Origin of the sequence: Spirosoma sp. 48-14 (assembly GCF_001898575.1) — a bacterium.
GTDB lineage: Bacteria > Bacteroidota > Bacteroidia > Cytophagales > Spirosomataceae > Spirosoma.
This window is the reverse complement of record NZ_MKUD01000023.1, coordinates 57,672-111,915: the sequence shown is the minus strand read 5'-3', so window position 1 is coordinate 111,915 and position 54,244 is coordinate 57,672. Positions and strand designations below refer to the sequence as shown.

General features: G+C 49.5%; 34 protein-coding genes and 1 riboswitch (1 of these 35 running past the window's edge). Of the genes, 14 read left to right on the top strand and 20 right to left on the bottom strand.

Features of this window, described 5'->3' with window-relative positions; translation table 11 throughout:
* Nucleotides 1-760, top strand: a 760-nt coding sequence (locus BGO59_RS14640; protein WP_293684365.1) for an ISAs1 family transposase, incomplete at its 5' end; no start/stop codon positions are given.
* Nucleotides 761-800: 40 nt separating this feature from the next.
* Here BGO59_RS14640 and BGO59_RS14635 read toward each other — a convergent pair.
* Both BGO59_RS14635 and BGO59_RS14630 read right to left on the bottom strand, forming a co-directional pair.
* Nucleotides 801-923, bottom strand: coding sequence for a hypothetical protein (locus BGO59_RS14635; protein WP_293684364.1), 123 nt, complete (start codon nt 921-923; stop codon nt 801-803).
* A gap of 243 nt (nt 924-1,166) precedes the next feature.
* Nucleotides 1,167-1,269, bottom strand: a riboswitch (SAM riboswitch).
* A gap of 370 nt (nt 1,270-1,639) precedes the next feature.
* A complete protein-coding gene (locus BGO59_RS14630) occupies nt 1,640-1,969 on the bottom strand; it encodes a helix-turn-helix transcriptional regulator (RefSeq protein WP_293684363.1) in 330 nt (109 codons plus the stop codon).
* Nucleotides 1,970-2,179: 210 nt separating this feature from the next.
* On the opposite strand from BGO59_RS14630, the gene BGO59_RS14625 reads away from it, so the two are divergent.
* The 3 genes from BGO59_RS14625 to BGO59_RS14615 are packed head-to-tail and all read left to right on the top strand — an operon-like array spanning nt 2,180 to nt 7,756.
* On the top strand, nt 2,180-3,271 hold the full coding sequence (locus BGO59_RS14625) for an efflux RND transporter periplasmic adaptor subunit (protein WP_293684362.1): 1,092 nt from the start codon (nt 2,180-2,182) through the stop codon (nt 3,269-3,271).
* A gap of 49 nt (nt 3,272-3,320) precedes the next feature.
* A complete protein-coding gene (locus BGO59_RS14620) occupies nt 3,321-6,389 on the top strand; it encodes an efflux RND transporter permease subunit (RefSeq protein ID WP_293684361.1) in 3,069 nt (1,022 codons plus the stop codon).
* 23 nt (nt 6,390-6,412) lie between these two features.
* Nucleotides 6,413-7,756, top strand: a complete 1,344-nt coding sequence (locus BGO59_RS14615; protein WP_293684360.1) for a TolC family protein — start codon at nt 6,413-6,415, stop codon at nt 7,754-7,756.
* A 441-nt stretch (nt 7,757-8,197) separates the two neighbouring features.
* Here BGO59_RS14615 and BGO59_RS14610 read toward each other — a convergent pair whose 3' ends face one another.
* Genes BGO59_RS14610 through BGO59_RS14595 form a run of 4 tightly spaced genes read right to left on the bottom strand, consistent with a single transcriptional unit; the run spans nt 8,198 to nt 13,419 of the window.
* Nucleotides 8,198-9,010 carry a sugar phosphate isomerase/epimerase gene (locus BGO59_RS14610; protein WP_293684359.1) on the bottom strand — a complete coding sequence of 271 codons (813 nt, stop codon included), beginning with the start codon at nt 9,008-9,010 and terminating at the stop codon, nt 8,198-8,200.
* 4 nt (nt 9,011-9,014) lie between these two features.
* Entirely contained in the window at nt 9,015-10,406 is a 1,392-nt protein-coding gene (locus tag BGO59_RS14605; protein ID WP_293684358.1) for a sugar porter family MFS transporter, read from the bottom strand.
* 24 nt (nt 10,407-10,430) lie between these two features.
* Entirely contained in the window at nt 10,431-11,261 is an 831-nt protein-coding gene (locus tag BGO59_RS14600; protein ID WP_293684357.1) for a phytanoyl-CoA dioxygenase family protein, read from the bottom strand.
* A 31-nt stretch (nt 11,262-11,292) separates the two neighbouring features.
* Entirely contained in the window at nt 11,293-13,419 is a 2,127-nt protein-coding gene (locus tag BGO59_RS14595; protein WP_293684356.1) for a glycoside hydrolase family 36 protein, read from the bottom strand.
* A gap of 135 nt (nt 13,420-13,554) precedes the next feature.
* On the opposite strand from BGO59_RS14595, the gene BGO59_RS14590 reads away from it, so the two are divergent.
* The 7 genes from BGO59_RS14590 (at nt 13,555) to BGO59_RS14560 (ending at nt 27,119) form a co-directional block, all read left to right on the top strand.
* Nucleotides 13,555-15,168 (top strand): serine hydrolase, encoded by a 1,614-nt coding sequence (locus tag BGO59_RS14590; RefSeq protein ID WP_293684355.1) that lies wholly within the window; start codon nt 13,555-13,557, stop codon nt 15,166-15,168.
* 113 nt (nt 15,169-15,281) lie between these two features.
* The gene (locus tag BGO59_RS14585) at nt 15,282-16,298 is read left to right on the top strand and encodes an AraC family transcriptional regulator (RefSeq protein WP_293684354.1); all 1,017 of its coding nucleotides are present in this window, start codon (nt 15,282-15,284) and stop codon (nt 16,296-16,298) included.
* 339 nt (nt 16,299-16,637) lie between these two features.
* Nucleotides 16,638-19,817: a TonB-dependent receptor gene (locus tag BGO59_RS14580; RefSeq protein ID WP_293684353.1), complete on the top strand. Its 3,180-nt coding sequence runs from the start codon at nt 16,638-16,640 to the stop codon at nt 19,815-19,817.
* Nucleotides 19,818-19,827: 10 nt separating this feature from the next.
* Entirely contained in the window at nt 19,828-21,837 is a 2,010-nt protein-coding gene (locus BGO59_RS14575) for a RagB/SusD family nutrient uptake outer membrane protein (RefSeq protein WP_293684352.1), read from the top strand.
* A 48-nt stretch (nt 21,838-21,885) separates the two neighbouring features.
* Nucleotides 21,886-22,737: a sugar phosphate isomerase/epimerase gene (locus BGO59_RS14570; RefSeq protein WP_293684351.1), complete on the top strand. Its 852-nt coding sequence runs from the start codon at nt 21,886-21,888 to the stop codon at nt 22,735-22,737.
* A 65-nt stretch (nt 22,738-22,802) separates the two neighbouring features.
* A complete protein-coding gene (locus BGO59_RS14565) occupies nt 22,803-23,762 on the top strand; it encodes a sugar phosphate isomerase/epimerase (protein ID WP_293684350.1) in 960 nt (319 codons plus the stop codon).
* A gap of 18 nt (nt 23,763-23,780) precedes the next feature.
* Nucleotides 23,781-27,119, top strand: a complete 3,339-nt coding sequence (locus BGO59_RS14560; RefSeq protein WP_293684349.1) for a ThuA domain-containing protein — start codon at nt 23,781-23,783, stop codon at nt 27,117-27,119.
* A gap of 2 nt (nt 27,120-27,121) precedes the next feature.
* Here BGO59_RS14560 and BGO59_RS14555 read toward each other — a convergent pair whose 3' ends face one another.
* From BGO59_RS14555 to BGO59_RS14540, 4 genes are all read right to left on the bottom strand, one after another.
* The gene (locus BGO59_RS14555; RefSeq protein ID WP_293684348.1) at nt 27,122-30,610 is read right to left on the bottom strand and encodes a VCBS repeat-containing protein; all 3,489 of its coding nucleotides are present in this window, start codon (nt 30,608-30,610) and stop codon (nt 27,122-27,124) included.
* A 20-nt stretch (nt 30,611-30,630) separates the two neighbouring features.
* Entirely contained in the window at nt 30,631-31,665 is a 1,035-nt protein-coding gene (locus BGO59_RS14550; RefSeq protein WP_293684347.1) for a GntR family transcriptional regulator, read from the bottom strand.
* A gap of 361 nt (nt 31,666-32,026) precedes the next feature.
* A complete protein-coding gene (ilvB, locus tag BGO59_RS14545; protein ID WP_293684346.1) occupies nt 32,027-33,760 on the bottom strand; it encodes a biosynthetic-type acetolactate synthase large subunit in 1,734 nt (577 codons plus the stop codon).
* A 57-nt stretch (nt 33,761-33,817) separates the two neighbouring features.
* On the bottom strand, nt 33,818-34,573 hold the full coding sequence (locus tag BGO59_RS14540) for an AraC family transcriptional regulator (protein ID WP_293684345.1): 756 nt from the start codon (nt 34,571-34,573) through the stop codon (nt 33,818-33,820).
* Between the two features lie 429 nt (nt 34,574-35,002).
* On the opposite strand from BGO59_RS14540, the gene BGO59_RS14535 reads away from it, so the two are divergent.
* A complete protein-coding gene (locus BGO59_RS14535; RefSeq protein WP_293684344.1) occupies nt 35,003-35,857 on the top strand; it encodes an AraC family transcriptional regulator in 855 nt (284 codons plus the stop codon).
* Nucleotides 35,858-35,926: 69 nt separating this feature from the next.
* Nucleotides 35,927-37,309: an MFS transporter gene (locus BGO59_RS14530; RefSeq protein WP_293684343.1), complete on the top strand. Its 1,383-nt coding sequence runs from the start codon at nt 35,927-35,929 to the stop codon at nt 37,307-37,309.
* Here the strand turns inward: BGO59_RS14530 and BGO59_RS14525 are convergent.
* The 6 genes from BGO59_RS14525 to BGO59_RS14500 all read right to left on the bottom strand — a co-directional run bounded on the left by BGO59_RS14525 (nt 37,299) and on the right by BGO59_RS14500 (nt 45,000).
* Nucleotides 37,299-38,315 (bottom strand): NAD-dependent epimerase/dehydratase family protein, encoded by a 1,017-nt coding sequence (locus BGO59_RS14525; protein WP_293684342.1) that lies wholly within the window; start codon nt 38,313-38,315, stop codon nt 37,299-37,301. The two genes, BGO59_RS14530 and BGO59_RS14525, sit on opposite strands and share 11 nt — an antisense overlap.
* Nucleotides 38,316-38,379: 64 nt before the next feature.
* Entirely contained in the window at nt 38,380-38,955 is a 576-nt protein-coding gene (locus tag BGO59_RS14520; RefSeq protein WP_293684341.1) for a Crp/Fnr family transcriptional regulator, read from the bottom strand.
* Between the two features lie 33 nt (nt 38,956-38,988).
* Nucleotides 38,989-39,561 carry a Crp/Fnr family transcriptional regulator gene (locus BGO59_RS14515; protein ID WP_293684340.1) on the bottom strand — a complete coding sequence of 191 codons (573 nt, stop codon included), beginning with the start codon at nt 39,559-39,561 and terminating at the stop codon, nt 38,989-38,991.
* Between the two features lie 19 nt (nt 39,562-39,580).
* A complete protein-coding gene (locus BGO59_RS14510; protein ID WP_293684339.1) occupies nt 39,581-39,805 on the bottom strand; it encodes a DUF2798 domain-containing protein in 225 nt (74 codons plus the stop codon).
* Nucleotides 39,806-40,197: 392 nt separating this feature from the next.
* Nucleotides 40,198-41,700, bottom strand: a complete 1,503-nt coding sequence (locus tag BGO59_RS14505; protein WP_293684338.1) for a RagB/SusD family nutrient uptake outer membrane protein — start codon at nt 41,698-41,700, stop codon at nt 40,198-40,200.
* Nucleotides 41,701-41,709: 9 nt separating this feature from the next.
* On the bottom strand, nt 41,710-45,000 hold the full coding sequence (locus tag BGO59_RS14500; protein WP_293684337.1) for a TonB-dependent receptor: 3,291 nt from the start codon (nt 44,998-45,000) through the stop codon (nt 41,710-41,712).
* Between the two features lie 84 nt (nt 45,001-45,084).
* On the opposite strand from BGO59_RS14500, the gene BGO59_RS14495 reads away from it, so the two are divergent.
* The gene (locus BGO59_RS14495; RefSeq protein ID WP_293684336.1) at nt 45,085-49,134 is read left to right on the top strand and encodes a two-component regulator propeller domain-containing protein; all 4,050 of its coding nucleotides are present in this window, start codon (nt 45,085-45,087) and stop codon (nt 49,132-49,134) included.
* Nucleotides 49,135-49,151: 17 nt separating this feature from the next.
* On the opposite strand, the gene BGO59_RS14490 is transcribed toward BGO59_RS14495, so the two are convergent.
* The 4 genes from BGO59_RS14490 to BGO59_RS14475 all read right to left on the bottom strand — a co-directional run.
* Complete coding sequence (locus BGO59_RS14490) at nt 49,152-49,559, bottom strand: putative toxin-antitoxin system toxin component, PIN family (protein WP_293684335.1); 408 nt, start codon at nt 49,557-49,559, stop codon at nt 49,152-49,154.
* A complete protein-coding gene (locus tag BGO59_RS14485; RefSeq protein ID WP_293684334.1) occupies nt 49,549-49,773 on the bottom strand; it encodes a hypothetical protein in 225 nt (74 codons plus the stop codon). The genes BGO59_RS14490 and BGO59_RS14485 overlap by 11 nt, the downstream gene beginning before the upstream one ends.
* Nucleotides 49,774-49,937: 164 nt before the next feature.
* The gene (locus tag BGO59_RS14480) at nt 49,938-52,907 is read right to left on the bottom strand and encodes a PVC-type heme-binding CxxCH protein (RefSeq protein ID WP_293684333.1); all 2,970 of its coding nucleotides are present in this window, start codon (nt 52,905-52,907) and stop codon (nt 49,938-49,940) included.
* A 39-nt stretch (nt 52,908-52,946) separates the two neighbouring features.
* Nucleotides 52,947-54,244: the 3' portion of a hypothetical protein gene (locus tag BGO59_RS14475; protein ID WP_293684332.1), read on the bottom strand. 910 nt of this gene lie beyond the right edge of the window; the window shows 1,298 of its 2,208 coding nt (coding positions 911-2,208); its start codon lies beyond the right edge, outside the window; the stop codon is at nt 52,947-52,949.

Genomic DNA, 54,244 nt, shown 5'->3' with positions numbered 1-54,244 from the left:
ACCCATGATGAGTCAACTCAATGTGGACGGTAAAGTGCTCCGGGCTACCGCTAAAGCGGGGCAGAACAAATCAGGTTTATGCATTGTCAGTGCTTGGGCAGGCGAACACCGACTGGTGTTGGGTCAGGAAAAAGTGGCCTCCAAAAGCAATGAAAAGACCGCTATTCCTGAGTTACTTGCGAGACTGGAGTTGGCCAACACGTTGGTGAGCATTGATGCCATCGCTTGTGAGCAAAGCAACGCTGAGCTGATCGTGGAAAGAAAAGGGCATTACCTGCTAGCGTTGAAGAAAAATCAAGGTTTGCTCTACGAGCAAGTGACCCAGCGGATGCAACAGACTAAGTCCCAACTACCAGTTGATGAGCACATTGATTTTGGTAGTGGGCGCATTGAAACGCGCCGTTGTTATGTTGAAAGCAAGCTGAGCTTGTACGATGATCTGCGGGATTGGCCTGCCTGTCAGCGTGTGATTCTAGTAGAGGCTACCCGCGAGATCAACGGCGTCATCAGCCAACAAAGTCGTTATTATCTGAGTGATTTAGGGCTGTCCCCTGCTGCTTTCAACTCGGCCGTACGCCATCATTGGGGGATCGAGAATCAGTTGCATTGGTACCTGGATATGGTTTTCCATGAAGATCAACAGCGAGTTAGGGTGGGTAATGGAGCGGAGAATTTTGCCACTGTGCGTAAGTTAGCGCTTCAGCTTTTGCATCGAGTCGACGACAAGGAAAGTATGAAGAGTCGGCGCAAGTTGGGATGACCAGTATCTGCTTAAGGTTCTTACCCTGTTTTAAATGCGTTTAACCTGTTTGCTGGGTATCAACTTTGTAAATAAGCTCTTTCCCCTTTTTAGGAGCCGGGCTGGCCCATGATAGAACGGACAGAACGGTTAGACCGAAGAGAAGCGAGTTTGCCTTTTTCATAGCTGGTTGTTTTTTAGTGAAAGAGAAAAATTAAACGGAACAAGTCTGAAATAATGTGTAAATATATTTAGACTATAGATTTAATAGATTAAATGCTACAAAAAATAGCTACTTACACACAGTAGTTAACAAATGGCCGAATTGACACCTACCGAAAGTAGCGTTTGAGTAGCTGGTACAGCAAGGAATGGGATGAGCCTGAAGGCAGGCAATGCGCGTATGCAGGGGGCGTTCATGGTCGTAAATTTATAGTTCCTAACAAATGGATTAGGCAGGTTAGCACTACGCACATCGGCAAGTTGCTAAGGGTTCAATGAGCCTGTCTCTCCCCCTTTCGGTATAAATCCACAACTACTTTGCAGGGAGTAATTGTAAGATGGACCAAAGATATGTGTATTCGATTTAAAAAAGCAAGCTTTGTCTATGGATATTATATATAAATAATTTCCAATACAATTAGCATCTTGGTGAATTGGTTGATTTTTAGTAGGTTATCGAGTATATTAAATTGAGGCAATTAACCTATTGGCTCATTTTAGCCAGCGCGTCATCGGTATGAACAAACTAAGAATGTTCAGAAATGAACTGCCCACCGGTCGGTAGTAGAGCCAACGCCTGTCCAATATCATCGTGTGCTCCTGTTGAACGTGATGAATTACCTGTAATCTCCTTGAACTAGAGTAAATAGCCTTATGTCAGAAATGACCTGATTCACTTTATGGTAGTTCAACAACATCGCTGCTTTTAGCGGCTGTTAGCACGGATGTGAAAACGCCCGGAAATTTTTTCTCCAGTTCATCAGACCGGAGCGAAATCAGGCTTTGCGTGCCATAGGGCCGTATGTGAATAATCCCAGCTTCGCGCAGAACCCGGATATGATGCGACATGGTTGACTTGGCGACCGAAGTTGGAACGGTGCCACAGGCTTGTTCGCCGATAGATTGTGCCAGGCATTGCACGTAATTTAACCGTACAGGATCGCTCAGGGCGTGGAGTACACCCGTCAGCGTAATCTGGTCAGCGGTGGGATGTTGATACTGTTTCATGCGTTAAATCCGGCTAATGGCTACTTCAGAACAGCGGCTTGTTACTGAAGTAGCTACAGTAGTTGCCAACACAACAATCAGGCCGCCAGAAAAAATTCATTGGTTTTTTCAGAATTGAGAAACCATCTGTCAGGGCATCTTGTTCGATAACCATAAAACAATTATAGTTCGATAGTTGTAGAACAATAAAATAAATCAACTTGACATACAATGAAAACGCTCAATTTTCGAACACAGTCCCTGATTGCAGGCCTGATCGTATTAACAATCGCTCTCTTCTTAGTCACGCCAAAATTATTCTCTAACAAACCAACAGCATCTCCCAGCGGTAAACATTCGTCGTTGACACCGCCTGCCGAAAATAAGGTGGCCACCGATGCGTTTGTCATTAAGCGCGAAACCATCACCGACGAACTCCAAACAACGGGCACCATCCAGGCCAATCAAGAAGTCGATCTGGTCAGTGAGGTGGCCCGTAAACTGGTCCGGGTTTATGCGCGGGAGGGTAGTTACGTGAGCCAGGGTACACTGCTCTACAAGCTAGACGACGCCGATCTGCTCGCTAAAAAACACAAACTAGCCCTCCAGGAAAAGCTGGCCAAGCTGGATGAAAAGCGCTTCCGCGAACTATTAGCTACCGAAGCGATCAATCAGCAGGAATACGATAAAGTACTGACCAACCTGAACGTGTTGCAGGCTGAAATGGCCATGATTGATGTGGATCTGGCTAAAACCGAAATCCGGGCGCCGTTTGCGGGTAAACTGGGTCTTAAGCAGGTCGATGTTGGCGCTTACGTAACCCCATCGACGGTGCTCAGCTCGATTGACGACATTAGCCGGGTAGAGGTGGCCTTTACCATTCCCGAAAAATATGCGTCAGACGTTCGTCCGGGTCAAACCATCCAGTTTACGACCGAAACCAGCAGTCGTCCGTTTTTAGGGAAGGTGACGGCTACAGAGCAGAAAATGGAAGCAAACACCCGCAGCTTACTGGTCAAGGCCATTAGCGACAATAAAGGGGGGAAACTAGTGCCTGGATCTTCGGCCAAAATTGCGTTTGCCCTGCACGCGGCTCAGGACGGTATTCTGGTGCCTACGCAGGCTCTGATTCCGAACGCCAAAGGGTATTCGCTATTCCGAATCAACAACGGGAAAGCCGAACGGCGGGATGTAAAAACTGGAAACCGGACTAAAGGAACCGTACAGATTCTGGAGGGCCTATCTATCGGTGATACCGTATTGACAACCAATTTATTGCGTCTGGACACGGGCGTGCCGGTAACAGCCTCCACGATTGAATAACGCTCTAGCCTTGCCGCTCACCTTCTCTTTGATTTAAAAATACCTTACCATGAGTTTATCGGGAATTAGTATTCAGCGGCCAGTGCTGGCCGGGGTACTCTCTGTATTGATTATACTTTTCGGGTTCGTCGGGCTGACCTACCTCGGTATTCGTGAATATCCGGTTACCGATTCGCCCATCGTGACGGTTACCACCACCTATCCGGGTGCCAGCCCCGACGTAATTGCCTATCAGATTACCAAACCATTGGAAGAAGCTATTGGGGAAGCTAATGGCATCCGAACCATCTCGTCAGTATCCAGGGAAGCGGCCAGTGTGATTACGGTTGAATTCAACCTCAATGCCGATCTGGAAGCGGCTGCCAATGATGTCCGGGATAAGGTTACCCAAGCCCGGCGTTTGCTGCCTGGCGACGTTGATCCGCCCATCGTGGAAAAAGCCAACAGTGGCGACATTGTCATTTTTATGGCGGTGGAAAGCAAAACCCGCAGCATTCTCGAAGTAAGCAATATTGCCTCCACCGTCATCAAAGAGCGGATGCAAACCATTCCGGGCGTGAAACGAGTCGGTATTGCGGGCGAGAAGAAATACGCCATGCGCTTACGAATCGATCCGGCCAAACTAGCGGCCTATCAACTGACCCCGTCGGATATTGAGCAGGCACTACGGAACGAAAACGTGGACCTGCCCTCGGGCCGGATTGAAGGTGACCGCAACGAACTGACGGTTCGAACGCTGGGTCGATTGACGAAGGAGGACGATTTTAACAACATGATTGTTAAGCAGGAAGGCAATAGTATCATCCGGTTCCGGGACATTGGCTATGCGGAGTTAGGAGCGGAGAACGAACGAACCGCCATTCTGAATAGCCTGAAGGGAAATTCCCCGGTAATCGGCGTATTCGTTGAGCCCCAGCGCGGAGCCAACGCCGTGGCCATTGCCGATGAGTTCTACAAGCGGCTAAAGGAACTACGTACCGAAATACCGGCCGACTACGAGCTGACCATAGGGAAAGACTTCACTGAGCCGATCCGGGATTCCATTTCGGAAGTAGAAGAAACGCTGTTTGTTGCGTTTGGACTGGTTATTCTGATCCTGTTTCTATTCCTGCGCGACTGGCGGTCAACAATTATCCCGGTGGTAGCTATTCCCGTGTCCATTGTGTCAGCTTTCTTCATCATGTCCATTGCTGGCTACTCGATCAATATTCTGACGCTGCTGGCGCTGGTGCTGGCGATTGGTCTGGTAGTAGACGATGCCATTGTAGTGCTGGAGAATATTTACGCCAAAGTAGAAGAAGGCATGTCGCCCCTCCAGGCTGCGTTCAAGGGTTCTTCGGAAATTTACTTTGCCGTTATCTCGACTACCATTACGTTGGCGGCTGTTTTTCTGCCTATTCTGTTTCTGCCGGGCATTACCGGGAAGCTTTTCCAGGAATTTGCGGTGGTTGTGGCGGGTTCGGTGTTGGTGTCGGCATTTGTGGCCCTGACCTTGTCGCCGATGATGAGCGCGTATCTGCTGAAACGGCATGATAAACCTAACTGGCTATACCGCAAGACGGAGCCGTATTTCCTGGCCTTGAACCGGGGCTACGAACGGTCGCTGGCCTGGTTCATGCACTATCGCTGGGTTGCGTTCCCCACCCTGATCATAACCTTCGGACTCATCTATTTCATTGGCAGGCAGCTCCCTTCAGAGCTGGCCCCGCTGGAAGATCGCTCGCAGATAAGTCTGGCCGTCGTGGCACCAGAAGGGTCTTCGTACGAGTATACGGAGAAGTACCTAGCCGAGATCGCCAAATTCTCGGTCGACTCGACACCCGGCTTGTTTCAGACGTATTCGATCCTGGCCTTAACCTTTGGGCCTCCGGCACCAGTGAATATTGCCATTCAGAATACGTTCCTTAAAAAAGCGGATCAGCGCACCACGACCCAGGCCGATGTCTTCGCGACCTACGCCCGAAACATCCAGAATTTCCGGGGTGTGATGGTCTTCCCGGTCCAGCCGCCGACCATCGGGAGCCGATTCGGACAGGCCCAGCCTGTCCAGTATGTTTTGCAGGGCACCAATCTGGCAGCTATTACGGGAGTATTGCCCAAGTTCATGGACGAAGCGCGCAAAAGCCCCATCCTGCGATTCGCCGATTCGGATTTGAAGGTCAATAAACCGGAACTGGTGCTTCAGATCAACCGCGACAAGGCGGCTGAGTTAGGGATTTCCGTCGCGGAGATTGCCCGGAGCCTGCAACTGGCATTAAGTGGTCAGCGGTACGGATACTTTATCTATAATGACCGTCAATACGAGGTGATTGGTCAGTTGCAAAAGCAGGATCGGGATACACCGTATGATTTGAAAGCGATGTTTGTCAGGACCCGAACCGGTGACGTTGTTTCGCTGGATAATCTGGTTTCGTTCAAGGAAAGTATCAGCCCGGCAGCCATCTATCGCTATGATCAATCTATTTCAGCGACCGTATCGGCGGGATTGGCCCCTGGTTACACCATTGGCGACGGTGTGGCGGAAATGAACCGCATTGCCAAGCTGGTTTTGCCGCCTACCATCAAAACGTCGCTGGCGGGCGAATCGCGGGACTACTCCGAAAGCTCGTCGAGTTTGCTGTTCGCGTTTGTGTTCGCGCTGGTGCTGATCTACCTGGTACTGGCCGCCCAGTTTGAAAGCCTGGTCGATCCGTTTATCATCCTGCTGACCGTTCCAATGGCGATGACCGGTGCGCTACTAAGTCTGTGGCTATTTGGTCAGACCCTGAATATTTTCAGCCAGATTGGGATCATTACCCTCATCGGTCTGATCACCAAAAACGGTATCCTGATTGTTGAGTTTGCCAACCAACAAAAAGAAGAAGGATTGAGTACGCTCGAAGCCGCCAAAGTTGCGGCAGCCTCCCGGTTCCGGCCCATTCTGATGACCAGCCTGGCCATGATCTTCGGTACGATTCCGATTGCACTGACCGTAAACAGCCGAAACTCGCTCGGAACGGTCATTGTGGGTGGCTTATTGTTTGCGGGTCTGCTCACGCTCTATATCATTCCGGCGGTGTATTCCTATTTCTCACGAGTTCCCAGGAAAAAAGCCGAAGAGCTGGAACTGGTTGCCTGATTCTATTTTCTCATCCTACGATTATGAACTACCCAAACTATACCGTCGGCTTATGGCTGACGCTTGGCTCCCTGCTTAGCCCGATGGCGCAGGCACAGGTGCGCCAACTGACGATGGAAAATGCTTTTAAACTGGCCATCGATAAAAACCGCGACGTACAGGTCGCCACGCTCGAAACGGCAAAAGCGGCTCAAAAAGTGCAGGAAGCCAGGGGCTATGGGTTGCCCACCGTAGCGGCTTCGGCCCAATACCTGTATTATGTCAACAAACAGGTTTCGTTCCTGCCCGGCAGTTTTGTTGGGTTAGGCGACGATCAGTTAGCCATGTTTCGGGTTGGTGGGTCGAACGCCTTTCTGGGTGGCTTGGCCATATCCCAACCCCTGTTTCAGGCCAGCGTTCGCTCGGGTATTAAAGCGGCCCAGATCGATGAATTCGCTACGAATCAGGCGCTGGCAGAGGTTCGGGTAACTGTCATTACCGACGTAAAAAAAGCATACCTGGATGTACTGATCACCCAGGAACAACTCCGACTGCATCAGCAGAGTATTGCCCGGAATGAGCAAGCCCTGAAAGATTCCCGTTCGCTGTTGGCGCAGGGACGGGCCTCGCGTGTCGATACCTTACGCGCTTACGTAACGCTCGAAAACCTACGGCCGACGCTCATTCAGTTAACGAACCGGATTGGAATTACGAAAACAGTATTGAAACGAACCATGGGTTTGGACGAGCGGGAAGAGGTTGAACTCCAGGATTCGCTCCGGTACGACGATGCCTTATTCGTTTCGCCGGGCACCGATGCCTTCTTCGATGCCGTGCAGGCTCGACCCGATGTGCGTCGGCTGGCCTTGGTTGAACAACTAAACCGGGAACAAATTGCAGTACAGGCTGCCGAGAAGCAACCGAAGCTAGCTGCCATCGGCCTGGTACAATCCCAGTCGCAGGCTAACAATTTTCGGCTGGGCGATTACCACTGGCCCGTTAGTTCGTACGTAGGCTTGCAACTCAATGTGCCAATTTTCAGCGGGTTTCGAACCAATTCGCGGATTCAACAGGCGCAGCTAACCCGTCAGCAAAGTGAAACGCAATTGGCTAATCTGAAAGAGATCGTGCGGGCGCAGGTGAAAATAAGCCTGGCCAATGTACAGGAAGCCAGACTGCGCATCCAAACCCAGCAACAAACGATTACCGTCGCCGAATTAGGGTACCGGATCACCCGCGATCGTTGGAAACAAGGCATTGCTTCCCGGTTAGAGTTGACGGATGCTGAGCTTTCGCTTACGCAGGCTAAATCAAACTACCTCCAGGCCGTATATGATTATCTTACGGCTACAGTTGAATTAGACAAGGTATTGGGGCGAATAAAGTAAATGTCTTGGCCTGAAAATTTACCGAGGGTTTTGTAGACGATTTTCATCGCTAATCAAATCAATGTAAATTATTCATTTATAGTAAAATAGTGCGTTTATTGAATAGCAAGCGTGGCCTTTTAACGGACGAAAACGTTCATTATTCTTCCTGTTTTTTATTGGCCGCTTATTGATTGCTCCTCTTCCGGTTAACCACCAAGTTAATGAACCGTTATAAACTCTCCACTATAGAGTAGATGACTACAAGAGTAACGGTCATTGAAATCAAGCCAACCTAGATAGAGTACCAATGTCAGTGTCCGATGAGATTCGGGAAGATACATAAACAGCGTTCCCTACTACCTAAAAAACAGAAGCTCCTTAGCAAAGAGCTCCTGTTACTTAACCAACCTATATTATTCCATTTTACCAGCTTTAGGGTGCTTGGTTACAATAACCTGGTTATTGGTAACGCGCCCGAAGCATTTCCATCATATATCGATTTACCTCCCATTGATCCACTACGGGCTGACGGGTATAGGGCTGTAGAAACAAATAGGGCGAAGCCCCAAACTCAGGTGTGATGGTACTGACCGAATGACCTGCTTGCAGACGGGATGCAATAACACGATCCCAACAGGCCAGATGGTGGTCTACGACAGACTGCCACTCAGGGGCGCGAGGATCAGCAATTTGTGGTCCCTGCGTATGACCAACCCGGCTGTGAATATGGTCGGTACGGCTAATGGCCAGCGATACAGCGTTGGGCTGATCCTGTAGAAATGTCTCGGCCGTAGTAAACCAATGCGATAGGTCAAGCGCAATCCGCACCGAGGGTAGACGTTCCAGATATGTACGGGTAATATGTGCGGCAAAGCTGAACTTACCCCGATGTGTCTCATGCAGAATAGGAATACCCGTTTCGTCAGCTATCGACGTCGCCAGCGCAATCAGGCACTCATTCTGCTCAAACGAGTAGTAATCTTTGCCGGTCTGGCTATTAATGAACATTGGTTGGGTCGAAGCTAACGCCCGAAGTCGTTGTTCGTATTCACGATAATGCTGATTAAAATCCGGGCAGACAGTTTCCCAATGTTGGCCAATAAAGCGTAACCCCTGCCGGGCCAGCTCATTCAACATCGTATCGCGTTCCAGGGGCGACGCTGGTAAACTAGCCTCTACGCCCTGATAGCCAGCGTCTTTAACGTGTTCCAGAAAACTCGCCCAGGGGACGTGCTCCTGTCCCCATCTTGGGCAGAAAAAAAGTAATTCCATTTATTTATGCCTTGAAGCGTTTTTGCCGGGTGAATAATTCATCGATTTCTTCAAGCGATTTCCCTTTCGTTTCGGTCATCGCTGTCTTTAGAAAGAGGAAGTAAATCAGACAGATAGCCGCATGGATACCGAACGTAACGGGTAACCCAAGTGTCGATTTCAGGATTGGAAACGAAGCAGTGGCCAGAAAATTGGTGACCCACAACGATAAGGTAGCAACCGCCATAGCACCCGCCCGGATTCGGTTCGGGAAAATTTCAGATAAGATAACCCAGGTAACGGGTCCTAGTGTGGCCGAGTAAATGGCAATAAAGGCCAGCACAAATAGCAATACCCAGATGGCAGGCAAGTGCCCGTAAAACGCAACCGCCAACGCCAGAGCATCTACCGATAGCAAACCCGCTCCGTAAATAAGCAATTGTTTTCGACCGCTTGTCTCGATTCGGTGGATTGCAATAAACGTAAACAGGAGATTGATCAGGCCAATACCAATGGACTGAAAAAAAGCCGAATCCTGCCCCATACCAGCTTGTCGGAACAATTCGGGTGCATACGAAAACAGGGAATTTTGCCCGACAGCCTGCGAAAATAAAGCCACCAGCACGCCCAGTCTTAAAAACGGGCGGAACTCGTGCGTGAAGAGAGCCCGTACAGATAGGGGAGAGACCTGGACAAAACTACCCCGTATTTGCTGGGCAACTGCCTGCGCATACGTCTGCCCACCAATTTGTGCCAGTACTGCCAATGCCTGACGGTCTTTACCCTTCTGCATGAGCCAACGAGGACTTTCTGCAATGAAGAATAAGCCAGCAACAAACAGAAGGGCCGGAATGGCCTGTACAGAAAACATCCAGCGCCAATTGTTATTTCCCGTATTCAGCAACAGATAGTTAGACAGATAAGCCAGTAAAATGCCCATTACAATGGATAGCTGGTAAAACGATACCAGACGCCCACGCAGGGAAGCGGGTGTGATTTCGGCAATGTACATGGGGCATACCAATGCGGCTGCTCCAATGGCTACGCCACTTGCCAACCGAAAAACGATAAACGAGGAGAAATTTTCGGCCCAGCCGGTGCCTGGTCCGGTCAACGCAAACAGTAGTGCGCAGGCCATTAATAACGCCCGTCGTCCCCATACCTCGCTGAGTTTTCCGCCCAGCAGTGCGCCAATTGCCGCTCCCAAATTGATACAGCCAACAGCCCAGCCAATCTGCGCTTCGCTGAGGCCAAAGTGACGGGGGAAGAACGGTAGCGTTCCAGAAATAATGACCAGATCGAACCCAAACAATACGCCACCCAGTGCGGCAACGGCACTCAGCAGGTAAACATACGTCTGGTTTATGGGAATGGGCGAGGAAGCTAGTCTCTGTTTGGCCTGAATAATCAACGGCATATACCAGAAGGGGAATTTTATCGATTATTGTAAAGCAACATCCGCTTCTTTGGCCAGAAAGTCTGCGGCTTCTTCGGCTAGTCCTTCCGCTTCCTGCGTCAACAGGGCGTCGTCTGCAACTACGGTAATCGGCGTAATGCTGGAGGTCGATGTCGACGACTCCTTATAGCCGATGTTGGATTGGCGATTATAGCAGGAAATCAGCGACCAGCGGGCCTTATCGGACAGATTCGCTTCGGAGCGGTGTAGTAGATTACTATGAAAAAAGAGGGCATCTCCAGCTTTCAACTCCACGAACTCCAGTTCCATTGTTTCCAGGGCTAGTTCCACATATCGCTGGGCGGCACCTACCTGCTCGCCCGAAAGCCCATGCTCGACGCGACCCATTTTATGTGACCCTTTGATCACTTGCAGGCATCCATTTTCTCGATTGGCATCCGTAATTGCCATCATGACCGACATCATCTGGTCGGGCAGGAGAAACTCATTTTTGTACCAGTACCCATAGTCCTGATGCCACTCCCAGGCTCCTCCCACGCGCGGTTCTTTCTGCATCAGTTTGGAATGAAAATGGCAAACAGGAGCTTCGCCATCCAATAACTTATCGACCGATTCAACCATCCGCTGACTGCGGGTAAGTAAGCCGTAGCTGTCGTTCCCCGGTTGGTACCAGAGCGATAGTTTGCTGCGTTTACCCGTACTGTCGTTTACATTAATGGCATGTTTGCTAATCGCCTGATCATCAATAGCGACTTGATACAGGCGATCGATGGCTGGCTGCGTCAGAAAATGCCGAATGATCAAATACCCATCGCGTTGGTATTGCTGAATTTGGTCAGAGGTTAAAGGCTTCATTGTATTACGATTAAAAAGGATATGATTAGTATCAATTGGAACTGATTTCAAAAAGCTGACCATCGTATTCACCGGAGATCGTTACTGAAAATCCCGTCTTCTCCAGAGCTGCCCCGGTCAGCGTAGCCACGACGGTTCCGTCCATCGATTTTATACGGTATTGGCGAGTTGTGTCTAGCTGTTGAAGTGTAACCAGACGGGTCTTCTCAATGGCCCCGTGTCGAAATACACCAATGATGCCGCCCTGTCGGGAATCGGTGTTGATGCGCTGAAATCCATCCCAACACCCTTCCTTAGGCTCCCCAAAACCGGTTAAGTCCTGACGAAAGCTCATGAAGTCATACGTAGCCTGCATCGATTGTAGCCAGTCGGCATACCGGCGGTATTGTTGCAGACCAGTCTCCGATAATTTTCGTGGATCGCCCAGCATGATGGGTAGAGCACCCGCCAACGCCTTAATGTGAGCTTCCCAGCCTTTGTCCTGCATGGCGGGATTACCGATCACCAATGCCGTAGCAGGCATAGCCGGTGATCGCCACCAGGCCATGTTTCGAATGCGCAGGTCTCCTTTCTCATCGGGTTCATAAAAATTGGAGAGCCAGTCGCCTTCGGCATGTTTGATCAGCGCGTAATCGATGAGTTGAAGTCCGCCCAATGTCTCAAACGTACAATCGATAAACAGGTTGGGGCTGAGTTTATGTAGCTCGTCGAAAAGCTGCCACATCCGTTCGTAATTGGTGAAAAGGGATTCCGAGTGATCTTTATGTCCGCTGTGATGCGTGGCATAGCAGCCCGATTCAGCGGGATCGTAGCGGTACGGACTCGTAACTACCGAAAAATCCAGCTTGAGGTATTCCAGTCCGTACTCACTCACCAGCCTGCTCAGTACCTGCCGAATATGCCCGTACCAGTCGGTGCCAAAACAGGCGGTTGCTTTCCCGGCCCCGGCAACCAGTAACGAGGTCGGTTTACCGTTTTTGTCCAGAACAAACCAATCGGGGTGTTGTTGATAGACCTTGCTGGTGGGCGATGCGGTGCCAATACTCACCCATAATCCAGGCTTCATTCCCAATGACTTAATGAAGTCGATGACGGGCTTTAATCCATTCGGAAATTTCTTTGTATCAATGCCCCAGTCGCCCAGGTTATCTTCCCAACCATCATCGATCACAAATTCTTTCATGCCTGCCTTTGCTGCGGCCGTGGCCAATTCGCGTATCAGTTGCTCATTGATGTTGGTCTTGAACGGATTCCAGGTGTTATACACGAACGTTGGTTTTTCAGCCAGTTCCGAAAGCCGGATACCCATGTGTTTGCGAACGAATGCTGGTACAGCCGTATTCAATACCTCGTCGGGATCTTTGTGGTTGGCATAGACCATCGTAAATACAGGCGGTGTCTCGAACGACTGCCCCGGCGCAATCCATTTTCGGAAGGGGAAACGAGCCTCTTTATGCGTCAGGCCCACGCAGATGTCGGGGGCATTCCAGAACAAAGCCGTTCGTTTCAGAACGCCCGTCGCTTCATTCCCAATCACGATTCCCTGCTCTTTATCTGGGTTATGTACCGTTATCAAAGCATCCTGCAACGTACCCTGATAAGGCCCGATGACCCGCCTTCGCCCATAATCAGTCCCAATCCAGCAGTATAGCGGAGAGCCATAGCCGCCAACGATTAATTTCTCTACATCCACAGATTCAAGGCGAACCGCAGTCTTCGTCAGGTTTTTAATCGACAGACTTTTACGGACGACCGGCAAATCGGGGTATAGCCAGAACGTTACCGTCAGTTCAATTTTGGCATCCCGGCTAAGGAGGGTAACGGCCGCGCCAGCTCCCTGTTGTTTGTCTGTAATTGGTTGGACAGCCCGGACTTTCCAAGAGTCCGATCCCGTATAGACAGTACCGTTCACCTCAAACTGAAAATCCGGGTTCGACTTCTTAAAGAAATTGAAGTTTCCCACCAGTGGTTTATAGCTGATCGTTTCAAAACGACCGGTTGAATCATCGGGCAAATGAATCGTTCGCTCAACAATGGAGTTGTTGAGCACAAGTTCCGAGCGAGTCCAGCGAGCATACGACTGACCCGTTTGGCCATATACCACCTGACCAGACAGACTCATTAGGACTCCTAAAACAATCAGGATAGACTTCATCATACGCTTGTCATGCGATCAAATGTAGGCAGGGTATTAAGGCTTGATTGTTCAATTTTCAACACTGTTAAAATTTGAACAGCGTTGTTTATCTATCACTATACCTTGTTGTGTTATTATTTAAGCAAGTTTTAACCAATGAAACAGCTCCCCTTACGCACCGACCGTCGGGCATTCCTTAAGCAGCTTGGTATAGGTGTCAGCCTGCTGACAATTCCCTCTTACGACTTACTGGCGTATAGGCGCGACCGAAACGCGCTCCCTCGCAGTACCCCTGAAGAACAGGGTGTTTTGTCGGAAGAAATTTTACGGTTTGTCAACGAAGCCGAAAAGCAGAATGCGGGCCTGCATGGCTTTATGGTCGTTCGACATGGGGATGTCGTAGCCGAAGGCTGGTGGGCTCCCTACCGACCTGATATTAGCCATGACCTGTATTCCCTGAGCAAGAACGTGACATCGACCGCCGTTGGGCTGGCTGTTCAGGAAGGTAAATTGTCGATCGAGGATAAGGTGATTTCGTTTTTCCCGAACGATCTTCCGGCTACCGTTAGCGAGAATCTGGCGGCTATGCGCGTACGTGACCTACTCACCATGTCGAGCGGCCATGCAACCGACACACTCATGCCAGTGCTATCGACCAAAGAAGGCACCTGGGCCAAAACCTTTCTGTCGCTACCCCTTACGTATCAGCCAGGAACCCGCTTTGTCTACAATACCGGAGCGACCTATATGTTATCGGCCATCGTTCAGAAGGTAACAGGCCAACCTCTTCTGACGTATTTACAGCCACGTCTGTTTGGGCCACTGGGAATAACCGGGGCTGAATGGGATAGCGATCCGCACGGAGTCAATTTTGGGGGCGCGGGCTTACGGCTGAAAACCGAAGACATCGCCAAATTTGGGCAGTTGTATTTGCAGAAAGGGGTCTGGAAAGGCAAACGAATTTTATCCGAGAAATGGATCGACGAAGCAACGTCGTTTCAGATCGCCAACGACGATACGGGCACACCCACGAAAAAAGAAGACGATGATATTAAGCAGGGATATGGGTATCAGTTTTGGCTGAGTCGTCCGGTGGCGCAGGGGGCTTATCGGGCCGAAGGTGCCTTTTGTCAATACAGCATCGTGATGCCAAAACAGGACGCCGTAGTGGCTATTAACGCCGAAGGAATCAGTACGAAACGCGTGATGGACCTTGTATGGGGTATTTTGCTGCCCGCTATGAAAGATGGAGCCTTACCCGCTAATCGGCCGGCTCGACAGGAATTACAAACCAAATTGACCTCGTTAACGCTTGTGCCGCCGGTTTCTAAAGTCCACTCACCGCTCGAAGCAACGGTTTCCGGGAGGCCGTATACGATAAAAACCAACACGATGAACGTATCGGCTATCACGTTCCAATTTGACGCTGATGCGACGGTATTTACCCTCCGCGATAACAAAGGCGAACATCGAATACGCTGTGGTATTGGCCAATGGATTCTGGGCGAAACCAACATACCAGGTAGCCCCACAAATTTACTGGGAGCGGGCCTTCCGCTGCCCCGAACGAACTGGAAAATAGCCGCCAGTGGCACCTGGACCGACGAAAAAACGTATGTTATGACCTGGCGATTCTACGAATCAGCGCACTACGACATCGTCACCTGTCAATTCGACAGTGATACGCTGACAGTAACCTATGCCAATAGCATCACCCGGATTCTCAAACAATACAAAGACCCTCGTCCTAAACTAACGGGAAGCTGGTAAGTAGTCTTACTATCTGTATCTTAAATAGATAATACTATTTTTACACTTTTTATAACTTCTTGCAGATATTTGCCTATCTATACTTGTTTTTAGTTGCTTAAACGTTCATTCCCATGCATGTGGTGAGGCCGGTATATAAAGAATCAGGGCGGATCTATCGGCCTGACAAATGCCTTCCGTTGATTGCAGCCAATCAGGCTGGAGAAATCCAGTTGGAAGCCTGGGCACGACTTGGTTATCCGGGACGGGGAATGCCGTCGGAGGTGTTGCCGGGCGTAAGCAGTGTAGGGTTCTGGAATGCTCATTTCCAGCAAAACTGGGGACTTCCCTGGCATCGGAACGAAGGGATTGAGCTGACGTTTCTGGAAACAGGGGCTATGCCTTTTTCGGTTGGTGAAAAAGACTACACCATTATGCCGAACGAACTGACTGTCACGCGGCCCTGGCAACCTCATAAACTGGGAAATCCCAGCATTGGTATTGGTAAATTTTATTGGCTCATTCTGGATGTGGATGTAAGACAGCCGCACCAGGACTGGAACTGGCCATCCTGGATTATGCTCACCAAACCGGATCTGGATGACCTGACCAAAATATTACGACAGAATGAGCAGCCGATTCTTAAAGTCAATCAGGACGTTCGGAAATGCTTCATGAAAATAGGCGAGCTAATCCAGGGCGATCATAGCTTTTCCAAAGAATCATGGCTGATTATCTACATCAATGAGTTGCTGATGCAGCTCCTGCAATCGTTACGCAGCGGCAGTGTTAAACTCGATAAGAGCCTGACCGATAGTACACGGACAATCCAACTGTTCCTAAACCATCTGGAAGAAACCTACGAAAACGTCTGGACGCTCGAATCGATGGCGGAACATTGTGGTCTGGGAACGACCCGATTCGTGCATTACTTCAAGCTGGCAACCAACATGACGCCCATGCATTATCTGATGTTTATCCGGCTTAAAGCGGCTGCCCATCATCTAGTAAAAGATGTCGTAACGCCCGTTTCGCAGATTGGCTATGAGCATGGATTTTCGAGCAGCCAGTATTTTTCAACCCTCTTTCGGAAACAGTTTGGCTACTCTCCAGTCGAATACCGAGCCCGCCATAGCCAGCAACCAGCCTGAGTGATTCGTTACGCCAAGGCTTACGATGTTCAAATTTCTTCACTGATGGATCTTGAACAATTTTAATATATTCTAGGCTTATTTTTGTTATGTAGCTCTGTAAATCAGCGCTTCCAACGACTTCCCTATGCATAAAAAAAGGGCATATATGTTTATTCCTTAACCCCCTATTCCGATATGATTTCACCATTACGAACTGGGCTCCCCAAGCCCTGGAGGCATTTCTGTTGCCTTATTTTCAGCCATAAGCTACCATTCAGACCGAGGCAGTGGTTCACTGTTTGTATCCTGCTGGTGGTGTGCATAGCTTCTCCGTGGACCGTTTATGCCACTGGTTTTATGGCCAGACACATTGGTCCTAATCACGTAGTTGAGCGAACCATCCGGGGAACGGTTTCGGATCAGAGTGGAAAGGAACTAGCTGCCGTCAACGTCATCATTACCGATAAGAAAATTGGGGTGTATACCAACGAAAAAGGGGAATACATGATTTCGGGCGTTCCGGTGGATGGTTCACTGACCTTCAGCCACATCGGGTACATCACGCAGACCATTAAGATTGGCCCGGACGATAGGCTGGATGTGGTCATGAAGGAGAATAACGCCGTGCTCAACGAAGTGGTTGTCGTAGGGTACGGGACACAGGCTAAAGCCAAAGTGACCGGCTCGGTGGCTACCATCGATTCGAAGGTGCTGGAATCCAGACCTGTTTCAAACGTATCGCAGGCGTTGCAGGGGGTAGCGGGTGGACTGAATATTACCCAGAGTGGCTCGTTAGGGGGTAGCCTTGATAATCGACCGACCATTAACATTCGGGGTATTGCCACCATTGGTCAGGGTTCAACGGGCGCACCACTCATTCTGGTCGATGGGATGGAGGCCGATATAAACGCGATTAACCCGCAGGACATCGAAACGATTTCGGTACTGAAAGATGCTGCTTCGTCCTCCATCTATGGCTCGCGGGCTCCTTTTGGCGTAATTCTGATTACGACCAAAAAAGGGAAAACCGACCGGATTCAGGTTAACTACAACAATAATTTCAGTTGGAGCCGCCCGGTACTGTTGCCGCAGATGGCCGACTCCTATCAGTTTGCCATGCTGTTCAATACGGGCTACCGCAACAGTGGTAGTGGCGATTTTCTGAGTCCATCCAATGTCCAGCGTATTCTGGATTATCAGGCCGGTAAAATCAAAACCACCAACATTCCTGACCCCAATAATCCGACCCTCTGGGCAACGGCCAATACGTATGGCAATGCCAACTTCGATATGTATAAGGCTATTTATGGGAACAATGCCCCAACGCAGGAACATGCGGTGAGCGTAAGCGGAGGAAACGGACGCACAACCTACTACCTGTCGGGGGATTACCGGAACGAGAACGGCCTGTTGAGCATTACCCGCGACAATTACAAACGGTTTACCTCTACGATCAAAATCAGCAACAAGCTGACATCCTGGGCCACCGTCGATTACAGCGGTCGGTTTATACGGGAAGATTTTGAGAAGCCCAGTGCCCTGACCTCGTCGAGCCGCTACGCCGAATTCACGATGAATCAGTACTTTACGGGCTGGATGTCGTGGCCCATTGTACCGCTTTACGACGACAACGGACGCATATACAGCATTACGAAAGACAGCCAGGGCAACGCCTTTATCAACGGTGGCCGGATGAATACGCAGAACGACTGGACGTATCATCAACTTAAGCTGACTCTGGAGCCGCTACCCGGCTGGAATATCTATGGGAATCTGAACTACCGCATCAACGATTATTTCCGACATCAGGACAATCAGAAACTGTACGGCTATACCATTGCGGGTGATCCGATCCTGATGGATGGGGCTTCGTCGGTGCAGGAAGATGCGTACCGAACCAACTATTTCAGTCCGAACGTCTACTCCGAATATGCCCGTTCGTTTGGTGGGCATAACCTGAAAATCATGGCGGGCTTTCAATCGGAAGTCAACAAAACCCGTAATCTGTCGACCAGCCGTCAGGGGCTCATTGTCTCCACAGTGCCCACGCTGGCCACCACCTCAGGGACCGATCAGAACGGTGCATCGACACCACCGATTGTGAGCGGCTCCTATGCCGACTGGGCTACTGCCGGGTATTTTGGTCGGTTCAACTATGATTACAATGCCCGCTATTTATTGGAGCTAAACCTACGCTATGATGGCACGTCTCGTTTTCAGGGGGATAAGCAATGGCGTTACTTCCCATCAGCATCCATTGGCTGGAATGTAGCGCGCGAAGCCTTCTGGGATAACCTGAATTCATATGTCAACAATCTGAAATTCAGGGCTTCGTATGGGCAGTTGGGCAATCAGAATACCAGCAACTGGTATCCGACCTACGCTACAATGCCAATCGGTACCGCCAATGGAACCTGGCTGGTAGGCGGTGTGCAGCCCAATACGGCTTCAGCCCCTGCGCTGATTAGTACATCCTTAACCTGGGAGCGTGTCAGAACCTGGAACGTGGGTGCCGATGTCAGTTTCCTGCGGAATCGGCTGAATGCCAGCTTTGATTACTTCACCCGGTTTACGAACGACATGGTTGGGCCTGCTATCGAACTCCCGGCCATACTGGGCACAACGGTTCCGTCAACCAACAACACAGATCTGAAAACCTACGGTTTTGAATTCGATCTGAAATGGCAGGATCGGCTCAAAAACAACCTGGGGTACAACGTCCACCTGATTTTGTCCGACTCTAAAACGCAGATTATCAATTACCCAAACCCAACGGGTAGTCTGGCTACGTATCGATCAGGAACGACGGTGGGCGACATCTGGGGTTACGAAACGGTTGGGATTGCTAAAACGCAGGAAGAAATGGACAGACATCTCTCTTCGTTGCCTAATGGCGGACAAAACGCACTAGGCAATAGCTGGAAAGCTGGTGATATTATGTACCGGGATCAGAACGGCGACGGGAAAATTGACCAGGGAGCCAACACCACCGACAACCACGGCGATTTGATTGTGATTGGGAACACCACGCCCCGTTATTCGTTCGGTGTAGACCTCGGACTGAACTGGAAAGGGTTCGATTTTAGGGCTTTCTTCCAGGGTGTCGGCAAACGCGATTATTTCCGGGGAGGTAGCACCTTCTTCGGGCCGTCGGGACAAATCTGGTGGTCGACAGCCTACGTGCAACACCTGGATTACTTCCGCGACGATCCATCAAACCCCTTGGGGCTGAATCTGGATTCGTACTATCCACGCCCGTTGTTCAACACGGTAAAGAACCAGCAGTCACAGACCCGCTATCTTCAGGATGCGTCGTACATCCGGCTGAAAAACATTCAGTTAGGTTATACCCTGCCGCAAACGCTGACGAAAAAGGCGAAAATCCAGTCGCTGCGGGTGTATGTATCGGCCGAAAACGTCTGGACCCTTACCCGAATGTCGAAAGTGTTTGATCCTGAAACGATTGATGGCGGTTATCTGGGTGCCGTCTACCCACTCTTCAAGCGACTTTCGTTTGGTACCAGTATCACCTTTTAAGCCCTGAACCATGAACAGACCCATCCGATTCGGTATCATTTGTTTGCTGGCACTGGCTTTCGTAAATGCCTGCAAACCCGATTTTCTCGACCGCCAGCCGCTGTCGAATATCACGCCCGACAATTACCTGGTTGAAGAGTCGCAACTGGCGGCCTACGCCATTAATCAGTATAGTATTCTTCCAACGCACCCGCAGAGCGGTTTTGGCACGTTTGGCAACGATGTCAATACCGACAACATGGCCTATATGTCCTATACCGAGCGGTTTGTGCCCGGGCAATGGAGAGTTCCGGCTACAGGGGGCGACTGGTCGTTTACTACTATTTATCAGTGCAATTACTTTCTGCAAACCGTTTTACCCCGGCTCAAAGCGGGCCAGATTGCCGGTAATCCGGCCATGATTCAGCATTATATTGGCGAGATGTACTTTCTGCGGGCGTACAATTACTTTGTCAAGCTGATGTCACTTGGCGATTTTCCGATTGTCAAAACGACCCTGCCCGACGATAAGGATGTACTGACGGTGGCCAGCAAACGGGCTCCGCAGAACGAAGTGGCGCGGTTTATTCTCTCCGATCTGGATTCGGCCTATTACTACATGCAGGCCAACGCCCCCGACGGGAACCGAAACCGGCTCTCGAAACCCTGTGCCTTAATCATGAAGTCGCGGGTGGCGCTTTATGAAGGGACCTGGCTGAAGTATTTCAAGAATACCGCCTTTGTGCCCAAAGGTCCAGGCTGGCCAGGGGAGCAGAAAGAGTACAACAAAAGCTACACGTTCCCGGCCGGAGGCATCGATGGCGAAATTGATTATTTCCTGACGCAGGCAATGACATCTGCCAAAGCCGTTGCCGACGCTACCCCACTAGTAGCCAATAACATGGCTGCTCAAACGCAGACGACCTACGATGCCTTTGCCACAGCGACGATGAACAACCCCTATTTTGCCATGTTCGGTAGTGTCGATCTGAAGCCATTCAGCGAGGTGTTGCTCTGGCGGAAATACGACAAAGGGCTCAATATTGGCCACAATGTAGTGCTATACGCTGGTGGAGGTAACTACGCCAGTGGCCTGACGCGGGGCATGGTCGATGGGTTTCTGATGAAAAATGGCCTACCCATCTACGACCCCAATTCTGGTTATGCAGGTGATGATGACCTGCAATCAGTACGGAAAGATCGCGACGGGCGATTGTGGCTCTTTTTGAAAGAACCCGGTCAGAAAAATGTGCTGATTACAGCCGCGAATCCTATTCCTTTCCCCATTGAACCCACCCCCCGGATTCTGGAAGTCTCGTTTGAAAACAACTACTCGACGGGTTATTCCATTCGCAAAGGCATCAACTACGATGCCAATCAGGTACAGACTTATTACGGTGGTTTTACGGGGAGTATCGTTTTCCGGGCTACCGAAGCGTATCTGAACTATATGGAAGCTGTTGTCGAAAAAACGGGTAACATAGATGGGACCGCCATTCAGTACTGGCAGCAAATCCGAAACCGGGCGGGTGTTGATCCCGATTATCAGAAAACCATTGGCGCTACCAACCTGGCCAAAGAAGCACTGAACGACTGGGGCGTGTACTCGGCCGGTAGTATGATCAGTCCACTGTTGTACAATGTCCGGCGGGAACGCCGAAATGAGTTGATGGCCGAAGGCTTCCGGTACATGGATTTACGTCGCTGGCGGGCTATGGATCAACTCATTACCACGCCCTACCATATTGAAGGATTCAAAATATGGGGCCCCATGAAAAACTGGTATACAGCCAGTACGCTGGTATATGGCATAGGCGACAAGAGTACGGTATCCAGCCCGGCGCTTAGCCAGTATTTACGGCCTTACGAAAAAACGCCAACGTCGCTGGCCTACAATGGATACAAATGGCACATGGCTCATTACCTGACGCCCATCGCGAATCAGCATTTTCTGATCACCTCGCAAAATAATAACCTCGATACGTCACCTATTTACCAGAATCCCGGCTGGCCTACTGCTGCCAATCAGGGACCGCAATAGCCGGTTGACGTCATCATTTATCTGTTCACTCTAGTAAACATTCCCCGAATGGCAACCTTTAAAATCAGCCTGAACATGGAGTATTGCCGAAGTGCCGACAAGGGCTTCGAGGAAGGCGTACAAATAGTCCGCGAAATTGGGTATCAGTACATTGAGCCGATGGTTCACACGGGCTGGGAACTGCTCAGCGAGGTACAGTATTTTCACTCCTTTTCAATGGAAGAAGACCCGTTGCTGATGAAGGAAATCTGTGATAAATACGGTGTGGAGGTTAGTAGCCTGAGTGGACACAGCCCATTGATGAAACCCGAAGCGGCCGTCAGTCGCCTGACGCGGGCCATTCTCTTTGCCGATACGCTGAATGCCCGTTTTGTCAATACCGACGAAATGGTTAAACCTGACTGGATGGACGACGAGTTTGCGCATCAGGCCATGAAATATAGCCTGACAAAGGCAAGTCAGGTTGCTGCCCGGCATAAGGTCTACATCTGTGTGGAACCGCACGGCATTTACACCAAAACAGTCGATGGACTGATGCGAATTGTCAAACTGGTTGATTCTCCCTGGATTGCGGTTAACTGGGATACCGGTAATTCATATCTGGCGGGTATCGAAGATCCATACGAAGGGTTGCAGGCGGTTCGGCAGCACGTCCGGCACATTCATGCCAAGGACATTAGCCTGGCGCAGGGTGAAGCCGAACGTGGTCTGGTTACAGGTACACCCGTTGGCTGTGCCTGTGGCGAAGGCGTCGTCGATTGGGATAAGGTGATTGAGATTATGGAACCCATTGACCGGGAGATATTCCTTAGTGTTGAATGTGGAACCATCAGCGAAGCCGAGCGGAGCCTTCATTTTTTAAAGAAAACTCTGGGAAAATTGGTAGTTGAAGCCGTATAGTGTTCTTTTCTTCATTCGACAGGATTAACAGGCGTTGAATCTGTATAATCCTGTCGAAATCATGGATGGTGAATCGCCGACAATTCATAGCGCAAACCTTTGGCTCTTCATTGGCTCTGTTGCTACCGGGCACTGGGGCTGCGTTGGCAAAACCACAGCCCAAACGGAAGTTTACAATGCAACTCAACGGTGGTCTGATTGGCGTAAAAGCTGGTCAGACCGCTTTGATTGAGTTGGCCTGGCGAAATGGTTTTGGGTCGGTGGTGGCACTGCCGCAGTACCTGAGCCGTTTGTCTGATGCTCAATCGCAGGATCTTCTGGCGGATATGCAAGCCAAAAAGATTTCGTTTGGCCTCGGCGAACTGAATGTCGAATTCCGTAAAAGTGAGGAGCTGTTTCGCAACGCCCTTGCGGGACTTCCGGCCAAATGTGCGGCTCTGCAACGGGTAGGCGTAACCCGGTCGATGACCTGGATTATGTCGAACCATAGCGAGCTGAATTACTTGCAGAATTTTCGGTTGCACCAGAAACGACTTCGCGAACTGGCGGGTATCCTGAACGATTACGGTATCCGGTTAGGTCTGGAATACGTAGGGCCCAAGTCAATTTGGGCTGCCAATCGATTTCCGTTTATTCATACCCTGACCGAAACCCGCGAACTGATTGCGGCCATCAATCAACCGAATGTAGGTGTTCATCTGGATACGGCACACTGGTTTACATCAGGCGAAACGCTCGATACGATCCGTTCATTAACCAATCAGGAGGTGGTGGGCTGCGACCTGAACGACGCCCTTCCGGGTATAACACCTCCCGAAAATCAGCCGGGTTATCAACGTGAATTGCCAGCTGCTACGGGCGTTATCAACCTAAAAGGGTTTCTGGATGTGTTGGTCGAAATTGGGTACGATGGCTTTGTGCAGGCCGAACCTTTTAACGAAGCTCTTAATCAGTTAGACGATGGCCCGGCCGTCCAGAAAACAGCCGAAGCGATGAAAAAGGCCCTGACGCTTATTGACTCATAAATGAAACAATCTATTCGTATGCTTGCTCTAGCTGGACTGCTTATCGGTCTGGCTTCGGCTGTTTTTAAGTTCAATGCGTCGAGTTCCGAAGACCGCATTCTGGTATTCAGCAAGACCGAAGGGTATCGCCATACCGAGTCGATTCGCGAAGGGCAGAAGGCATTTTTTCAACTGGCAGCGGAACATAATGTAACGGTCGATACAACGGAAAATGCCGGTGTATTTACGGATGCCAATCTAAAACGCTATCGAGCTATTGTTTTGTTGAATATCTCTGGTGCCGTATTCAACGAAGAGCAGCGCGTTAGCCTAAAACGGTACGTACAGGCGGGTGGTGGCGTCCTGTCTATCCACGCGACAGCCGATGCCGAACGCGACTGGCCCTGGTTTAATGGACTTGTGGGCGCGTATTTCCACACCCACCCACCCGTTCAGAAAGGACGATTTACGGTCGTCAACAAGCAACATCCCGCAACCGAATTCATGCCGGACACGCTCACCCGAACGGATGAGTTTTATAATTTCGAGTCAGTTCGCCCTAATCTGAACATACTCGTTACGCTTGACGAAGCCACATACACAGGCGGCAAAATGGGAGCGAATCATCCTATGGTTTGGCATCAGGAGTACGATGGTGGGCGCTCGTTTTATACGGCCTGGGGGCATACCAAAGCCAACTGGCAGGAGCCCTTTTTTCTGAAACAGTTATGGGGAGGTTTGTACTGGGTTATGGGCGAAAACAACCCCAAACCGTTAAACTACGCTAAATCCATCCCTGAAGACAATCGCTTCATTCGACATGAATTAATGACCAACATGGATGAGCCTATGCAGATGGCCATCCTGCGGAATGGAAATGTATTTGTTGCGCAGCGCCGGGGAACCATCCTCTTGTATGACGCAGCGACCAAAACAACTAAACCGATTGGTACAATCCCTGTTTTAAGTGCCTACGAAGATGGCCTTTTGGGTATAGCCGCCGATCCCAACTTTGAACGAAATGGCTTTCTGTACGCCTTTTACGCGGAAGCTGCCGCCAAAGATTCCGTATCTGACTATCATATTTCGCGGTTCACGGTCGGTAAAAACGGTCTGCTCAATCTACAATCCGAAAAAGTCCTGTTAGCCATTCCTCACAAGAATGCCGACGGTATTCATACGGGTGGCGGCCTGCTTTTTGACCCACGCGGCACGGGCGATCTGTTTATTACGGTCGGCGATAATACCAGTCCTCGAGCAACGCTATATGCCCCTTTAGACGAGAGGCCCGGCAGGGAATTGTTCAACGCCCAGCGAACAGCTGCCAATACAGCCGATTTACGAGGTAAAATCTTACGCATTCATCCTCAACCGAATGGTACCTACACGATTCCAAACGGTAATCTGTTTCCAAAGGGTACAGCTAAAACCCGTCCTGAAATCTACAGCATGGGTCACCGGCAACCCTGGCGACTGTCGATGGATACGCAGACGGGTTGGTTGTACGAAGGGGAGGTCGGACCGGATGCATCGGTTGATTCGGTTAACCGGGGGCCAATGGCCTACGATGAATTCAACCAGATTCGCAAGCCCGGAAATTTCGGCTGGCCGTATTTCGGGGGTAATAATCGACCCTATTATCAGTATGACTTTGCTACTGGTAAAACCGGCGCGCCATTCGACCCGAAGCATCTGGTTAATACCTCCCGGCTAAATACCGGTCTTCGTGATCTGCCTCCAGCGCAGGGGGCCATGATCTGGTATTCAGCCAGTATACCCAACGAATTTCCGCTACTGGGTCGGGGAGCACGTTCCGCTATGGGCGGTCCCATTTTCCGACGTGCCGATTTTAAGCCCGGAAGTCACCCATTTCCGGCTTATTATGAAGGAAAATGGTTCATAACCGAATGGCTCCGCAACTGGATCATGGTCGTATCGATGGATGATAACGGCAACTATACATCTATGGAACCTTTTCTGCCCAATATGTCGCTGGCAGGACCAATGGATATGCAGTTTGGACCCGACGGAGGACTATATGTATTAGAGTACGGCAAAGGCTGGTTTCGCCAGAACAACGACTCCAAACTAATTCGTCTCGAATACAACCCCGGCAACCGGGCTCCTGTCCCCGTAATTACCGTTGATCGAGACCATGGCCGAGTGCCGTTTACGGTCAATTTATCCCCGAAAGGTACACGCGATTTTGACGGTGACTCATTGACCTATTCATGGAAAATCGTTTCTTCTGCTGGTCATGTAGATACATTCAAAACCCCGAATACAAGCGTTCGTCTCGACAAAGTCGGTGTTTATACAGCCACCCTGACCGTCACGGATGCTAAAGGTAGTACGGCTTCTGAGTCGGTGCGTTTGTATGCCGGGAACGAAGCGCCGAACGTAAACCTGGCCATTACAGGCGGCAACAAAACGTTCTTTTTCCCAAATGCCGAGCTGGCTTATACGGTCAATGTCGTGGATGCCGAGGACGGAAGTCTGGCAAGTGGCACCATCCCGTCAAGCCGCGTAACCGTTAGTATGAATTATGTACCAGATGGCTTTACCATTGCCCCAAAGGGCCAGACCATAGTTCCGCAAAATGGCCTTGCCATTAAAGGTGGTATGATTATTAATGCGAACGACTGCTATCATTGTCACTCCATCAACCAGAAACTGGTTGGCCCAACATTCACCGAAATCGCCCAGCGGTATAAGGACGATGATCAGGCCGAAGATCGGTTGTCGAAGAAAGTAATTAGTGGGGGGGGGGGGAGTTGGGGAAATATAGCTATGTCTGCCCATCCCGAACTACCACTCGACGATGCGAAACGGATGATCCGTTTCATTCTGAATCTGGCACAACCCGCGCCTAAATCACTACCTGTAGCTGGTACACATACGATAAAATTACCTGCCCGATTGAGTGCAAAAGGTGTATACGTACTCGCTGCTAGTTATACCGACAAGGGAGCGAATGGCTTGCCGCCAGCCACCGATGAGAAAGCTATTGTGCTACGCGCTCCCTGGCTTTTACCCTCACAGGCATCCTTCCGCAAAAGTGGTATGAATATCAAGATTCCGAGTCCTAAAGGAGAGGTGGAGCTTTTGCAGGGCAAAGGAGCCTACATTGGCTATCGTCAGATTGATCTGACCAATATTCGTCAACTTGAACTGACAGGAGCCGGAACCGACATACTGGAGGTTCATATCGATTCCCCCGATGGTCGACTACTCGGCCATACACAACCTACAGCCGATGGCCAAGAATCGGAACAGACAATTCCACTCGAATCCGTTTCCGACCGGCACGATCTCTATTTTGTTGTTAAAAGCCGGGGATATTCGATCAAGAATATGATCAAGTTTATTTCACTATAAATCTATGGATATGTATTTCGGGCATATACAGACCTGTTATGCCGTTGTAGGCTAGTATATCGTTCATCGTTATTTACCCTGGTAAACACTTGGAGCGGGCTATTCGTATTACCAATTATGATCATGGAAGCCGCATTCTGCTGATGAAGTTGCACGATCGATTTCGCTTCCTTATCGGCAGTCAACCCCTTCAGGTTGCTAACCACAAATCCATCGCGTTTACCGCCAAGCAATAAAGCGCCTTTCGAGGCATCATACCAGCCGCCGATCGTTTCTGATGCGTAGGAATTACCAATGAGTAAAGCGTCTTGATACCCATCCTTATTAAAGTCATCGACCAAAATACCGAATACAGGGCCAAATTGGGCTTCCACAGGAAGCGGATGCGCTTTAAACCCATTACCAATGTTTTCGTAGTATATACTACGGAACTCAGTCGCTTTCAAATGATAGGCCGATTTACGCTCCTCTTCCGTAAACGATTCGTTGAAAACCGTATTAGCGTAGGTATCAAAATTGGGGAAACGACGTTTCATCGATGGAATTTGTGCCGTTAACAGATCGCGCGTTTGGCGTATCCACTGCTGTCGATCATTGTAATAGGTTATGACAGGATCGATACGTCCGTTTTTGTCAAAATCGGCGGCAAATAATTCAATCAGCTGTTCGGGTGATGCTTTGTATTTGGTATTCAATCCCAGGTTACCAGCCAGCAAATCCAGATCACCGTCATTATCAAAATCGGCAGCAGCGAGCGTATTCCACCAGCCACTTGACTGAGCGAATGAGTGAATGAGCGAATGACTGAATTGCTTGCCTGTATTTTTTAGTATAGTAATAGGCATCCATTCGCCACAAAGCGCTAAATCTGGCAAACCGTCTTTATCAAAATCCGCCCAAACGGCTGACGTAACCAGACCAATGTTGCGTAGTTCAGGAGCGGTCTGCGTTGTTACGTCAATAAAGCGACCACCCTCGTTTTTGAAGAGAAAACTGCTGGCGGGCATTGGGTATTGACCGGGAATCAGTCGGCTACCCCGAAACAAATCCAGGTCACCGTCATGATCAAAATCACAGGTACTCACACAGGAGCCGCTGATGGTGAGGATGGGCAATGCCTGTCTGGATAATGTTAAATGGCCCTTCCCATCGTTCAAATAAAGCCGATCCTGGTAAGCGTCTGAAGGGGCGTTTGCATGGCTCCCCCCGCTGACTACGTATAAGTCCTGGTCACCATCCAGATCCGCGTCGAAAAACAAAGCACCTGTATCTTCCTGATTGGCTTCTTTCTGAAGTTCTTTTTTTGTAAAACGGCCGGTCGATTGCTGGAAATACAGATAACTTTTCTGACCAAAATCCGAGCCGATGAAAATATCCTCCAACCCATTTCCATCCACATCGGCTACGGCCATCGGTGGGCCATTCTGCGAGTGCTTGTGGGGTAGTAAGGGCGTCTGGGCAAAGTCATTGAACTCGCTCTCGACATGAACGTAATCCAGCCCTAGATCAGTTGCGGATATCTCCTGAAAATATGTAGGTGTCGAACCCCTACGTGGTTTGTATTTTCCAATCGGATCATAAGCAACACCTAACAACTGATTGGGCTTTACAGTACGGAGCACCTGATACGTACCATCATTCCAGATAACCTCCACTGAATCGATGACCGACGTAGCCCCCAACCCGAAATGCAGATACGGCTCTACTGACGATACATATCCGCGCGTCGGATTAAATTCGGCCGTTTGCGTATGCTGCCCATAGTAGACATTCACCCGCGTTCCCTGCGACGGATTCCGCTCAAGCACCAGCCGAAGCCACGAATTTTCGTGCCCTTTACTTGTACGGCTCCCTGTTCCCTGCTCCGAGCTATTTTCATACACAAAGGCTTCGTCATCGATGGTGTTAATGACTATGTCCAGATCACCGTCATTGTCCAGATCAGCGTAAGCAGCCCCATTTGAGAAATTCGGTGCGTCGAGGCCCCATTGCTCCGATACGTCCTCAAACGTCAGATTTCCTTCCGTTCCCCGATTACGGTAGCAGAAATCAGCCAGTTTTACGTCTGGAAGTTGCAGTAGTTTTTGGTAGGCTTTTTTATTTTTCTCCTGTTCATCACCAAACCCTCCGGCATGTAAATCGGCCAGATACGTAGTAAAATCCAGATTCGTTACGTCTCGCCGATAGCCATTGGTAATCAGTAAATCGCGATAGCCGTCATTGTCAAAATCGGCCAACAGCGGTGCCCAGCTCCAATCCGTTTTATCGACACCCGACAGTTGAGAAATTTCGGAGAAGGCTCCCTGCCCCACGCCCAACTGCAATGTGTTACGCATGTATTGCGGTTGATAGCCCATCTGCAAATCCATCCGAAACCGGTCGTAATTGTAGCCGGGCAGCATCATTTTCTGGCGCTGGTTCGTATTGGGCAGCATGTCAACGACCATAATGTCGGGCAGCAAATCATTGTTGATATCAGCGATGTCGACGCCCATCGCGTTGTGAGACTGGTGCTTCAGATAATCAGCCGCTCTATTGGTAAACGTACCATCCTGATTATTAATCCACACCAAATCATTCGACAGGAAGTCATTCGCGCAGTACACATCCTCCCAGCCATCGCCATTCAGATCCGCAATCGTAATCCCCAGTCCATATCCTTCTGTTAAGATGCCAGCCTCGTGGGTAACGTTTTTAAAGAGCGAATCGGAACGCCGAATCGGAGTGAAAGAGTGAGAGAGCGATTTGGCGTTCCGATTCGCTCTCTCACTCATTCGCTCTTTCGCTCTTTCTGCGCTCATGTTCCGGTACAGCCGATCATTACTGGGAGCTTCACCATTCACCATCTTCGGACGCAGTGCATTTCGATTGTAGCGGTCGAGCGCGTTCGTTAACACATAAGCGTCCAGGTCACCGTCGTGGTCATAATCGAAAAAAGCGGTTTGGGTGGTATAGCCCATGTCGTTCAGGCCGTATTCGCGGGCTTGTTCCTGAAAGCGAACTGGATCGCCTTTCTTTTTCGTCTGGTTGATAAACAGCAAATTAGCTCGCTTGGTCGTGTCTTTATCGTAGCCGGCTACACTTACGTAAATGTCCTGCCAACCGTCCTGATTCAGGTCAACAATGGTAACGCCCGTGCACCAGGCATGCGTTGTTACACCCGCTGATTCCGTTACGTCCTCGAAATGCAATGGGGTTTCTTCGTCTTTCCCTTTACTCAGATATAAGCGGGAAGAAACCTGATTACCCGTAAAAAAAACGTCCTGCCAGCCATCGTTGTTGAAGTCGCCGATACCAACGCCCCCTCCGTTGTAGAGGTATTCAAAGCGTAGAATATTCACTGAATCCGATTCCTGAATCCGATTGTTGAACGTGATGCCCGTTTGCGAGGAGGGTAGCCGACGGAATCGTTTTGACGTCGATGGGTTGTGTCCAACGACCCAGGCCAATGAAGCTACCAGAGGAATCAGGAGTACTAAAAGTCGTTGCATGAATTAGGTGGCGAAGGGATTTACAACGATCCACGATCAATAAACTGCATCGGAATGCGGACGGTCTGTTTCTGGTTCTGCGCGATGATGCTCGCCAGATTCTGCCCAATCGTTGCTACGTCGGTTTGTATCACCGAAATACCACCACTCAGTACCGATTTGTAAGGGGCGTCGTTGAACGAGACAATGCCGACATCGCGTCCCAGCGTATACCCTTTTCGGCTCGCATCCTGAAGCGTTGTTATAAGATCGTCATCGTCTATGAGCAGATAGGCCGATCCACGCTGCAAGGGTGCTTCCCGAACGTCGTCCAGTATTTGCCCATTCAAATTGTAGGTTTCTGTAAAGGCAAAAAATGCACGATACCAGTCGGCAGGGATATACTCGTTGTCAGTGGTAACAAAATTCAAGGTAGTATAACGGCGAAATGTGGCGGCATTTGCTTCGAGAATGGTTCGGAAATGCTCCCCGCATCCGAAACGTACTGACGCACAGTTGCGTGACGCCGTTACCGTTGAACCATCCAGAAAAATGAGCCGATCCGATGGGATTTTCTTCAGCAGGTCGGTCAGGTCGCAGATTTCGCCCAGGTGATGCGGCATCAACACAAAATAATGGTAATTACCGGCCTGTTTTTCCAATCCATCCAGCAGGTAATCGCGCTGATATTCGTAGGCATAAATGTCGACTTTATAGGTTTTGCCAAGCTGTTCGCTTACTGCCTTAAAAATCGCCCGGTTCGTTTCGCTGATCGTACCCGTCAAAAACAGTACGCGTTTGACGATTTTGCCCTGCGAGATAAAAAAGCCTTTACGATATAAGGAGGTGATATGACCGCTTTTAAGCAGATTGCAGTACGCTTTCTCGACCGTAGCGCGAGCCAGATAATACTCAGCACTGGTTTCATTGATGGAAGGCAATCGGTCGCCGGGTTTGAAAATACCCGCTTCGATCTGGGCAATAATGCCGTTAACAATTTGTTGGAATTTGGGCGTTTTTCCGTTTTCGTCAATCCGTAAAAAGGATGCATTTCGTAGAGCAGTTCCCCCCATCATAATCGTTTCGGTTCGTGTTTACTTACAGCCAGCCGATACCCAGTAAGAGTAATAACAGGATCAGCAGGACAATCAACGCTTCGAACAAATAGCTTTGCTTATGGCTCATCGATTGTCTGAGTTTACTGTTATACTGCTGTATCAATCGGGTAAAAAACATAGGCGAATGATGAAGCGAAAGTAGGCGAATGGGGAAGGATCGACTTGGATAATTTGTGCAAAAACTTGGATGATCATTGCAAAAAACGCCTTGATAACGAAAACCGCCCAGATACAAAGTATCTGGGCGGTTTGTTAAGTTATTCTATCTAATTTGTTAACTTGGTTCGATGTGCTTTGACCAATGTATTAAATCGGCGCTCTACTCTAAACGAATCTGATCCATTCGCCCTCCAGCGGGGAACATTGGAAATACATTTTCTTCCTGTTCGACAATCACTTCCAGTAAGAATGGTTGATGGCTAGCCAATAAGTCATCTAAACCGGCTGAAAGTAATTCACGCTGGCTACACTGTTTACTATCGATAGCAAACCCACGAGCAATCGTCATAAAGTCTGGGTTTTGCAAATGAACAAACGAGTACCGGCGGTCAAAAAACAATTGTTGCCATTGCCGTACCATGCCCAGGTAGTTATTGTTTAGCAGAATTATCTTGATGGGCCACCCATAGTGCGCTATTGTTGCCAACTCTTTTAGGGTCATCTGAAAACCCCCGTCGCCAACAATGACTATAATGTCACGATCCGGCGCGCCCACTTTGGCACCAATGGCAGCCGGGAGCGCAAATCCCATTGTGCCAAATCCTCCGGACGTTATTAAGCTATGTGTTCGGCGAAATTGATAATAACGTGACGCCTTCATCTGGTGTTGTCCTACGTCAGTGACCAGCACGGCATTACCCGCCGTTTTGTCGGAAAGCATGGCGATAACTTCAGCCATCTTTATCTTCTGCGTGGTTGGCGCCAGCTCCCGCCTGGTGACCTTCTCACTTTCGAGTGATTGGAACTTAGTCAAATGCGCTTGCCAATTAGAGGAAAGATGCGCCTTTAACAGTGGTATCAGTTGACGTAAAATCTCTTGGGCATCCCCCACCAACGCAACTTCGGGTTGAATGACTTTGCCGATCTCGGCGGGGTCAATATCAATATGAACGATTTTAGCCTGAGCGGCAAACGCATTCGGGTCTCCTGTAACACGCTCATCGAAACGCATCCCGATGGCAATGATAACATCACATTTAGTCGTTAGCATATTGCTGGCATACGTACCGTGCATACCCAGCCAGCCGGTGTACAGTGGGTGATCAGTCGGAAAAGCGGATTGACCCAGTAACGTAGTAGCAACCGGGCTACCCATTGTTTCGGCAAAATTGACAAGTTCGTTGGTTGCTTTCGCCAGTAATATTCCCTGACCGGCCAGGATGAACGGAAATGTGGCCTCGTTCAGCAAATCGGCTGCTCGCTGTAGCTGTATTGGATCAGGTAACAGTGGCTTTTTTGAGGAAAAAGTAAGCTTGCCTTCAACCGGTCTATGCAACGGCATGAGCTGCGCATCCTTGGTAATGCTGATTACCACCGGACCGGGGCGCCCTGAGCGGGCGATGTGAAATGCTTTTGCGATGATGCTGGGTATTTCATCTGGGTGAATTATTTCATAATTCCACTTAGTGATTGGCTGGGTCAGGGTAATCATATCGACCTCTTGAAATGCGTTTGTTCCCAGCAGGTTTGAATCCACCTGGCCGACAATACAGACAACAGGCGTGGAATCCATCATGGCATCAGCAATGCCTGTCACTAAGTTTGTCGCACCGGGGCCCGAAGTCGCCAGGCAAACGCCAGTTCGGCCACTGACTCGGGCGTAACCCTGGGCCGCATGAATGGCTCCCTGTTCGTGCCTTACGGTAATATGCGTCAGGAAGGGGGCGTAATCGTACAAGGCGTCGTAAACCGGTATGATCGCTCCACCGGGGTAGCCAAAAATTGTATTGACTCCTTCCGCTAAGAGTGCTTCAAGGACTGCTTGTGCGCCGGTTTGATCAATCGCATCGCCTTGAAACGTTGGTGTCGGTAAACCATTAGTTGCTTGCTTCATGGCAAGCAAAAGTGGGGCATCACCAATCTAGTTTTCTTATCGGATAAGAAACATGTTTTATTCAATCGGTCGTTTCAGCAACACTGAGGGTCGATGGCCGTAGCGTCGCAGAAACGCATTCGAGAAACTACCAAGACTTTGGTATCCACAACACTCGCAGACCTGCTGAATGGTCATATTCTCCGCCAAAAGCAACTCATAGGCTTTTTGTAAATTTTTGTTTTGCTGATAACTAAAAATAGTTGTCTTGTAAAGCGCTTTAAATCCCGTTTTAAGTGAAACCATATTCGTGCCCACCTCTTTCGCGAGCTGACGTATTGATATGTAGCCCGTATGGGTATCAAGTAGTTCTTTAGCCTCCTGTATCAGCCTGGTTTGGTTTGTAGGGATAGCGTGATGAACATGTGGATAGGTTCTGTCTGCTGTTTTAATAATTTCAAACAAGAGCTGATACAGCACACTTTCCATGTGTAATTGCCGTAACGCCCCCTGAAACTCCGAATTAACCAGTGTTAGAATCAGACCAAAAATCGTTGGCGTTAACGGTAAGGAAAGAACTTGATTTCCGTTCAGCAGCATATCCTGGAGCGGGGTGTCCACGATCACTGCCTGCAGCTTCGACACAGGGAAATGTATATGGAGCAGCTCGTAAGCCATTCCAGCCTGCAAGTTAGATTCAGATACCGCTAAGGCTTTGTATAGGTAAAGTTTGCCTGCCTGAAACGAAAACCGTCGCTGGAAGGAGTCTATGTTGGCTTGCCCTGAAATACAAAGCACAATCTTGAAACACTCTTCGCCATAGAGCGTCGTCAAATGGTGCGCAGACTGTGTTTGAAACGTGAAATAATGAGCACTTAGTCCTTGTTCAAAGGACCAATGCTGCCAGCTAAATCGGGCATACAGACCCGGAGTGTTCTTTCCGTGACTACTACTGAAAAGAGGGGTGGTATCATGTATGATTCTCATCGTCTTATGCTTGAACTAATTGGGCCACTTAACTACTCAAAGGCTAGGCGATGAAATTATTTAATAAATCGGAAAACCTCACGAAGGAAAAGAGATAATTCCAGTTCCGGGATAATTTGTAAGGTAGTCCGATATTGCAGCACAGTGAATGTGGTTGGTTTCCTCGTCAGCATGAGATCTATTGTCATCCACTTGTCAGTTCCTGGTGTCGCTTTTTGTCGTCTAACTACTGTTGAATTATCGTATTTTTATGGGTGCCATCTGCCTTTTGTTGACATGGATCCGATACCGGTACGACATACCCCCTCCGATGTGAGCCATGCCGAGACTTCCGATGGCTTTGTTGTTCGGAAGCTTGATAAATTACTGGCCGGGCAGGGCATGATTCAGCCCCTGCACAGGCATGGTTTCTATTTTATGCTGGTCATTGAAAAGGGATCAGGTGAGCATAGCATCGATTTTAGCCCTTATCCTGTCGGGGATGGCTGCGTGTTTATCGTGCGGCCCGGTCAGGTGCATGCCTTAACGTTGGCAACTGGGGGACAGGGTTTTTTGGCTCAGTTTCCTGACGATTTTCTACACAAAGATCCCCTGAAGAAAGTCAGCAAAACGAATTATTATCAGCCCAATGCCAATAGCTTTGAGAGGATTTTGTCTTTTATGAAAGCTATCTATTGGGAAATTTCAGAAAAGAACTCCCAATACCAACAGGCGATTCAACTGACCCTTCAGTTGCTTTTTATTGAGTTATTACGTCAGGAGAAAAGCCCCCGAACAACCGCTGACAGTGCCAATATCTATAGTCAGGAACGGCTGGAAGCGTTTCAGGAATTAATTGCCGATCACTTCACCGAACAAAAACAGGTGAGCTGGTACGCCCGTCAATTGAATCTGTCGGCTTATCAGTTGAATGCCATCACCAAAGCAACGCTGGACAAAACAGCTTCCGCAATCATTAATGAGTACATCCTGCTGGAGGCCAAACGATACGTACTGGCTACCTCCAGCCAGATCAACCAGATTTCGTGGCAGCTCGGCTATGACGATGTCTCGTACTTTATCCGCTTCTTTAAAAAACATACCGGGTATTCTCCCGAAGCCTTCAGAGTGAAGTTCAATGAAGTGCCATAGTACTTCATTTTTGTCCTATCCCGTGGGGTATTGCGGTCTTTAGCTTTGCATCATCAACAGGCAAAGCGTATGAAAAATGACAAAGTGGCCATCCTATTGGTTATTTCCTTTTGTGTGTTGCTGACTTCGTTAGGAACAAGCATCGCCAATATTGCTCTACCGGTTTTTGAGGAAGCCTTTTCGACAACGTTCCAGTTGGTGCAGTGGGTTACCATTTCGTACCTGCTGGCTATCACAGTTTCCGTCACCATTGTCGGTAAACTGGCCGACCAGTACGGCCATCGCCGGATTTTATTGACAGGCTTACTCCTGTTCACGATTGCCTCGTTTTTGTGTGCATTTGCGCCTACAATTTCAGCACTTATCCTCATGAGGGCCCTTCAGGGTATGGGGGCTGCGGTTCTGATGACCATGAGTGTGACAATCGTCAAAAAAAATAACAAAACCGTTAAAATGGGTAGTGCGATGGGCCTGATCGGAACCTTATCTGCCGTTGGTACAGCCATGGGGCCTTCGGTGGGCGGGTTCCTGCTTAGCGTCTGGGGCTGGCCGTCTATTTTTCTGTTGCTGTCCTGTTTAGGTATCCCTACGTTCTGGTTGAGCATCTACTATGTCCGTAAAGACAACCTGATGGTGAACAATACCCAACGGATCAACGTGCTGGGCGTGGTGACGCTTGTTGTATCAATTGCCGCTTATGCGCTGTCCATGACGCTTGGAAAAGAAGCCATACGTCCACAAAGTCTTCTGCTGATTCTTGTTTCCGTGCTATCAGGTCGTCTATTCGTTTATGTTCAGAAACGTAGTAGTAATCCGTTGATCGACGCCAGCGTTTTTAAAAATTGGGTACTACGGAACTCGTTACTGGCTAATTTTTTGGTGGCTACGATCATGATGACAACCTTAGTAGTTGGCCCCTTCTTTCTGACAGTTGGTTTAGGTCTGAATGAATTTAATGCCGGGTTAGTCATGTCGGTAGGCCCGTTGATTTCGATACTGACCGGAATACCCGCCGGAAAATTAGTCGATACACTAGGCCCGGATCGTATCGTAAAAATAGGTCTGCACGGTCTATGGGCGGGTACAATAGCCTTGGCCAGTTTACCAGCAGTTTATGGGTTGACGGGGTATATCATCGGGATCTGTTTGCTGACGCCGGGATACCAGTTATTTCAGGCTGGGAACAACACCGCTGTGATGGCCCATACCAGCAAGAGGCAGGATGGAATTATAGCTGGCATCCTGAATTTGTCCCGTAACCTGGGGCTGGTTACGGGAGCGTCGGTCATGGGAGCCTTATTTTCACTAGCAGTCGCCACGAAACCGATTCGTGCAGCAAAGCCGGAGGATATGCTGTACGGGCTGACCGTTACGTTTAGGGTGGGCGCTATTTTACTGGGCTTGGTAAGTGTACAATCATGGCTGAAAAGTGATAAGCCTGTCATTCGTTGAACCGACTTTCGTTTTCACGTAAATACTGCATCGCTTCTTTCACGGCTTGTACCGGATCTTTGGGATTAAATCCTAATTCTGTCCGTGCTTTTGTGATGTCAACGTTCTGTTGCAGCCCTGAGAACATGGCAATGTCTTTGGTGGTGAGCAATGGAGCTTTTCCCGATAATTTGCTTCCCATTTCCATAAACCAGGCAACAGTAAACAGTATAGGTTTGGGTACTGCCATAGGTAATTTAATCGCTAATTCGGGGTAAAGCTCCTGGGCAATTCTGGTCGTGTCTTTGAGGGACATACATTTTTCGTTGGCCAAAATATAGCGTTCGCCATTTCTGCCTTTTGTTGCCGCCAGATAGCAGCCTTCGGCGACGTCTTTTACGTCGATCCAGTTCAGGGTAATGTTGGTTTCGACAGGAATCTGTTTTTTCAGAATCAGATCGATGATGTTGTAGGAAACATTTAACGGGGTAAAGGCTCTACTGCCAATCATGGCCGATGGCAACACGGCAACCAGGTCAAGGCTATACTTTTTTGCCAGGTCAAAGGCCAGTTTCTCGCCGTCATTTTTTGAATTGTAATACATATCCCGGCGGTCGGGGTTATTGCCATAACTTTCTTTTGTAGGAAGTTTGGCATAATTCAATGCCGCGATAGAACTCACATAAACAATTCGTTTTACGCCCGCTTCGGCTGCGGCCTCGATGGTGTTTTTTATACCGTCAAGATTTACGTCATAGATTTCTTTTTTCGGGTCTTTTGCCCAAAGTTTGAAGGCGGCTCCAACCGCATACAGAACGTCAACGTCTTGTAAGGCGTTTATCAGCGATTGCTTGTTGGTGATGTCAGCTTGTACTACGTCGCAATTCAATCCGGCAAAGGGTTCTTTATTTTTGATGTTGCGAACCGAAGCCCGAACCGGAATGCCTTTTTTAATAAGTAATCGCACCAGGTTGTTGCCCAAATGCCCGTTGGCTCCTGTAACCAGGGCCAGATTCTTCTGTGTCATGTGTTTTGATAGTTAATTATGACACAAAATTCAGGCTTGCTTAGGCAAGCCTACTTCACAAATGTTACTTAATCATGTCCTTGCGGATTCTGCTCAAACTTTTCGGATTCATTCCCAAAAATGAAGCGATGTATTGCAGCGGAACGTTGTGAAGTATATGCGGATACTTGTCGATAAGTTTTTGGTATCGTTGTTCTGCCGGGAGTGTGGCTAATTCGTTTGAGCGGTTTTCGTTGTAGGCGAGCGACTGCTGAAAAATCAAAATGCTGAAATCCTTGAACGCCGTGCTTTGCTGCGTCAATGTATCTAGGTTGTTTTTGGTAATCCGAAGCAATTCGCATTCCGTAACACACTCCACATTCTCGTTGGATTGTGCCTGATTGATGAAGTTGGCATAAGACGTAATAAATCCGGGCGGACAGTTAATGTGGGTGGTCACTTCATCACCTTTGTCGTTGTAGTGAAACAACCGGACAAAGCCGGATACCACAAAATATAAGTACTTCGGAACCTTTCCTTCTTCTTCAAGAATACGATTTTTGGGCGAAAGAAGAGGGTCGAAATACTGCTCGCACAACGCTTTGTCGTTGCTGGTAAGCGATACGTTCTGAGAAATGAGTTTTAGGAGTTGTTCATGCATGGTCAATCGTTTTGGTGAGTGTAGATGCGCTGTTCATTTTACTTTGGCTTTCAGCCTGCTTAAGGTTTCCTGCGAAATATTCAGATACGAGGCCACCAGTTTGTTGGAAAGTCGGCGGACAATAACTGGGTTTTCGGCCAGCAACAGCCGGTATTTTTCAGCCGCATCCTGAATCAGGAAAGACATCAGTCGCTTGGTATTATTCACATACGCGTTTTCCAGATAATAGCGGTAAAATTTCTCCCACTGCGGAATCGTATCCAGCAGATGATAAAAATCGTGGTGACTGATGTAGAGCAGTTCCGTAGGTTCGGCGGCCTGTATAAATTCTTCGGACGCTTCGCCGGTGATAAAGCTGACCAGAGCCGTAGCAAAGTGGTTTTCGAAGGCGAAGTAGCGGGTGGCTTCCTGGCCTTTTTCGTCAATGAAGAATATCCGTAAACAACCTTTGCCAACGAAGTAGGTCCGCTGGCTGGTTTGTCCGTGGGTCACCACGAGTTCGTTTTTGGTTAATGTCAGCGGTCTGAAATAGGACAGAATCGTCTTCATCTCGTCTTCACTGACCTTGATCTGACGGTTGATATACTGAATCAGTTGTTCGTGCATTCATCCAGAGTTAATTCATTTACTGTCTGGTGGCTACCCGCTCCGCCAGCTTGCGGGCGTTAGGAATAATGATGAAGGCAGCGGCATAGGCAACGGGTAGCATGACGCTCCAGGCTTTGAGGAACTTCAGGAACCAGTCGGGGCCAAAGCCGTAGTTACGCATCAGGCCAACAAACGCCATGATCAGCGTCATTGGGATTACCACAAACAGGGTGTTAATGTACTTAAAATGCTTCTTTTTCATTGGAGCGTATTTAATTAGTTGACGCTGCAAAAGTGCGAGACCGAGATACCAAAAACCTTGATGTAGGTCAAAAAAGAGCGTACAACTCATTGCTCATGACCTTTTCGCATTCGTCAAGTAATGCAAAACCATGTATTACTCCCCTGAATGGAAAGGAGTGGGGACCTTCATCGGGATACACGATCTGGTTTTGCGAGCGATCCATCGCCCCGATTGCACATTTACCCAAAACAAGATTTTAAACGTGTTTTATAATGAAAACAGCCCAGATACAAGGTGTCTGGGCTGTTTGTTGTAAACCTACTGTTAGTCATTCCAATAGGCCCCTTACCAACCTGATTTTAATATGGATTATGGACGTGTACTTAAGTTGTGAGAAGTATGGACAGGTGCTAATACCCCGGATTTTGCTTGACATTCGGATTGAGATTTGTTTCGATATCAGGGATAGGATAGTACAGATTTTTCTGTACGTTAAAGGTTACGTCGGTACGGGCCGAACTCCAGTTCCAGCTTGCCAGGTTGATCTTACCCGCCATATGCCACCGGCGCAAATCGAGCCATCGACTACCTTCTTCACCAGCCAGCTCGCGCAGGCGCTCGCCCATAATCCAGTCGAAAATTTTAGCTTTGTCGGTTTCAGTCGAAACGAAATTGGCGGGCGCCGTACCCCCTTTTACCATCTCGCGAGCGCGGGTACGTACCTGATTGATCAGTCCAATGGCTTCGGTCGTTGAACCACCCGATTCCAAAATTGCTTCAGCTTTCAAGAGCAATATGTCGGCGTAACGAAGGATACGCGGGTTATTCACCGAGGCCACGCCCGATTGCGATTTCTGATCGCCCGTGTGCCAGTACTTGTAAAATTTAAGCGTTTGTGGGTCCAGCGTAGAGGCAATCCGTGGGTCACCAGCATCGAAAGACTGGGCTAATTTCTGCGTAGCGATATAAGGTGCTTGCCCCCCTAATTGGGAGACACCTTCGTACCAGCCCCAGAATGCCGACGTAGAGCCAACCCCGTTTCGTTGAAAATCATTGGCCAGCCATACATTATCGAAATCGGGCTGCGATGCCTGAAATTCAAACAGCGATTCGGCATTGTTCTCTGTTTTGACATCGAAATTATCGTTGAAGTTTGGTACCAGGCTAACGCCCGAAATCTTGTTAAACGCTGTGATGGCCGCCGTAAAATCAGCCGCAGCTTTCTTGGCCGATCCCCGGAATACGAGCGCCTTCCCTAACAAGCCATTGGCCGAATTGCTGGTTACCCGCCCCCGATTGGCAGCATCCCAGGTGACTGGCAATAACGTAGCGGCATCGGTAAGGTCTTTAATGGCCTGATCGAGCAGTTCGGTGTCTTTCGAGCTGGGCGGGGTAATTTTATCCGGCGACTGAATCCGCTCGGTAATCAGGGGCGATGTACCGTAGTAACTCCAGAGTAGGAAATTCGTATAGCCGCGTAAAAACAGCGTTTCGCCACGTAGCCAGTTTTTTAAGTTAGCCGTTTTGATAATCCCAGTTTCCGCATCCAATTTCTGGAGTGCCGTATTCGCCCTGTTAATGAGCTGATAGGCCGTTCGATAGAATACCTGGTTCTGGCTTGTTGAAGGCTGTAACGTACCGAAAATTTCGAAGGCATAGGTACCCGTCGAGGTAATGTCATCACCGGGTAGTTGCCAGAATCCCTGTATGGGTGAACCTGCGTTAAACCAGTAATAATCAGTCAGTTTAGCATACACGCCTAACACCGTCTTGTTAAAATCGGATTCCTCAGTGAAATATGACGCTTCGGTTGGCGAAAGCGGTTGCAGGTCCAGATTTTTTTCGCTGCAACTCGCGTAGAACAGGGTTGTAAAAACGACGGTCAGGACAACAATTATCGAATATTTTTTCATGGTCAGGAATTAGAAAGTGGCCGAAATACCCAGGGTGATCGAACGTACGGGCGGAATCAAATCCGTTCCGCCCCGATCAATGTCTTCAGGATCAAGGCCTGTCCACGGTGTAATGACAAACAGGTTCGTGGCGCCTACGTACGCCCTTAGTCCATTCACGAAGCCAAGTGAGCGTGTCAGCGAAGCCGGTAATGAGTAGCCGACCTGTACGTTTTTCAGGCGCAGGAAAGCCGCACTTTCCACAAAGCGATCAGAGAATCGGTTGTTGTTGGCCGGATCAGATCGGACAGCGCGAGGCATGGTAGCCGATGGATTTTGCGGTGTCCAGCGGTTCAGCGTGGTTGTCCATTGGTTGGTACCCGTGCTGCTCATATTTTCACCAGCCGCCCGCCAGCTATTGTAGCGGTACATGTCGCCCACACCCTGGAAGAAAATCGACAGGTCGAAACCTTTGAAACTACCCCCCAGATTAAATCCATAATAGTATCCCGGAATAGTGCTTCCCAGGAAGGTGCGGTCATTGGTGTTTACTTTGCCATCGGGTGTTTCGGAGCGTGTCTGACCCGCGTCTTTTGGGTCGCCATACACATCTTGGAAATACATGTCGCCCGGTGCGAAATTGTTGTTGTTTGTCCCATCCGAATACTTGGCTTTCCAGGCATCAATCTCCGCCTGATTCTGGAAAATTCCGCCTTTCTTGTACCCCCATAGGTAATTCATCGGTTGCCCTACTTCGATACGGCCGAATTCGTTGCCAAACGGCAGGTTCTGGAAGGTCGACTCAACCCGGTTTTTCACGGTAGTCAGGTTCCCGGAGATGTTGTATCGGAAGTCTTTACCGACCGAGCCATTGTAGCCAATCTGGAATTCCATCCCGCTGTTTCGTACCGACGCAATGTTCAGAATCGGCTGGTTCTGGTTGCCTACGCTAGCGGCCAGACTAGCCGCCTGCAAAATTCCCGACGTCAGGCGGTTATAATATTCAACGGTAGCTGTTAGTTTGCCTTTCAGGAACGACCCATCAACGCCTAAACTCGTTGTTTTACCAATTTCCCAGGTTAGATTCTGCACCGGAAAATCGGGTAGCGACGTGCCGTTCAGCAACGTACCGATTCCATTTCCATTTCCTGAACCCAACGCGTAATCGGGCGCATCCGAGACGAGCGATAGATACGCAAACGAGCGGGTTTCCTGGTTACCCAGTTTTCCCCAGCCTCCGCGAATTTTCAGGTCGTCGATGAACGTAGCACTTTTCATGAACGGTTCCGAACTGATCCGCCAGGCCAGCGAAACTGCCGGGAATGTTCCCCATTTGTACCCCGGTGCAAACCGCGACGCCCCATCCCGACGAACCGTCGCATCGATGTAGTATCGGCTGGCGTAGTTATAGCTTAACCGACCCAAATAACCTTGCAATGCGTTTTGGTCACGAAATGAACTGACATTGGTATAAGGCTGAATGTTGGTCAGACTTCGGAACTCCGGCTGTGCGTACTGAATCTGCGAGGCACCACCTTGCAAAAACTCATAGGTGTATTTCTGATCCATCGCGTTCAGCAACACATCGACATTATGATCGCCAAACGACTTGGTGTAATTGACACTGAACTCCTTAACAATGTTTGCGTTACGCGAATGCCGTTCGCCGTAGGTCCCCTTGGAGGTGCCATCACCCACGGCATATGGATTACCCGGATTTTGCAGGAAGAGGTAATTGTTCACCGCTGTCCAGTCGTTCCGGCGGTTATAGTACCAGTCGACGCTGAGCGTGCCTTTGAACTTTAACCCCAGAATTGGTTCAACCTGCACGAAGGCGGTTCCTATATTCCGCAGCAGCGTATAAGTCCGGTCGGAGGTGGCGACCATACCATAGAGGTTGTTGTTCGTTTCCGGCCCCCAAAGCAGGGTGGTGGCATCGACAACAAAGGGTGGGATAGAAGGCAGATACTGCGGCCGAGACGCAACAGGCGTTCCTAACTCAGGGTTTGGCTTAAAGGTCAAGTTTACCGACGGGGCAAAGCCCAACGGGCCATTGGGATCATAAATCGCTTGCCAGGGTGATGTATCGGCCGCGTACTGTAACGCACTCGGCGTATTGTCAACCGCTTCGGAATAGGCCATCCGGTAGGTTAAGCCAGTCGACAGGTATTTCGAGACTTTTGTATCGACGTTTGTGGCTAGTGAATACCGCTTCAAATTATTCTGAATCAGAGGGCCTTGCGTGTTGGTATAACCCGCTGAGACATAATAACGCGTGGCATCGTTCCCGCCCGATACCCGAAGGCTGTAGTCGGTATTGGGGGCGTTCCGGTTCAGCAACGGGGTTTGCCAGTCGGTGGTCGGTTTATTGCCCAGATAAGCTGCGTTGGTAGGGTCGAATTGAACGGGTAAGTTTTTGGCTTCGTTGGGGTTGTTGGCGTAGGCTTCGCGATAAAGCGCCACAAACTGCGACACATCCAGCATGTTCAGTTTCTTCGTTACGTTCTGAATGCTATGTGAAACCGATACGTCGACTTTGGGGGTGCCACGTGCCCCTTTCTTGGTCGTTATCAGTACGACACCGTTGGCCGCCCGTACGCCATAAATAGCCGCTGCCGATGCATCTTTCAGGACCGACATCGACTCAATGTCGTTGGGGTTAATCATTGACAGTACGTTCACATTCCCCCGGATATCGCGCGTAACCGAGCCGCTGGCGTTGTCAGTTCCTGAACCGTATTCCGTCAATGGAATCCCATCCACAACGTAGAGCGGTTCCGCATTCCCGAACGTACTAACCCCCCGGATGCGGACCTGGGGGCGTGCCAGTGGGCTACCCCCCGGTGTCGATACAAACACCCCCGCCATTCGCCCCTGCATGGCTAATTCGGGGGCCTGCGCCACGCTCTTACTAATTTCTTTGGAAGATACCGTCGAGATGGCTCCCGTCAGGTCTTTCTTTTCGCGTGACCCATACCCAATTACCACCACTTCATTCAGCGAGCCTTCTTCGGCGCTCAACGAAATGGTATAATCGCTGGCATTGGTGATCGGAACGTTTTTTTTGATGTATCCGACAAAGGAGACGACGATTTGCTGCGCCGAGTTGGGTACTGAAAGGCTAAAGTTGCCATTCGCATCGCTGGTGGTACCCTGTACTGAGCCCGCAATGACAATGTTGGCACCTGGCAGAGGGGTGTTGTTGCCCGCGTCGAGAACTTTCCCTTTTATGGTTCGGGTTTGTGCATGGGCGCTACTGAAAACAAGTAGCATGATCACTGCCATTACCAGGTTTCTGGAAATAGAGTAAAGCTGATTCATACGTGTCGTTGTGGTAAATATTTAGCTTTCTGACCTGAAAATTGGTATCATTAAAAGATACCTTTGTCCTATTCTGTCATAGGTATGGGTATACTGAAGCCACTTCTCTTTCTTCTTTTTCTGAGCATACAGGCGAATTGTCAGGTTTCGTTTGAACACCTGACAACGGCCGATGGCCTGTCGCAGAGTACAGTATGGGCTATTGTGCAGGATAAAAAGGGGTTCGTCTGGATGGCTACGTCTGATGGGCTGAACCGATACGATGGCTATAGCTTTAAAGTCTTTCGTCGGCAGCCGGGGCAGAAGAATAGTCTGCCCATCAGCAACATCGCTGCACTTTATGCTGATCAGCATAACACCATTTGGGTAGGCCCGCGCAACAACGGTTTGTGTCGGTTACGGCCCGACGGCGAAACATTTGACCATTTTCCCTTGCAGAGGCCAGGAGCCACAGGCGGGCAGGTCAGTATTTCCTGTTTTGTGGAAGCTAATAATCGGCTCTGGATCGGTACGGCAGAAAATGGCCTGTTCTATTATGAGTATGCGACCCAAAAAATTGGCCGTTATACAGATTCGAGGATTGGCACGTCGGTCACAGCCTTATATCGGGATAAAACCGGCTTGCTGTGGATAGGTACAGCCCAGGGGAAGTTGCTGGCCTTTACACCCGAAACAGGTGAATTGTCGTCCTATTCCATTCCGTTTACAGCCGACATAGCCGCTCATCACCGGGCAATCAGTGTCATCAAAAAAGACCATATGGGTCGGTTCTGGGTGGGGACCAGTGGGCGAGGACTTTTCCAGTTTGAGCCAGAAACAAAACAGTTTCGGCAGGAATTAATCAAGCCTGGTGTGTATGAAACGGTCAATGTTATTACCGATGTCATTGATGATAAATCAGGTAACCTGTGGGTATTGACTGATTACGGAGCCTGGTTTTATCCGCAGGGGAATTTCGACCGTAAAGTTTATCTGTTGCCAAATAGTGAGGACAGCCACAGTCTGAGTACCCACGCCCTGAAACGAGGCCTTTGCGATGCGGATGGGAATCTCTGGAGTGGTTCGTGGCAGGGTGGGATCAACATTCACTACGCCCAGCCTGAGCGATTCAGTTCGCTTCGGCACGAACCCCACAATCCACAAAGTTTGCTGGCCGACCGGGTTACCGCCGTTACGTATGACCGGCTGGGCAATCTGTGGACCAGTTCAATCAAAGGCTTAACGGCTATCAACCCCAATCGAAACCAGTTTCGCCGGTTCACATCCGCCAATTCTCCGCTGAACGCCAACGACATCAACGTACTGTTCCGAACGCTAACGGGCAACGTACTGATCAGCACCTGGACGGCTGGTTTTTCGCTGTACAATCCTGATAGAGAGCAGTTTGTGCCGTTTCTGCTGCCAGGCAAAAGCAAGTCGGTAAAAGCGTTTGCCGCTTCGCAGGATGGCCGTATCTGGATTGGGAGCCATGAACGTGAATTGTATCTGTTCAACGAGAAATCGGGGCAGTTAGAACCGGTGATGAGCCAGGCGCTGGCACGGGTTTTTGACACATTCGACCTCAACGTACTGTGTGAAGATGCGTCGGGCTATTTGTGGATCGGCACGTACAACTCAGGACTACTACGCTGGGATCGGCGAACAGACCAGATCCGCCATTTTTCCAGCCGCGACCAACCAGGTTCGCTGGGAAGCAACAGCATCACGGCCCTTTACGAAGACAAGCAAAAACGGCTCTGGGTGGGCACCAGCGGCAGCGGCCTTCAGTTGTTCGATGTCCGTACCGAAACGTTTCGTTCATGGACAACCAAAGACGGGCTGGCTAACAACTTTATCGCAGGAATTATTGAAGACGACCAGCATAACCTGTGGTTATCCACGAACGGCGGTATTTCGTGCTTCAATCCGACGACCCAGGTGATCGAAAATTATGACCAGAGCGATGGGCTGATTGGTAAAGAGTTTTTACCTGACGCCTGTGCGCAGCTTCCTTCGGGCGAGTTGGCATTTGGCAATATGCAGGGGTTAGTCGTTTTTAACCCAGAGCGCGTGCGGTCGAAAACAACACCTCCTGACGTGTATCTGTCGGACTTGAAACTCTTTAATCGTCCCGTCAATCTGGCCGATAGCGAGGCACCGACGTGCCTGGATATGACCGATGTGACGAAACTGGTCTTTCAGCCTTTTCAGTCGGTTTTCACCATCGACTTTACGGCCTTATCCTTTCTGCCGCACCGTAATATTCGCTACGCGTATCAACTCGTGGGCTTTGATGACGATTGGAACTACGTTGGTTCGCAGCGATCCGCTACCTACACGAATCTGCGCGAAGGTACGTATCGGTTTCTGGTCAAAGCTGCCATTGGCAACAGCGCGTGGAGCAAGCCCAAAGCTGTGCAGATAACCGTGCTGCCCCCCTGGTATCGGACGTGGTGGGCCTATTGGCTGTACGGACTGCTTTTAGTGAGCGCACTTCTTACGTTCCGTCGAATTGTTGGGATTCGGGAGCAACTTAAAGCCGATATACGGATCAAGCAATTGGAAGCCGAATCGATAAAAGCGCTCGACGATGCCAAAACCAGTTTCTTTACCAATATCTCGCATGAGTTCCGAACACCATTGACGCTCATTCTGACGCCTTTGGATAAACTCGTTTCGGAACCCTCCTTTGGCGATCGGCTTCAGCACCAGTTTCAGACTATACAAAGAAACGCTCAGCGGCTGCTACGCCTGATCAACCAGTTGCTCGACCTATCGAAGCTGGAAAGCCAGAGCTTAGTGCCTGACATCAGCCGCAATGATATTGTTCCGTTTATTGACCGTATCGTTCACTACTTCGATGAGCTGGCTGAAAGCAAACGGATTATGCTGACCTTCCGAAGCAACTTCGATTCATTCGATGGTTTTTTCGATGCCGACATTGTCGAGAAAGTTATTTATAATCTGCTCTCGAATGCGTTTAAGTTTACGTCAGCGAATGGCGAAGTTCGGGTAAATCTGGTGCTGATACCAGCCGAAAAAAGTGTTCGCATTACCGTAGCCGATACGGGCATTGGTATCTCATTCGAAGCGCAAACCCATATTTTTGAGCGGTTCTATCAGGTGGCCGATCAACATACGCAAAAGAAATCGGGGAGTGGCATTGGGTTAGCCCTTACTCGTGAACTGGTCGAACTCCATAAAGGAAGTATTACGGTCGATAGCGCTGAAAATGTGGGTACTACGTTCAGCGTTACGTTACCGCTCGATGCCCAGGTGTTTCCTGCTGAGTGGCTTTCGCAACCGTCGGAGGTGCCGACAGAGTCTGTGCAGCCATTACTGCCCATCATCCTACCCGAGCAGGTTACTACGCTACCAGCCAAAGCACCGCCAATTTTGCTGGTGGTTGAAGACAATGAGGAACTTCGCCAATACCTTAAAGAAAGTTTTTCGGGGGACTATCATGTCCTGACTGCCGCCAACGGTCAACAAGCCATTTCACTGGCTCAGAAGCATATCCCGGACCTGATTCTTTCAGACTGGCTCATGCCGGTCGAGTCTGGACCAGAAATGGATGGCACCGAACTTTGTCAGGCAATCCGGTCTAATGAGAAAACAAGCCATATCCCGTTTCTGCTGCTGACGTCGAGGGCGGCTAATCAGAGTCAGATTAGGGCCTTTGGTACAGGCATTGACGATTATATGACCAAGCCTTTTAACCTGTCGATTCTGGAAACCAAAGTCAAAAGTCTGATTCGGAACCGGCAGTTGCTGCGTGAAAAATGGCAGAAAAAAGTATTGGTGTCTCCGTCTGATATCCAACTGCCACCGATGGAAGAACTGTTTGTTCAGAAAGCCATATCCATTATTGAAGCTCACATTGATGATGCTCATTTTGATGTGGAGCAACTGGAAGAAGCCATGAATATGAGTCGGATGCAATTGTATCGAAAGTTAAAAAGTATCCTCAATTTGTCGGGTGCGGAGTTTATCCGACAGGTTCGGCTGAAGCGAGCCCTTCAACTGCTGGAAAGCGGCCATTATAACGTATCAGAAGTGGCGTGGCAGGTCGGGTTCAACGATCCAGCCTATTTCAGTCGCTGTTTTAAAAAAGAATTTGGCAAAGCTCCGCAGGAGTTTCTGGCGAAGGCATAAGACGACAGTTGATAGAACTAGAATTGCTGCAGAAAATTGGTGGCTTTCAGGATAGGAATCGTCTGGAAGGGATGCAAAATTAATAAATCCTCATCTCCACTAATAATACACGAAGCCTGAGCTGATAAGGCGAGGGCCAGATACTTGTCATCTTTAGGGTCACGACAAGCTACCACAGTTTCAGTTACCTGTACTTCATCAAAACGACTTAAAAATCGATCCGCAATTTCTTCCCGTACGGTTAGACTAAAATATTTATCGAATTTACTTCTGAACAGGACATCAAGAAATTCGAGCCAGGTTTCATTTGAATAGACAATTATACCAATTGCATCTGCTTTTTTTAACGCCTGAGCATTTGTAGATAGTGGAGATAAAGCTGCGCTAATGAGTGCATTAGCGTCAAAGACAAACCTATCTTTCATCCAGAATTTTCGCCAGTAGTTCGTCAGTAAATCCTTTTTCTTCAGCTTCAGCCCGCACTTTTTCCAGAAAAGGCCAGAGGTCATCATCCTGTTTATCTAATAAATCATTCAGTATGAGGTCGAATTTTTCGGAGATACGTTGCCGAATTTGTGGATCACTATGACGCCATTTGCGTGCTGTATTGTTAGCCACCTCGAGAATAATCCTGTCCATTACCGTAGTAGTTGATATAAATCAAAAATACGACTAATTGTAGAGAATACGTACAAAAATTCAAGGGAATACGCTAACAAGGCCCTTCCTACTAAAGCTCCGCAGGAGTTTCTGGCGAAGGCATAAGACGATGACTGAAAGGACTGGAATTGTTACTGAGCTAATTACTTCAGTGTTGACAGGTAAGCGACCAGATCGACCAGTTCCTGTTTGGTGAGCGCTTCGCCAAAAGAAGGCATCATTGACTGGGGGGCTTTTGTTTTTGACTGGATATCGGCTTTCTGTAGCGTTTGTTTAACACCTCCCGGCAATTTCAGAATCACTTCGTCGCTCGATTCACTATCCAGAAGTCCCGTTAACTGACCACCGTCGCGGGTATGAATTTGATAGGTTTCGTACCCATAATTGATGCCTTCATCGGGGTAGAGAATAGCCCGAAATAATCCTTCTTTGGAGAGCTTTGCGCCAATTTTCGACAGTTCTGGACCGAATGAAGCCCCTGACTGCTGCACACGATGACAAGGTTGGCAATTCTGTGCAAAAATTGTTTTTCCTCGGCTCGCCAGACCGTTTTCGTACACAAGCAAATAGACCGGAGGTAAGGGCTCTCCATTTTTTCCGGTGGGTTTGGGCAGATAGTCAGCCGCTTCGCGTTTGATCTCGTTCCGAAACGCACCGAATAAGACGCTGCTGGCCGTCGGTTTCAGCACATCAGGAAATGTTTTTTTCTTGACCTCATCCAGCAAGGCTCGTTCGCCCACCCAACTACTACCCAGTAAGCGAGTGGCCGTTTTTCGCAGTTCGACCGGGCGCGATTCATCGAGCATGACCCCGCTAAGCAGAACTAGCGCATCGGGGCTTCCATTGCCTTTGAGTGCCGTCATGATCGCTTCAGCGGTTTTGTCGTCGTGCAGTCGCTGTTGAACAAACTCTTTTTCTCCGAACCGCCAGAGGAGTTGCATCGCTTCAATGCCAACCTGTCGGGTGGCGCAGCAACGTACCAGATTAAGCAATTGTTCTCGTTTGTCCGTCAGGCGAAACTTTTCGACCAGATGGACATAGCTCTCGGTTTGGCCAGCCGTGGTCAGGGCTGTTTCGAGGGCCCGGTTCAACATTTCGTTTCGTACCAGACTGCTTCCGTCTATGTGCTCCAGGGCTAATCGCTGAATAGCAGGACGTGGGTCGTTTAACAAGGAAACCAATACATTGTTTTTACCAGTCGGCGGGTGAAAATCAAAGGCTCGAAAATACCGTAGCGTAGCCGTTACTTCAGGCGTTTGTCGGATCAGTTGCACAAGCAGGGGCAGGGCTTTGGCCGAACGAATTCGCCAGACAATATCGCGTCCAGCGGGTGTATTCCAGTTTGCGCCCACTTTTTGTTGCCAGGCATCGAAACAGGCGTCGGCATGGAGATCGGAGCCGACACCAAGCGCTTCCAGGTACCAGCGATCATTGCCGGTATGTTGTACGGCCAACGTTGCCCACGACTCAGCCGCTTCGGGTGTTTTGAGGAAGCGGAGTGCAATGGCCCACTCCCGACGGACTTCAGGACTAGGGTCATTAGCTAACGGAGCACACAGGACAAACGGGAAACTCGGCTGTTGCCGAGCTGCCCGTAAAGCAGTGATACGCAGGTCAGGGTTCGGGTCATGTAGCGCTTGTTTCAGGTAAGATATGCCCGTGGCTGGTAATTTAGACAGCAACCACAACGCCCGCGCCCGCCAGACCGGATTAGTCGACTGATATACTTTCAGCAAATTAGGCTCGGCTTTGCGGCCCATTTTTTGCAGACTAGCCCAGGCTTTCCGGCGAGTGGCCCAGTTCGGATTTTTCAACGCTTCTGTAACGGCTTCAGGTGTATCGAAGCGGAGCGTTGGCGCATGATACGCAGCCTTACCCCCGTAGCTAACCCGATAGATTCGGCCTTTATTTGCATCGGCAGCCGTTCCACCACCAATACCCGGATCGTACCAGTCAGCCACCATTACCGAGCCATCGGGAGCCACGCTGACATCAACCGGGCGAAACCATTGCTGACTGCTTTTCAATACATTGTGAATACTGGCTTTGTAACCAGCGCCCTGCTTTTGTGTGGCGTAGGATCGCACGACGTTGTATAACGCTTCGGCATGAAGGAGTTGATTCTGATAGAGAGCCGGAAACTGGCGACCTTCGTATACGCACAAACCCGCTGGCGAGCCTGCACCCGTAATGAGCATCGTCGGAATAACGCCGGGGTCGTTCTGATGCCAGTGCCGTTCAGGAATCGTTTTTTCCAGATTAGTACGTGAGGCTGTCCAGGTCGCTCCGGTTATTTCGTCGGCAAAGCCGTAATTGCCGTATTCCATTACGTAGTCGATCCGAACGGATTCGTTGCCATCGTCATCATTGTCGGATACCCAAAGATTACCGAACGAATCCAGCGTGGGTTCATAGTGATTTCGGAAGTTATGGGCAATGGTTTCCAGATGGCTGCCATCGGGATTGCACCGTAGGATCAGACCGTTACGATAGGGGTTTCCTTTGCCATTGACTATATTGCCAGCTACGTCGCGTATTGGTTTTCCGAATCGGTCACGCACCTCCCCACCGTTGTTGCCCATCGAGAAATAGAGCTTGCCGTCGGGGCCCCAGAAAGGCGCGTGAATGCCATGATCACGGGTTCCAAACCCTGAAAACAATGTATCAATACGGTCGGCATGGTCGTCGTGATTGGTATCGAAGAGGACCAGCAAGTTTGGGCCTTGGGCCAGATAGATCCGGTCTTCGGCCAGGGCCAGGCCCATTGGTGCTTTCATGCCCGGATGTTCGAAAAAGACGGTACGTTTATCGGCCTTTCCGTCGCCGTTTACGTCGTCCAGGATTACAACCTTATCACCTTTTTTGTCGTATTCGGCGGGGGCAACATCGTAGTTATGGGATTCGGTCACCCAAACACGACCACGCTCATCCACGTCCATATTGGTCGGATTCGTCACTAGGGGTTCGGCGGCAAATTGCTGAACCATAAATCCGTTGGGCACCTGCATCGTGGCCAGCGCGGCTCGTGGGTCGTGTGGGTCAGGCAGTATGCTGATAAACCCACTAGCCATGAGGATAGCTGCCACAACACTCGTTAATATTCCTCGTTTCATACCCCTTCTTTTGCCAGCATATCGGTGGCTTCAGTATCGTTATTTTAAGACAACCTCACCCGTTTGGGCATCTAAAAGTAAGGTTGATCCGTGTTCCAGCGGAATGGTCAACAATTTACCACTTCTGAGCCGAAGCGTTCGTGTGCCACCATCCTTGGTATGTAGCAGGAGCAACCCGGAATTGGCGTACGTGAAATCATTCCGTTCATTATAAATGTGGCAACCCGCCTGCCGGAAAATTTCGCGAAATCCGTCGATTCCGTTAAGGGGGAGCCCACAGAAAATGGATGTAAACTCTTTGGTTTTCTTACGGGCTATTATGACCTGTTTACTCCCCTGCAACTCAGCCAGCGATTCGGTCGATTTATCGTTTATGGCCACGAGCGGCTCTACAGGACCGCTGAACTTGTAGTTGTAAGCTGGTTTTAAAAACGCAACACTGGGCGTTTGTTTGCCGTCGATACGTTCCAGATTCATGCCCGTCAGCGATTTCACAAACGCTAAATCGAGCCGTTCGCCGTTGGTGTAGCCCGTCAGGTAATTCCAGACGATAGTCCGGCCACCTTTGGCTACCTTATTCAGAATAAAGGCCCGCTGGTCATCCGTCAGCTTGTAGACATTCATGAAAACCACAGCTTTGTAATGAGCCAGATTGACTCGGTTCAGGTCGAAATCATAGACATGGTCACCGACCGCACCCGAGCGCATCGCCTGCTCGATGGAATGATCCAGTACGTTGACTGTGATGGGCAATGGTGCCGATTTCAGGTAATAGAACACATCCTGACTCCAGACATACAGCACATCCGCTTCGGAATGATACGGTACAGTAAGCCGCTTTTCAAACAGCTCCTTCTCGGCTTTCATGGCGGCCAGGTATTTTGGATCGTCCCACCAGCCGAAGCCTTTCTGTGGACCAAAATCATAGAACCAGAAACCAATACCCCGCATCAGGGGCAATAGCGCACATCGTTTCATGATGTTCGCATACGTCGTGTCGTAGCGAGACGTATAGCGGATATTTTCAAAATCGTTTTTAAACAGATAGCCGTTGTCGATTTCGTCGAACCAGAGTTTACCATGTAGCAAAGTCGATTCGATGATCCCGCGTGAATTACCGGAGCCACCCGCTTTGCGACTATCAGGCCAATACGTCTGGGGGGCCGACAGATAGTCTATATATGGACTATCGAGAACCTGCTGGATAAACAGGTGACCACCAACGGTTTGTCGATTGAATGTCATGTGCAGATAACCGTAGAAAATACCCGTAACGAGCGGGCGGGGCCAGTTTTCCTTCGCTATTCGGCAGAAGTAAATCGCATCGTCGGCTACTA

Excerpts from the sequence above, each read along its gene's own strand:
- BGO59_RS14635 (WP_293684364.1), bottom strand. The coding sequence starts at position 923 with ATGAAAAAGGCAAACTCGCTTCTCTTCGGTCTAACCGTTCTGTCCGTT.
- BGO59_RS14630 (WP_293684363.1), bottom strand. The coding sequence starts at position 1,969 with ATGAAACAGTATCAACATCCCACCGCTGACCAGATTACGCTGACGGGT.
- BGO59_RS14625 (WP_293684362.1), top strand. The coding sequence starts at position 2,180 with ATGAAAACGCTCAATTTTCGAACACAGTCCCTGATTGCAGGCCTGATC.
- BGO59_RS14620 (WP_293684361.1), top strand. The coding sequence starts at position 3,321 with ATGAGTTTATCGGGAATTAGTATTCAGCGGCCAGTGCTGGCCGGGGTA.
- BGO59_RS14615 (WP_293684360.1), top strand. The coding sequence starts at position 6,413 with ATGAACTACCCAAACTATACCGTCGGCTTATGGCTGACGCTTGGCTCC.
- BGO59_RS14610 (WP_293684359.1), bottom strand. The coding sequence starts at position 9,010 with ATGGAATTACTTTTTTTCTGCCCAAGATGGGGACAGGAGCACGTCCCC.
- BGO59_RS14605 (WP_293684358.1), bottom strand. The coding sequence starts at position 10,406 with ATGCCGTTGATTATTCAGGCCAAACAGAGACTAGCTTCCTCGCCCATT.
- BGO59_RS14600 (WP_293684357.1), bottom strand. The coding sequence starts at position 11,261 with ATGAAGCCTTTAACCTCTGACCAAATTCAGCAATACCAACGCGATGGG.
- BGO59_RS14595 (WP_293684356.1), bottom strand. The coding sequence starts at position 13,419 with ATGATGAAGTCTATCCTGATTGTTTTAGGAGTCCTAATGAGTCTGTCT.
- BGO59_RS14590 (WP_293684355.1), top strand. The coding sequence starts at position 13,555 with ATGAAACAGCTCCCCTTACGCACCGACCGTCGGGCATTCCTTAAGCAG.
- BGO59_RS14585 (WP_293684354.1), top strand. The coding sequence starts at position 15,282 with ATGCATGTGGTGAGGCCGGTATATAAAGAATCAGGGCGGATCTATCGG.
- BGO59_RS14580 (WP_293684353.1), top strand. The coding sequence starts at position 16,638 with ATGGCCAGACACATTGGTCCTAATCACGTAGTTGAGCGAACCATCCGG.
- BGO59_RS14575 (WP_293684352.1), top strand. The coding sequence starts at position 19,828 with ATGAACAGACCCATCCGATTCGGTATCATTTGTTTGCTGGCACTGGCT.
- BGO59_RS14570 (WP_293684351.1), top strand. The coding sequence starts at position 21,886 with ATGGCAACCTTTAAAATCAGCCTGAACATGGAGTATTGCCGAAGTGCC.
- BGO59_RS14565 (WP_293684350.1), top strand. The coding sequence starts at position 22,803 with ATGGTGAATCGCCGACAATTCATAGCGCAAACCTTTGGCTCTTCATTG.
- BGO59_RS14560 (WP_293684349.1), top strand. The coding sequence starts at position 23,781 with ATGCTTGCTCTAGCTGGACTGCTTATCGGTCTGGCTTCGGCTGTTTTT.
- BGO59_RS14555 (WP_293684348.1), bottom strand. The coding sequence starts at position 30,610 with ATGCAACGACTTTTAGTACTCCTGATTCCTCTGGTAGCTTCATTGGCC.
- BGO59_RS14550 (WP_293684347.1), bottom strand. The coding sequence starts at position 31,665 with ATGATGGGGGGAACTGCTCTACGAAATGCATCCTTTTTACGGATTGAC.
- ilvB (WP_293684346.1), bottom strand. The coding sequence starts at position 33,760 with ATGAAGCAAGCAACTAATGGTTTACCGACACCAACGTTTCAAGGCGAT.
- BGO59_RS14535 (WP_293684344.1), top strand. The coding sequence starts at position 35,003 with ATGGATCCGATACCGGTACGACATACCCCCTCCGATGTGAGCCATGCC.
- BGO59_RS14530 (WP_293684343.1), top strand. The coding sequence starts at position 35,927 with ATGAAAAATGACAAAGTGGCCATCCTATTGGTTATTTCCTTTTGTGTG.
- BGO59_RS14525 (WP_293684342.1), bottom strand. The coding sequence starts at position 38,315 with ATGACACAGAAGAATCTGGCCCTGGTTACAGGAGCCAACGGGCATTTG.
- BGO59_RS14520 (WP_293684341.1), bottom strand. The coding sequence starts at position 38,955 with ATGCATGAACAACTCCTAAAACTCATTTCTCAGAACGTATCGCTTACC.
- BGO59_RS14515 (WP_293684340.1), bottom strand. The coding sequence starts at position 39,561 with ATGCACGAACAACTGATTCAGTATATCAACCGTCAGATCAAGGTCAGT.
- BGO59_RS14510 (WP_293684339.1), bottom strand. The coding sequence starts at position 39,805 with ATGAAAAAGAAGCATTTTAAGTACATTAACACCCTGTTTGTGGTAATC.
- BGO59_RS14505 (WP_293684338.1), bottom strand. The coding sequence starts at position 41,700 with ATGAAAAAATATTCGATAATTGTTGTCCTGACCGTCGTTTTTACAACC.
- BGO59_RS14500 (WP_293684337.1), bottom strand. The coding sequence starts at position 45,000 with ATGAATCAGCTTTACTCTATTTCCAGAAACCTGGTAATGGCAGTGATC.
- BGO59_RS14495 (WP_293684336.1), top strand. The coding sequence starts at position 45,085 with ATGGGTATACTGAAGCCACTTCTCTTTCTTCTTTTTCTGAGCATACAG.
- BGO59_RS14490 (WP_293684335.1), bottom strand. The coding sequence starts at position 49,559 with ATGAAAGATAGGTTTGTCTTTGACGCTAATGCACTCATTAGCGCAGCT.
- BGO59_RS14485 (WP_293684334.1), bottom strand. The coding sequence starts at position 49,773 with ATGGACAGGATTATTCTCGAGGTGGCTAACAATACAGCACGCAAATGG.
- BGO59_RS14480 (WP_293684333.1), bottom strand. The coding sequence starts at position 52,907 with ATGAAACGAGGAATATTAACGAGTGTTGTGGCAGCTATCCTCATGGCT.